Annotated in this window: 47 protein-coding genes and 2 tRNA genes; 22 read left to right on the top strand and 27 right to left on the bottom strand. The window is 54.3% G+C overall.

The features are described 5' to 3' along the window. From B2R48_RS13370 to B2R48_RS13360, 3 genes are all read right to left on the bottom strand, one after another. The coding region (locus B2R48_RS13370) for a heavy metal translocating P-type ATPase (protein WP_297001224.1) at window positions 1–2,252 on the bottom strand (2,252 nt) is incomplete at its 3' end. A 129-nt stretch (window positions 2,253–2,381) separates the two neighbouring features. Then, a complete protein-coding gene (locus tag B2R48_RS13365; RefSeq protein ID WP_297001221.1) occupies window positions 2,382–3,392 on the bottom strand; it encodes a sulfotransferase family protein in 1,011 nt (336 codons plus the stop codon). Between the two features lie 58 nt (window positions 3,393–3,450). Next, window positions 3,451–3,885 carry an ArsR/SmtB family transcription factor gene (locus B2R48_RS13360; protein ID WP_297001218.1) on the bottom strand — a complete coding sequence of 145 codons (435 nt, stop codon included), beginning with the start codon at window positions 3,883–3,885 and terminating at the stop codon, window positions 3,451–3,453. 177 nt (window positions 3,886–4,062) lie between these two features. Here B2R48_RS13360 and B2R48_RS13355 point away from each other — a divergent pair, with 177 nt between their 5' ends. Next, complete coding sequence (locus B2R48_RS13355; protein WP_297001215.1) at window positions 4,063–4,617, top strand: DUF2975 domain-containing protein; 555 nt, start codon at window positions 4,063–4,065, stop codon at window positions 4,615–4,617. Further along, complete coding sequence (locus B2R48_RS13350) at window positions 4,617–4,823, top strand: helix-turn-helix domain-containing protein (protein ID WP_297001212.1); 207 nt, start codon at window positions 4,617–4,619, stop codon at window positions 4,821–4,823. The genes B2R48_RS13355 and B2R48_RS13350 overlap by 1 nt, the downstream gene beginning before the upstream one ends. A gap of 53 nt (window positions 4,824–4,876) precedes the next feature. Here B2R48_RS13350 and B2R48_RS13345 read toward each other — a convergent pair whose 3' ends face one another. Then, a complete protein-coding gene (locus tag B2R48_RS13345; RefSeq protein ID WP_297001210.1) occupies window positions 4,877–7,324 on the bottom strand; it encodes a GcvT family protein in 2,448 nt (815 codons plus the stop codon). 288 nt (window positions 7,325–7,612) lie between these two features. Between B2R48_RS13345 and B2R48_RS13340 the strand changes: the two genes are divergently transcribed. After that, entirely contained in the window at window positions 7,613–8,029 is a 417-nt protein-coding gene (locus B2R48_RS13340) for an MAPEG family protein (RefSeq protein ID WP_297001207.1), read from the top strand. Window positions 8,030–8,161: 132 nt separating this feature from the next. Beyond that, complete coding sequence (locus B2R48_RS13335; RefSeq protein WP_297001205.1) at window positions 8,162–8,923, top strand: SDR family NAD(P)-dependent oxidoreductase; 762 nt, start codon at window positions 8,162–8,164, stop codon at window positions 8,921–8,923. Window positions 8,924–9,149: 226 nt separating this feature from the next. Here B2R48_RS13335 and guaA read toward each other — a convergent pair whose 3' ends face one another. After that, window positions 9,150–10,703: a glutamine-hydrolyzing GMP synthase gene (guaA, locus tag B2R48_RS13330; RefSeq protein WP_062957947.1), complete on the bottom strand. Its 1,554-nt coding sequence runs from the start codon at window positions 10,701–10,703 to the stop codon at window positions 9,150–9,152. A gap of 290 nt (window positions 10,704–10,993) precedes the next feature. Between guaA and B2R48_RS13325 the strand changes: the two genes are divergently transcribed. After that, window positions 10,994–11,284, top strand: a complete 291-nt coding sequence (locus B2R48_RS13325) for a hypothetical protein (RefSeq protein WP_297001203.1) — start codon at window positions 10,994–10,996, stop codon at window positions 11,282–11,284. A gap of 131 nt (window positions 11,285–11,415) precedes the next feature. Here B2R48_RS13325 and B2R48_RS13320 read toward each other — a convergent pair whose 3' ends face one another. The 5 genes from B2R48_RS13320 to B2R48_RS13300 all read right to left on the bottom strand — a co-directional run bounded on the left by B2R48_RS13320 (window position 11,416) and on the right by B2R48_RS13300 (window position 17,312). Further along, the gene (locus B2R48_RS13320; RefSeq protein ID WP_297001201.1) at window positions 11,416–12,753 is read right to left on the bottom strand and encodes an RsmB/NOP family class I SAM-dependent RNA methyltransferase; all 1,338 of its coding nucleotides are present in this window, start codon (window positions 12,751–12,753) and stop codon (window positions 11,416–11,418) included. 200 nt (window positions 12,754–12,953) lie between these two features. Continuing rightward, complete coding sequence (gene guaB / locus B2R48_RS13315; protein WP_062957950.1) at window positions 12,954–14,420, bottom strand: IMP dehydrogenase; 1,467 nt, start codon at window positions 14,418–14,420, stop codon at window positions 12,954–12,956. Between the two features lie 186 nt (window positions 14,421–14,606). Then, window positions 14,607–15,131: a PAS domain-containing protein gene (locus tag B2R48_RS13310; RefSeq protein WP_062958077.1), complete on the bottom strand. Its 525-nt coding sequence runs from the start codon at window positions 15,129–15,131 to the stop codon at window positions 14,607–14,609. A gap of 186 nt (window positions 15,132–15,317) precedes the next feature. Further along, window positions 15,318–16,124, bottom strand: a complete 807-nt coding sequence (locus tag B2R48_RS13305) for an RlmE family RNA methyltransferase (protein ID WP_297001193.1) — start codon at window positions 16,122–16,124, stop codon at window positions 15,318–15,320. A gap of 60 nt (window positions 16,125–16,184) precedes the next feature. Next, window positions 16,185–17,312, bottom strand: a complete 1,128-nt coding sequence (locus B2R48_RS13300) for a Ppx/GppA phosphatase family protein (protein WP_062957952.1) — start codon at window positions 17,310–17,312, stop codon at window positions 16,185–16,187. A gap of 309 nt (window positions 17,313–17,621) precedes the next feature. Here B2R48_RS13300 and B2R48_RS13295 point away from each other — a divergent pair. The 3 genes from B2R48_RS13295 to B2R48_RS13285 all read left to right on the top strand — a co-directional run bounded on the left by B2R48_RS13295 (window position 17,622) and on the right by B2R48_RS13285 (window position 18,348). Next, window positions 17,622–17,695: transfer RNA gene (locus B2R48_RS13295), tRNA-Gln, on the top strand. Between the two features lie 80 nt (window positions 17,696–17,775). Continuing rightward, a tRNA-Gln gene (locus B2R48_RS13290) sits at window positions 17,776–17,849 on the top strand. Window positions 17,850–17,955: 106 nt separating this feature from the next. Next, window positions 17,956–18,348 carry a GFA family protein gene (locus B2R48_RS13285; RefSeq protein WP_297001190.1) on the top strand — a complete coding sequence of 131 codons (393 nt, stop codon included), beginning with the start codon at window positions 17,956–17,958 and terminating at the stop codon, window positions 18,346–18,348. Window positions 18,349–18,355: 7 nt separating this feature from the next. Here B2R48_RS13285 and B2R48_RS13280 read toward each other — a convergent pair whose 3' ends face one another. From B2R48_RS13280 to B2R48_RS13270, 3 genes are all read right to left on the bottom strand, one after another. After that, a complete protein-coding gene (locus B2R48_RS13280; RefSeq protein ID WP_297001187.1) occupies window positions 18,356–19,027 on the bottom strand; it encodes a 5-formyltetrahydrofolate cyclo-ligase in 672 nt (223 codons plus the stop codon). Window positions 19,028–19,155: 128 nt separating this feature from the next. Next, window positions 19,156–19,362, bottom strand: a complete 207-nt coding sequence (locus B2R48_RS13275; protein WP_008892097.1) for a cold-shock protein — start codon at window positions 19,360–19,362, stop codon at window positions 19,156–19,158. Between the two features lie 200 nt (window positions 19,363–19,562). Next, the gene (locus B2R48_RS13270; RefSeq protein ID WP_297001183.1) at window positions 19,563–20,288 is read right to left on the bottom strand and encodes a hypothetical protein; all 726 of its coding nucleotides are present in this window, start codon (window positions 20,286–20,288) and stop codon (window positions 19,563–19,565) included. A gap of 545 nt (window positions 20,289–20,833) precedes the next feature. On the opposite strand from B2R48_RS13270, the gene B2R48_RS13265 reads away from it, so the two are divergent. Beyond that, window positions 20,834–21,859 carry a GGDEF domain-containing protein gene (locus B2R48_RS13265; protein ID WP_062957956.1) on the top strand — a complete coding sequence of 342 codons (1,026 nt, stop codon included), beginning with the start codon at window positions 20,834–20,836 and terminating at the stop codon, window positions 21,857–21,859. A gap of 210 nt (window positions 21,860–22,069) precedes the next feature. Beyond that, window positions 22,070–23,104, top strand: a complete 1,035-nt coding sequence (locus tag B2R48_RS13260; protein WP_062957957.1) for a hypothetical protein — start codon at window positions 22,070–22,072, stop codon at window positions 23,102–23,104. 91 nt (window positions 23,105–23,195) lie between these two features. On the opposite strand, the gene B2R48_RS13255 is transcribed toward B2R48_RS13260, so the two are convergent. Next, window positions 23,196–23,528 (bottom strand): hypothetical protein, encoded by a 333-nt coding sequence (locus tag B2R48_RS13255; protein WP_062957958.1) that lies wholly within the window; start codon window positions 23,526–23,528, stop codon window positions 23,196–23,198. 127 nt (window positions 23,529–23,655) lie between these two features. Further along, window positions 23,656–24,279, bottom strand: a complete 624-nt coding sequence (locus B2R48_RS13250) for a LysE family translocator (protein WP_062957959.1) — start codon at window positions 24,277–24,279, stop codon at window positions 23,656–23,658. Window positions 24,280–24,913: 634 nt separating this feature from the next. On the opposite strand from B2R48_RS13250, the gene B2R48_RS13245 reads away from it, so the two are divergent. From B2R48_RS13245 to rodA, 7 genes are all read left to right on the top strand, one after another. Next, a complete protein-coding gene (locus B2R48_RS13245) occupies window positions 24,914–26,464 on the top strand; it encodes a 2-isopropylmalate synthase (protein WP_062957960.1) in 1,551 nt (516 codons plus the stop codon). 249 nt (window positions 26,465–26,713) lie between these two features. Further along, window positions 26,714–27,622, top strand: coding sequence for an alpha/beta hydrolase (locus B2R48_RS13240; protein WP_297001169.1), 909 nt, complete (start codon window positions 26,714–26,716; stop codon window positions 27,620–27,622). A 182-nt stretch (window positions 27,623–27,804) separates the two neighbouring features. Continuing rightward, on the top strand, window positions 27,805–28,845 hold the full coding sequence (locus B2R48_RS13235; RefSeq protein WP_008892088.1) for a rod shape-determining protein: 1,041 nt from the start codon (window positions 27,805–27,807) through the stop codon (window positions 28,843–28,845). Window positions 28,846–28,970: 125 nt separating this feature from the next. Further along, the gene (gene mreC, locus B2R48_RS13230; RefSeq protein WP_297001167.1) at window positions 28,971–29,936 is read left to right on the top strand and encodes a rod shape-determining protein MreC; all 966 of its coding nucleotides are present in this window, start codon (window positions 28,971–28,973) and stop codon (window positions 29,934–29,936) included. Then, entirely contained in the window at window positions 29,933–30,448 is a 516-nt protein-coding gene (mreD, locus tag B2R48_RS13225) for a rod shape-determining protein MreD (protein ID WP_062957963.1), read from the top strand. Before mreC ends, mreD begins: the two co-directional genes overlap by 4 nt. A 164-nt stretch (window positions 30,449–30,612) precedes the next feature. After that, window positions 30,613–32,529: a penicillin-binding protein 2 gene (mrdA, locus tag B2R48_RS13220; RefSeq protein ID WP_062957964.1), complete on the top strand. Its 1,917-nt coding sequence runs from the start codon at window positions 30,613–30,615 to the stop codon at window positions 32,527–32,529. Between the two features lie 3 nt (window positions 32,530–32,532). Beyond that, complete coding sequence (gene rodA / locus B2R48_RS13215) at window positions 32,533–33,696, top strand: rod shape-determining protein RodA (RefSeq protein WP_062957965.1); 1,164 nt, start codon at window positions 32,533–32,535, stop codon at window positions 33,694–33,696. Window positions 33,697–33,741: 45 nt separating this feature from the next. On the opposite strand, the gene B2R48_RS13210 is transcribed toward rodA, so the two are convergent. The 5 genes from B2R48_RS13210 to B2R48_RS13190 all read right to left on the bottom strand — a co-directional run bounded on the left by B2R48_RS13210 (window position 33,742) and on the right by B2R48_RS13190 (window position 38,411). After that, window positions 33,742–35,208, bottom strand: a complete 1,467-nt coding sequence (locus B2R48_RS13210; protein WP_297001162.1) for a GGDEF domain-containing protein — start codon at window positions 35,206–35,208, stop codon at window positions 33,742–33,744. 48 nt (window positions 35,209–35,256) lie between these two features. Beyond that, a complete protein-coding gene (locus B2R48_RS13205) occupies window positions 35,257–36,321 on the bottom strand; it encodes an ABC transporter substrate-binding protein (RefSeq protein ID WP_297001160.1) in 1,065 nt (354 codons plus the stop codon). Between the two features lie 319 nt (window positions 36,322–36,640). Further along, window positions 36,641–36,841 (bottom strand): hypothetical protein, encoded by a 201-nt coding sequence (locus tag B2R48_RS13200; protein ID WP_062957968.1) that lies wholly within the window; start codon window positions 36,839–36,841, stop codon window positions 36,641–36,643. 236 nt (window positions 36,842–37,077) lie between these two features. Then, entirely contained in the window at window positions 37,078–37,419 is a 342-nt protein-coding gene (locus tag B2R48_RS13195) for an Hpt domain-containing protein (RefSeq protein ID WP_297001157.1), read from the bottom strand. Window positions 37,420–37,520: 101 nt separating this feature from the next. Next, complete coding sequence (locus B2R48_RS13190) at window positions 37,521–38,411, bottom strand: phytanoyl-CoA dioxygenase family protein (protein ID WP_297001154.1); 891 nt, start codon at window positions 38,409–38,411, stop codon at window positions 37,521–37,523. A gap of 124 nt (window positions 38,412–38,535) precedes the next feature. On the opposite strand from B2R48_RS13190, the gene cobD reads away from it, so the two are divergent. Next, a complete protein-coding gene (gene cobD, locus B2R48_RS13185; RefSeq protein WP_297001151.1) occupies window positions 38,536–39,624 on the top strand; it encodes a threonine-phosphate decarboxylase CobD in 1,089 nt (362 codons plus the stop codon). 18 nt (window positions 39,625–39,642) lie between these two features. Here cobD and B2R48_RS13180 read toward each other — a convergent pair whose 3' ends face one another. Continuing rightward, on the bottom strand, window positions 39,643–41,253 hold the full coding sequence (locus B2R48_RS13180; RefSeq protein WP_297001149.1) for a sigma-54-dependent transcriptional regulator: 1,611 nt from the start codon (window positions 41,251–41,253) through the stop codon (window positions 39,643–39,645). Window positions 41,254–41,435: 182 nt separating this feature from the next. On the opposite strand from B2R48_RS13180, the gene B2R48_RS13175 reads away from it, so the two are divergent. Beyond that, entirely contained in the window at window positions 41,436–41,741 is a 306-nt protein-coding gene (locus B2R48_RS13175; protein ID WP_062957972.1) for an STAS domain-containing protein, read from the top strand. A 3-nt stretch (window positions 41,742–41,744) separates the two neighbouring features. Next, a complete protein-coding gene (locus B2R48_RS13170) occupies window positions 41,745–43,820 on the top strand; it encodes a SpoIIE family protein phosphatase (protein ID WP_297001145.1) in 2,076 nt (691 codons plus the stop codon). Between the two features lie 11 nt (window positions 43,821–43,831). On the opposite strand, the gene B2R48_RS13165 is transcribed toward B2R48_RS13170, so the two are convergent. The 4 genes from B2R48_RS13165 to B2R48_RS13150 form a co-directional block, all read right to left on the bottom strand. Further along, window positions 43,832–44,443: a hypothetical protein gene (locus B2R48_RS13165; protein WP_297001143.1), complete on the bottom strand. Its 612-nt coding sequence runs from the start codon at window positions 44,441–44,443 to the stop codon at window positions 43,832–43,834. 149 nt (window positions 44,444–44,592) lie between these two features. After that, the gene (locus tag B2R48_RS13160; protein WP_297001141.1) at window positions 44,593–46,506 is read right to left on the bottom strand and encodes a putative bifunctional diguanylate cyclase/phosphodiesterase; all 1,914 of its coding nucleotides are present in this window, start codon (window positions 46,504–46,506) and stop codon (window positions 44,593–44,595) included. A 163-nt stretch (window positions 46,507–46,669) separates the two neighbouring features. Further along, entirely contained in the window at window positions 46,670–47,050 is a 381-nt protein-coding gene (locus tag B2R48_RS13155; protein WP_297001138.1) for a TfoX/Sxy family protein, read from the bottom strand. Further along, the gene (locus tag B2R48_RS13150; protein WP_062957977.1) at window positions 47,034–47,738 is read right to left on the bottom strand and encodes a helix-turn-helix transcriptional regulator; all 705 of its coding nucleotides are present in this window, start codon (window positions 47,736–47,738) and stop codon (window positions 47,034–47,036) included. Before B2R48_RS13150 ends, B2R48_RS13155 begins: the two co-directional genes overlap by 17 nt. 124 nt (window positions 47,739–47,862) lie before the next feature. Here B2R48_RS13150 and B2R48_RS13145 point away from each other — a divergent pair, with 124 nt between their 5' ends. Further along, window positions 47,863–48,303: a VOC family protein gene (locus tag B2R48_RS13145; RefSeq protein WP_213472269.1), complete on the top strand. Its 441-nt coding sequence runs from the start codon at window positions 47,863–47,865 to the stop codon at window positions 48,301–48,303. A gap of 86 nt (window positions 48,304–48,389) precedes the next feature. Here B2R48_RS13145 and B2R48_RS13140 read toward each other — a convergent pair whose 3' ends face one another. Beyond that, window positions 48,390–49,022, bottom strand: coding sequence for an alpha/beta family hydrolase (locus tag B2R48_RS13140; RefSeq protein WP_297001133.1), 633 nt, complete (start codon window positions 49,020–49,022; stop codon window positions 48,390–48,392). Window positions 49,023–49,254: 232 nt separating this feature from the next. Between B2R48_RS13140 and B2R48_RS13135 the strand changes: the two genes are divergently transcribed. Further along, window positions 49,255–50,385 (top strand): AbrB family transcriptional regulator, encoded by a 1,131-nt coding sequence (locus B2R48_RS13135; RefSeq protein ID WP_297001131.1) that lies wholly within the window; start codon window positions 49,255–49,257, stop codon window positions 50,383–50,385. 4 nt (window positions 50,386–50,389) lie between these two features. On the opposite strand, the gene B2R48_RS13130 is transcribed toward B2R48_RS13135, so the two are convergent. Further along, window positions 50,390–51,708, bottom strand: a 1,319-nt coding sequence (locus B2R48_RS13130) for a methyl-accepting chemotaxis protein (protein ID WP_297001128.1), incomplete at its 5' end; no start/stop codon positions are given.

Raw genomic sequence — 51,708 nt, 5'->3', positions numbered from 1 at the left:
ATCGTGATGTTTTCACGGATCACCCGGCGTGCTGCACGCGACAGCTTCACCAGATTAACCACATCACCCAAGCGATCCTTTACTGCCACCGCATCGGCGGCCTCAAGGGCGATATCGGTCCCCCCGCCAATCGCGATACCGACATCGGCGGATTTCAGTGCCGGGGCATCGTTGATGCCGTCACCGACCATCGCCACCGGGCCTGATCGTTTCGGATCATCCCGCAGTTCTGCCAAGGCATTCAGTTTGTCTTCGGGCATCAGTTCGGCGCGATACTCCATGCCAAGCTCAATGGCCATGCGTTTGGCAACCCGATCCGCATCTCCCGTTAACATCACAGGCATGATGTTAAGCTTTTTAAGTTCGGCAAGCGCATTCTTCGCATCATTGCGCGCAACATCGCGCAAGGCCAATGCACCAATGACCTCCCCGTCCTTCAGGACCACAACGGCGGTACTGCCGTCATCTTCTTGCGAGGCAAGCCAGTCGTTCATTTCACCATCGGGCACGCTGTTCAGGCGCTTGGCCGCACCGATCTGGTACAAGGCACCGTCAATGCGACCTTCCACACCGGCACCTGCGATGGTTCTGGCCTGCTCAAGCACGGGGAGATCCAGATTGCGGTTTTCGGCAGCTTCAACGACAGCACGCGCCAGCGGATGAGATGTGACGGTCTCAAGTGTTGCGGCAATCGTCAAAATGCCATTCTCGCCATATCCTGGTGCAGCCTTTATGGCACCAAGTTTGGGTTTGCCCTCGGTCAGTGTGCCTGTCTTGTCAAATGCCATGGTGCGTACAGCACCAATCAACTCCAACCCGGCTCCGCCCTTGACCAAAAGACCGATCTTTGTCGCCCGCGCCAGTGCCGACGTAACAGCCGCCGGTGTCGAGATCACCAAGGCACACGGGCAGCCAATCAGAAGCAGGGCCAAACCACGATAAATCCATTCTTCCCAGCCTTGCCCAAACAACAACGGCGGGATTACGACCGTTGCCAGGGCAAGGCCCATAATGATCGGGGTATAGATGCGGGCAAACTTGGCAACAAACCGTTCAACAGGCGCCTTGTGCTTTTCGCTTTGCTCCACCAGCTCAATCACGCGATCCAGCATTGTATGACCGGCGGCCCGGGTGACAGAAATCCTTACCGGGCTGTCTGTTACGATGGCACCGGCAAAGACTTCGGCGCCGACTTCGCTATAAACGGGAACGGATTCACCTGTCAGGTGACTATTATCGATCTCCGCCGCACCGGTTTCGATCACACCATCGGATGGCACACGCTCGCCGGGGCGCACTTCAATGACATCGCTGATTGCAAGCTGATTTGGAGAAACGGTTTCAAACCCGTTGCCTGCGACCCTTCGCGCAGTTTCCGGCGCCAGCTTCATCAGTGCCTTAACACCGCTGCGTGCCCGACCCGCAGCAACACCTTCGAGGCGTTCACCAATGGCAAACAGCAACACAACCATCCCGGCCTCAAGGCTTTCGCCAATCGCCACCGCACCGATAACGGCAACCGACATCAAAAGCTCAATCGAGAATATCGCCCCGCTTTGCGCCAGACGGACCGCCTTTTTCATCACGGGCAGCGCTGCCAAAAGGGACGCCACCGACATGGCATATGGTGCCGCTGCCGGGACGACCACACCAATCAGCCCCCCCAACGCAAGACAGATTGCAGCAAACGCAATCTCGTCATTCTCTGAAGACCATGGAAGCAGGCGGCGCAACAGGCCTTGTGTCGGTGTGGGCTTGTCAGCCGCACTCACGTCATCCACAGTTTTCCCGCCGCAACAGGACGTCCCGCAGGATGTTTTCGCACCAACGGAGGTGCCTATCTGTTCTGCCGGATAACCAAGCTTACCAAGGGTCGGCGAGACAGACTGGTTCTGGTCAGCCTTGGCAGCAGCAAAGCCCAACGTCACGCTTTCACGCATCATCGAAACATCAACACAGGCAACACCATCCATGCGGCCTAGCGCGGTTTCGATCTTCGCGACACAAGACCCGCAATCCATACCCGAGACATGCCATTGGTAATGGACAACGCCCTTTTCATGGTCCTTGAGAATTTTCGTAAAGGTGGCGCGGTCATCGTCACCCAGTTGGGCCGGGACAGATATCCCCTGCCCGTCATCAGAAAAGCTCTGATGCGGCATCGCCTGCGTCAGTGCATCAATAACGCTTTCACGACAATGCGCACAGGAACCCACAGTTGGCAGGTCCGACCATTTCGCGATGAAAGACATCCATCACCTCAAACAATCAAATATTCATTCATATGTTAAGGCAAACCTATTTTGCAGGTATGGTTCTGTCAAGGACATTCAAATGAATATTTGAATGTCCTTGACCTTTAACATCTTACATTGAGGTTGTCAGGCATAGCCGTGGCGTGCCATCCACGCCTTCAGGTCTTCTGACAGTACCGCCTGGATTTCAGAGTCATTTTTTGAACGGCCAATGTGCGCGGCGTCGCTTTTGACAAGCTTCTGGTTAAATTCATTGGGCACATCAAGAAATTCGGCAAGCATTTCCAGCGTCTTTTCCGGTTGCTCTACGAGGTCTTCCATCCGCAAAGTTAAGGTCTGATGCGCTGGCAATGTGCCTGTAAGCTTTTCAGCAGCCAGCAGGTTGGAAGAGATGTACTGTTCAGCCAATTTAACATCGGATGGAAACCAGACCTGCTTGACATACGAACTAATCGTGTCCGTCGGTGATCGGATCATGTTCACGAACCGCATGTCGGGGAACAGCTCTGCCAGGAAATCCACAGCAAGAGAGTTCGACGGCGTGTCATCGACCCAGCGTAATTGCGATTTAGCGCCATAAAGGTCGCATAGGAAGTCGCGCGCGATAACCAACATTTCCGTGCGATCAAATTGCCGCGTAACAAAAAAAGGTCTTAACAACCCATCGGTATCGACGATCCCGTTCTGATCAATATGTACGGCCAGTTTTTTGACCAGCTCGTTCACACACTTATCAAAATTGGCAATCCCGAAGCCTTGCCCAATCGCATGGATAGACCCGTTCGCCTGCGGATTTTGCCTTTGGATGTACTCAAACGCTTCCTGAAAAGGTTGCCCATGAAGATTCATTCGGGTTCGGACCTGATCATTCAATGCCTCTTCCCGAAAAGCGAACTGTCGTACCTTTTGCGCCCTTGCATAAAAATGCAAAACCGCGAAGTGACGGCGCAACAGATCTGGAATTCCGGACAAATCACGCACGAGGTCTCGCAAGCCAGCACGCTCTGAGATCAGTTTATTTTCGTGAGCTGGCAGATGAAACGCGGGATGAGACCCGATCAAGTCCCCCATGAGCGAGGTACCGCTTCGACCAGTACCCCCTACGAAAACAGGCAGCATAAGTTCGTTTTGGTTCATGGTTCTCGCGCATCCTTGTCCTAATTTAGTCTCCAGCCACAAGTCATCCAGCTGTCAGTCAATCATGGGTAACATGCGCAAAGGTATCGCGCACCACGCGCGAGATATGATCATCATCGATCTGATAAAGGATGTGCCGCCCGCGTCGCTCGGATGCCAAAATGCGCTGATCACGCAAATGGCGCAGATGATGACTGCAAAGCGATTGCGACATGTTCGTCGCCTCTGCCAGTTCCGATACAGTCTGGGGCTTTTCCATGCAGCGCAATACAAGCTGCAAGCGTCCGGCATCGCCCAAAAGCGCAAAAATCTTTGCTGCCGCCTCGACATCGGGCAACGACAGTTCTGCGCCGACCACCCGTGAAGCATCACGGGTAACAGCTTCACCCTGCTCGGAGCTCAGACCAAGACGGGCAGCAGTATCGCATTCCTGACAATCATCAGCATCGATTTCTGTAACGGGTGTGCGGGGTTTTGTTTTGCTTTCAGACATGGGGACTATTTTCCATGCCTGCCCGCACAACGCAAGCGACACATGGACATTTGCGCAAATCGCGACTGTTCTTGACAGATCGCAAACAATGAAGATTGACTCATTTCGATAACTTATTCATGTTTTACGTGAATTAAATGACTTGATTCGAAATTGATCCATTCAGGAGCCCCACAGATGTCCGCCCCACAACCAGCCAGCACGCTTAAAAATGTCCGCACCATCAGCATCCTTCTTTACTGGGTCTGCGCGATGGCCATCATTTTTCAGATCCTGGTCGTGCCGCTGGTCTGGTATGCGCCGGGCTGGGTTGAAGCCAGCACCAGTCAAATGACCGTCAGCCTTGCCGATCTGCACGCGCTGTCAGGCTGGCAGAAATACGTCACCATGGCGGTGATGATGATCCCGTCACTTGTTCTGGCCTATGGCCTGTATCGCCTGCGCAAGATGTTTGGCGCCTTTGCACACAACTCTATTTTCCAGACGGAGCCGATCCGCCATCTCAAAGCATTTGGCATTGCCCTTCTGGCGCAAACCCTGATCAAACCACTGACCGGTGCTGCCACCTCGGTGCTTGCTACTTTCCACCGCCCGGCCGGTGAACGGGTTCTGTCAATCGGGCTGAGTAATGCCGAGGCCAGCACGTTGTTTCTGGGCGGGCTGATCATTGTCATTGCCTGGGTACTGGGCGAAGCAGCCCGCATTGATGACGAAAACCGGAGCTTCGTCTGATGACCATTATCGTTCGGCTGGACGTCATGCTGGCCACCCGCAAGATGAAATCCAAGGACCTCGCCGCACGGATCGGGATTAGCGAACAGAACCTGTCGCTTCTGAAGTCCGGCAAAGTCCGCGGTATGCGATTTGAAACGCTGGCTGCCATTTGCAAGGAGCTTGATTGCCAACCCGGTGATCTTTTGGAGTTTCAACCAGATTAGTGCCCGACCAACCCACGCAAGCCGAGCACCATAACTCGCCAGTTGCGGCCGTTTTACGACTTCGTCCGATCCCCGGACGGGTCGTAGAACGGGCGCAAGGATGCCTCGGCACCAACCACTGTTCCAGCGACATCGATGCTATAACTTGATGCCAGAATGTCGCTGGCCGTTTCGCCCGCGCATCCAATGTAGCCCATCCCGATAGCCGCGCCGACATGATGGCCATAGGCCCCCGATGTCAGATGACCGACGATCTTGCCGTCGCGCAGGATCGGTTCGTTATGGAACAGAAGCGGTTCAGGATCATTCAGGCGGAATTGCACTATCCGACGCGTCAAACCAGTTTCACGCTTGGCAAGCACGGCGTCTCGGCCAATGAAATCCGGCTTTTCGGTTTTAACCGCAAAGCCAAGCCCGGCTTCAAGCACATGATCCTCACAGGTGATGTCATGACCAAAGTGACGAAAGCCCTTTTCGATCCGGCACCCATCCATCATATGCAAACCACATAATTTCAGGCCATCGTCTTCACCAGCCGCTAGCAGCGTTTCAAACACATGGGCAGCCATGTCGGAACTGACATAGATTTCCCATCCGAGTTCCCCGACATAGGAAACACGATGTGCACGCCCGATCCCCATGCCGATTTCGATTTCCTGTGCCGTGCCGAACGGATTGGCGGCATTCGAGAAATCGTTGGGCGATACGGTGGATAACAAATCACGCGACTTCGGCCCCATGACGGCAAGCACTGCCTTGCCTGCTGTAACATCTGTGATGACGACCAAATAATCACCAATATGGCGACGCATCCACGTTTCATCAGCCAGCCGCGTTGCCGCCGGTGTGACGACAAGATACGCCAGCTCCGAAAGTCGGGTGATGGTCACATCAGCCTCTATACCGCCCCGCGCATTGAGAAACTGGGTATAAACAATCTTGCCCACGGGTACGTCCATTTCCCCACCACAGATGTGGTTGAGGAAGGAGTTCGCATCCGGGCCCTCGACCCGGATTTTGCCGAAGGATGACATGTCGTAAAGACCAACCCCGGTTCGGATTGCCAAATGCTCTGCCTTGGCATTGTCAAACCAGTTGGGGCGTTTCCAGCTATATTCATACTCCGGTTTTTGTTCCGGATTGGCGAACCAGTTGGCACGCTCCCACCCGGCGAACTCGCCAAAGACCGCACCGTTTCGTGCCAGATGTTCATGCAGGGGCGAGCGACGAATACCGCGTGACGTTGCCTTTTGCCGGAATGGATAGTGATCGGCATAAAGCAAACCCAGCGTTTCTGACACACGTTCCGTCAGATAGGTCTTGTTGCCCTGAAATGGCTGCATGCGGGCGATATCGACATCACCAAGATCAAACGGCTTTTCTCCGTCTTCCATCCATTGCGCCAGCGCCATCCCCGCCCCACCGGCCGATTGAATGCCGATGGAATTGAACCCTGCCGCGACCCAAACATTATCCATACCCGGCGCCAGACCAAGGTGATAGGCGTCATCGGGCGTGAAGCTCTCAGGCCCATTAAAGAAGGTATGAATGCCGGTTTGCCCCAAAAGTGGCAGGCGATTAATCGCCATTTCAAGGATCGGTTCGAAATGTTCGAAATCTGCAGGGAGTTCATCAAACTCGAAACTCTCGGGAATGCCGTCCATACCCCATGGCTTGGCCTTGGGCTCGAACATGCCGAGCAGGATCTTACCGGCGTCTTCCTTATAATAGGCGCACTCATCGGGCACGCGCAAAACCGGCAGGTTACCGAGATCGGGAACATTATCGGTGACGATGTAATAATGCTCGCACGCATGCAGCGGCACATTGACCCCGGCCATCTTGCCGACATCGCGCGCCCACATACCGGCACAGTTAACCACCATGTCGCAGGCGATTTCACCCTGATCCCCATCCTCGGATTGCCAGGAAACGGCTGTGATGCGCGATCCCTGTTTGCGCATACCGGTGACTTTGGTGCGGCTATGGATTTTCGCACCGCGCTTGGTCGCACCACGCGCCAGTGACAGCGCGATATTCCCCGGATCGCCCTGCCCGTCCTTGGGCAAATACACGCCTGCAGTCACGCCATCCAGATTGACATGCGGATAGCGTTCCCCGACCTCAGCTGGTGAGATTTCTTCAATCTCCACCCCGAAGGCACGAGCCATGGCAGCCTGGCGAAACAGTTCTTCCTTGCGATCCTCCGTCAGGGCGACGGTGATGGCACCAACGCGTTTGAAGCCTGTAGCGACCCCGGTTTCATCTTCAAGCGTGCCGTATAGTTCCTGGGAGTATTTGGCAAGGCGGGTCATGTTGGCGGTTGCGCGCAACTGGGCAATCAGGCCCGCCGCATGCCATGTGGTACCAGATGTCAGTTCCTTGCGTTCGAGCAAGACAACATCTTTCCAGCCAAGTTTGGTCAGGTGATAGGCGACTGAACAACCAATCACACCACCGCCGATAATGACCACACGGGCCTTGTCCTGAATATTTGCCAACGCCTTAGCCCCTTATTCGAAATGCACTGAACTTCCCGGGACAGTTTCCTGATATGGTGGCATACCTGCTTACAACAACTGGATGCTCATATTGTTGTGCTGACGCTAGACAACAAGCGTGACGGCGACAAGGGGAGATGGGGCCAAAAGATACTTTGGCACTATAAAATCAAACGATCTGGCACCACGAAATCGTTTATCACCCGGGGCTTAAAGGTCGCCATAACTGATCTATTGCCTGTCCAGATAACGTAGACCACATAGCCGCATCAAACATCAGGTTTCCCAATGACTTATGAATCAACTATTCTGGTTCTCAACGCGCTGCTCTGCCTGGCTTTCCCATGGGCCTATAACTATGCCTACGCCAAGCAGCCCGGTGTTGGGGGCAAACGCCTCATGGGCAACCGTGATTCCCTGCCCGAACGGACCGGCATGGCCGCACGCGGGGCGCGGGCCCATCAAAACCATCTGGAAAACCTTGTTCCCTTTGCGATTATCGTTCTAACTGCACATGTCATCGGTGTCTCCAATACTGTTACGGTTGTCTGCGCCGCCATATTCCTTGCAGCACGCATTGCACATGGCGGGTTTTATCTTTCCGGCATTACCCGGCTTCCGGGCATCAATGGCGTACGTTCAATTGCCTATTTCGTCAGCCTGTTTTCAATGCTGGTTTACGCATCCCAACTGTTTTTGGCATAGGTTGTCGCGATCATTTACGCCGTCGATTGATCCCATGCTTGCCGGCGGTCCTTAGTTTTGCCTAAATGCATACCAACAATGCCGCGCTCAAAGCAGCGGCAACGGGGAATGCTTCAGGAAAGGACGTTTTACATGACGCAGAAAGTCGCACTGGTCACCGGCGCCGCACGCGGGATCGGACTTGCCACCACCAAATTGTTTATCGATCAGGGCTGGAAAGTCGCCATAATTGATCGCGACGGACCGGAACTTGATACTGCGTCGAAAACCGTTTCGGATGCGGCCTCGGCCTTTGAGTATGATGTCTCAGACCCCGCACAGGTTGATCAGATGGTCGATGCGGTGCTTTCGGCCTTTGGTCGGTTAGATGCGGTCGTAAACAATGCCGGTGTCGCCGACTTCCTGCCGGTCGAGGAAACCAGCTTCGCCACCTGGCGCCGCATCATGGAAACCAATCTTGATGGTGTCTTCCTTGTCTCGCAGGCGACCATACCAGCACTCAAGGAAACCAAGGGCGCGATTGTGAATATCGGCTCGATTTCGGGCCTTCGTGCATCAACACTCCGGGTTGCCTATGGCACATCAAAGGCGGCTGTTATTCACATGACCAAACAGCAAGCAGCTGAGCTTGGTGAATTTGGCATCCGCTCCAATTGCGTTTGCCCCGGACCAGTGAAAACTAAGCTCGCCATGGCGGTGCATTCGCCAGAAATCATCTCCGCCTATCTCGACGCCATGCCGCTGGGCCGCTATGGCACAGAAAACGAAATCGCCGAAGTGATACACTTCCTGTGCTCCGACAAGGCAAGCTTCGTCACCGGACAAATCGTCGCGGCCGATGGTGGGTTTGAGACCACAGGTGTCGGCCTCCCGGCCCTTCGAGCAGAAAAGTAAGGCATCGAAGCCATGCGCCCCCTTCGCGTGATCATGACGTTTGTCGCCGTACTGTCGCTGTCATCCTGCCTGACATTCAATTGGCAGCGCAGCGTGCAACAGGCGTTGTCACATGCATGCAATTCCGCCGGCGACTGCGGGTCGGAAGGGCCGGGCTCGAACTAGGCCAAAAACAAAACGGCGCGCCCAATGGACGCGCCGTTTGTTGTTTCCGGTATCGGAGAACTTATTCCCACTCAATCGTTCCCGGTGGTTTGGACGTGAAGTCATAGGTCACACGGTTGATGCCGTTGACTTCGTTGATGATCCGGTTGGCGATGCGGCCAAGCAGTTCCGGGGGGAACGGGAAGAAGTCGGCTGTCATGCCGTCGGTTGAGGTCACCGCACGCAAGGCGCAAGCATAATCGTATGTACGACCATCGCCCATGACGCCGACGGTGCGGACTGGCAACAGAACGGCGAATGCCTGCCAGATGGCGTCATAAAGACCGGCATTGCGGATCTCTTCGAGATAGATCGCATCAGCCTTGCGGAGCACATCAAGCTTGTCACGTGTGATCGGCTGGCCAGGGATACGGATCGCAAGCCCCGGCCCCGGGAACGGATGACGACCAACAAAGCTGTCAGGCAGGCCGAGTTCACGGCCCAAATCACGGACTTCGTCCTTGAACAGTTCGCGAAGCGGTTCAACCAGCTTCATGTTCATGCGTTCCGGCAAACCACCAACATTGTGGTGCGACTTGATGGTGACCGACGGGCCGCCCGTGAAGGACACACTTTCGATCACGTCCGGATAGAGCGTGCCCTGTGCAAGGAAGTCCGCGCCACCAATTTTCTTGGCTTCTTGTTCAAACACTTCGATGAACAGACGGCCAATGGTTTTGCGTTTTACTTCAGGGTCGGTTTCGCCTTCGATGGCACCGATGAAGGTTTCCGACGCATCCACATGCACCAGCGGAATGTTGTAGTGATCGCGGAACAGGGTCACGACCTGATCAGCCTCGCCAGCGCGCATGAAACCATGATCAACGAACACGCAAGTCAGTTGATCGCCAATCGCTTCGTGGATCAGAACCGCTGTGACGGAGCTATCAACACCGCCCGACAGACCACAGATGACCTTGCCATCACCAACCTGTTTGCGGATCTTGTCGATCGCATCGTCTTTATAGGCGTTCATGGTCCAGTCGCCAGAACACCCGGCAACACCATGAGTGAAGTTCTTGAGAAGCTGTGCACCATGCGGGGTATGCACCACTTCCGGGTGGAACTGCACGGCATAGAATTTCTTGTCGTCATTCGCGATGGCGGCAAATGGCGCACCATCGGATTTGCCAACCACGCGGAAGCCATCAGGCAGCGCATCAACGCGGTCGCCGTGGCTCATCCAGACCTGTTCGCGGGCACCCTCGGCCCAGACACCTTTGAAAAGATCGCAATCTTCGATCACGTCGACAAAGGCACGACCGAATTCACGATGATCAGAGGTCGAAACCTTGCCGCCCAACTGATTGACCATGGTCTGCTGACCATAGCAGATGCCCAGAACCGGAATGCCAAGCTCAAACACCTTTGCCGGTGCCGAAGGGGCTTTGTCCCAATGGACAGATGCCGGGCCACCCGAAAGAATGACCGCCTTGGGGGCATATTCATCCAGGAACGCGTCCGAGATGTTGTTAAAAGGATGGATCTCGCTATAGACACCGCTTTCGCGCACGCGACGTGCAATCAGCTGGGTGACCTGGGATCCGAAATCAATAATCAGCACGCGATCAGTCATCGGGCCGTATCTCCGTCGAAGATTGGGTTGCGCCGTACATACGCCAAACCATCGCCATGGGCAACCCGGCGCAGGTGGTCGCCCGACGATGCATTCAAAAAACTTTTCCAGGGCTTGCGGATACGGGGGCGCAATTGCGGCGGATTTGCGCGCAACCTTCCCAGAAAATCCCACAATTGATCCCTTTTTTCCACGCAATGAACAAGCAGTATCCGAGCTAACGGAACGCGGGAAACATCGCGTCCAATTACGAGCACGTTATGATAAAGCACAGCAAGGGACACCTTATCATGAGCACTTCCAAGGGCAGCAAAATCGCCATGGCCGTTGCCGGTCTTATTCTGGTTGCGGGCGCGGCAACCGCAATCGCCATGACCCAGAAAGACAGTGGCACCTCCCTGCCGGTCATTGGCAGCGAAGACTCCGCATCGAGCGAGAACTCCAAAAGCCTGATCCCCGATAGTGTCGAGGAAATCGTTCCGGGCATGAAGAACCTCGAGAACGGTGATGCCTCCAAGGGTGTTAGCGATCCGACAAGTACCGACAGCGTCTTTGACGAGCCGGTTCAGACCACCGAGTAACGCCTGAGCACGTTCACGGTTAAACGAAAACGGCCCTGCGAGCATCACTCGCAGGGCCTTTTGATTTGCAGGCAGATCAAGGGCGGTGTGAGGCTGGGACTGGTTTCCATATGCCATTACCGCCAGTGTCATTACTTTACCTTGCCTTTTGCTGTCCGCTCGAACACTGCAACAAAGAAGCCATCCGTGCCATGAACATTCGGCGACAGACGCAGCCACGGCTTGTCCTTGCCACCCGGTACAGGCACTGATTTTGGCGCATCCGGCCAGATTTCACTAACGGGCACTGGTTTGAAATCCTTGCGATCACGCATGAAGGTTTCGATCAGACGTTCGTTTTCCTCGGGCATGATTGAACAGGTCGCATAAATCAGACGACCGCCCTTGGTTACCTTCGCGGCACCGGCCTTCAAGATCTTGCTTTGTTCAGCCATCAAGCCACGCAGGTCACGCTGCCCAATTCGCCAGCGCAGTGCCGGGTTACGACGCAGCGTCCCAAGGCCCGAGCACGGCACATCCAGCAACACGCGATCAAAGAAGCCGGACTTGTTACGAAGCCAGCTGTCACGTTCATCGGCAATGATGCGTTGTTGGATGCAATCCCCTGCCCCGGCACGACGTGCACGTTTGCGCGCATTGTCCAAACGACCGCCATGGGTATCACAGGCAAGAATTCGCCCCTTGCCGCGCATGTCCGCCGCAAGGCCAAGCGTCTTGCCGCCACCGCCGGCACACATATCCAAAATCGTCATGCCCGGCTTGGCATCGACCAGATGAACACAAATCTGCGATGCCTCGTCCTGGATTTCGATCAGGCCATCTTTGTAGGCGGCAGTGACCAGCATGTTCAGACCAAGCGGCAAACGAAGGCCATTGGGCGCATACGGGGTGCGTTGGATATCCCTGATGCCATCGGCCTTCAGCGACTTGATCGCATCTTCAACAGTACCGCGCAGGCGGTTCACACGCAGATCAAGTTTTGCCGGCTGATTATAAGCCGCCATTTCGGCTGCAAGGTTCTCGTGATGCAGCTTCATCAGTTCGGTATAAAGCCATTTCGGTAATTCAGCCTTTACCGCACCGGGCTGCGCATCATGATCAAGTGTTTTGCCTGAAAGCTTGTTGATCAGATGCTTTTCATTCGGGTGAAGCGATTCCGGGCAGAACTGTTCGCCATTGAAGCGATCTTCGATATCGGCCTTGTCCAGACCATCATGCAGAACCAAATCAGCGATCATGCGCGCACGACCGTCCTGGAACTGATAGTCGCATTCGGCCAACCACCAGCCCAGACGGGCCTGATGACGGATCAGGTTGTAAAAACGCTCGCTGATTTCACGACGATCCCCGCCACCGATATATCGGCGTGATCCGAAATAGCCTGACACAACGCGGTCGGCGTCATCTCGGTTATGGGTCCAGCCATCGTAAAGTTCGATAACGGCTGCTATGCGGGCACCGGGTTTCAAAGCGAAAAATCCAACCTGTTTGCGGGTGATAAACTGCTTCGCATATGGGAAGCGCGCCAACACCTTACGATAAAAAAGCTGATGACGGCAGGAAGACCTGCCGTCATCGAAATTTGAATGCGCCTCATATCATGGCTAGAACCATTCGCCAACAGCGTCAAACGCAGGGCAGGTCCGCCAATCAGCGGGCGCAAACCCAATCAGCCGCCCGGACGATAGTTCGGGGCTTCACGGGTGATGGTCACATCATGGGCATGGCTTTCACGCAGGCCGGCATTGGTGATGCGCACAAACTCCGCACGCTCGCGGAAGTCCGCAAGGGTTGCCGAGCCGGTGTAGCCCATGGATGCCTTCAGACCACCAACCAGCTGGTGGATGATCTGACCAGCCGGACCTTTGTAAGGAACGCGGCCTTCGATGCCTTCGGGAACCAGTTTCAGATTATCCTGAACGTCCTGCTGGAAATACCGGTCGGCCGAGCCACGTGCCATCGCACCAACCGAACCCATACCGCGATAGGATTTATAAGAACGGCCCTGATAGAGGATGACTTCGCCGGGTGCCTCGTCGGTTCCGGCCAGAAGCGATCCGACCATGCAGGTGTTTGCCCCGGCTGCCATCGCCTTGGCGATATCACCAGAGAACTTGATACCGCCATCGGCAATGATCGGAATATCAAGCTTCTGCGCCATATCACCGCATTCAAGAACAGCCGTCAGCTGCGGCACACCAACACCGGCAACAATACGCGTGGTGCAGATCGAGCCCGGACCAATACCGACCTTGACTGCGTCTGCGCCCGCCTCTGCCAGTGCCTTGACGGCGTCGGCAGTTGCAACGTTGCCAGCAATGATCTGGGTATCGCCAACCTGCGCCTTGATCTGCTCAACGGCCTTGATCACGCCCGCCGAATGACCATGCGCGGTATCAATAACCAGAACGTCCACACCGGCTTCGACAAGGGCGGCAGCACGTTCAAAACCGGATTCACCAACGCCGGTTGCCGCGGCGACACGCAGACGACCACTTTCATCCTTACAGGCGTTCGGGTGCAGTTTGGCTTTTTCGATGTCCTTGACCGTGATCAGGCCGGTGCAACGATATGCCTCATCGACCACAAGCAGCTTTTCGATGCGATGTTGATGCAGAAGCTTTTTGGCTTCGGCGGTTTCGACATTCTCGGTCACCGTGACCAGACCTTCGTGGGTCATCAGTTCGGAAACCGGCTGCGAACGGTTGGACGCAAAGCGGACATCACGGTTGGTCAAAATGCCAACCAGCTTGTTTGAGCCGCGCTCAACAACCGGGATACCGGAAATGTGATTGGAATCCATCAGATCGAGTGCATCTGCCAGCGTCTGATCGGGATGAATGGTGATCGGGTTGACGACCATACCCGATTCGAATTTTTTCACGCGGCGAACTTCTTCGGCCTGCTGGGCGATATCGAGGTTCTTGTGAATGACCCCCATGCCGCCATGCTGTGCCATGACAATCGCCATCGCACTTTCGGTAACGGTATCCATTGCCGAGGAAAGCAGCGGGATTTTGAGTTCAATATTCTTGGTAATGCGGGTGTTGGTCTGCACCTGAGCAGGCAGCACTTCTGATGCTGCGGGTTTGATCAATACGTCGTCAAACGTCAGGGCTTCGGCAATGCGGGTCATCTGGCCACCTCGTTAATCTGAGTTGGCGCGGAATTTATACACGTTATGCCCCAAATGCCAAGTTTTGCGCGCCCATAACAGCCCTGTGATTTTATTGATGCTTTATTTTGCGCATTCCGTTAGAAACTGGTCGATGGGGCTGCCGTCAGGCGAGCCCCTTTTTTTGTTTGCGCAAATCCCCGCCCCTTAAAGGCTAAAGACAAACTGGTCGTAATCCATACCGGCATCAGCAAGCAGGCCGGTGACCATCTTTATCCCGCGCGCCATACCGTCCTTGCGGTTTTTTTCCTTCGCTTCTTCGTCGCAAAGCGCCTTATAGAGCGGAATGACCTTTTCGACCGCATCACGACGCGGCACCCGGCGGTTGGAATGATAGCCAATGATCTTGCCATCCGGACCAAAGCTTGGTGTCACATTGGCCAGAACCCAATAATGGTCACCATTGGCACTGCGATTGATCACATAGGCGAAAATCTCGCGCCCGGCCTCAATGGTTTGCCACAGCAGGGCAAAAACACATCTGGGCATATCGGGATGTCGGATAATGCTGTGTGGCTGCCCAAGGATATCGCGTTCCCGATATCCGGCGACACGCAGGAACGTGTCATTGGCATAGGTTATTCTGCCCTTGAGATCCGTCTTCGAGACGATGATCTCATGTTCGTCAAAATGACGCTCCACACCTGTCAGGCTTAGATTGTCCTGTTTCATCAGATAAATCCCACAAGCAATGGCCACCCCACATGGCCCGTTCCACCCAGTGCGCAAGAATTCAACTTGCGATCTGATCATAAACGCGCGAGGCGTGATCAGGGTTTGATGTAACGCAAGAATGCCTGAAGATTTACAACTATTCTAGTCTATCCCCTTGTAGAGGCAGGACTAATTCACGGGAAACTATTCCACCGGGGACCAGCTGTCATCTTCGCCAATTTCGGCGTTTCTGATGTCATCCTCGGCATTGTTCTGCCCCCTGAAACCGGTGGCAATAAGATAGGCTTCGGGACTTTCGGGGCGCGATGCCGGGGGTTTGGCATGTTTGGTCACCCGGAAATTCTTTTTAACGCGCTCAAGCAGCGCGTTCTCGGTTCCCCCCTTAAACACCTTGGCGATGAAAACGCCACCAGGCGCAAGAACCTCTTCAGCAAACAAAAGCGCATGTTCGACCAGGTCGATGATGCGGATGTGGTCGGTCTGACGGTGCCCGGTCGTTTCCGGTGACATATCGGAAATCACGGCATCGACCGGCCCCTGCAACTCGTGCTTGATCATATCCGGGGCCTTGGGATCAAGGAAATCGGCCTGCAAACAGGTCGCACCAGAAATCCCTTCCCATTCCAGAATATCGAGGCCAACGACCTGACCATTGCCCTGTTTGGAACCGACCATATCAACAGCCACCTGCGTCCAGCCGCCCGGTGCAGCACCAAGGTCAACAACGCGCATGCCGGGTTTGAGAAGATCGAACTGGTTATTGATTTCAATCAGCTTGAAGGCCGCACGGGAACGATAGCCAAGTCGCTTGGCTTCCTGAACGTAGGGATCATTGAGCTGCCGATCGAGCCAGCGCGTCGAGGACAGCTTGCGGCCCTTGGCACTTTTAACCCGCGTCCGCAGGCCACGGCGTGCGCCGGTATCTATGGCTGCAATGGCCGAACCCTTGCGGCGGCGCTGCCCGCCCTTTCCGCTGCGATTGTCGCTCATGATCTATCCTGAACTGAATTCTGTTTTGGCCAAACCTGTCGGGACACAAACGTCAACCGATCAGGTGGAAGCCGGAATATGGGACACTGTATGACGTCGCGCGTCGCACGGGTCAATAGCATGACCATCTGCACGCATCAAATCGACCAGAATACCTTCGCGAAGCCCACGATCCGCGACCTTGAGCGTTGCCAGCGGCCAGATATCACGAATCGCGGCAAAGATCGCAGCCCCTGCATCCATCAGCTCAGCCCGCTGATTACCGATACATGGGTGGCCCTTGCGCTTGTCCGAGCCCATTCGGAGCAGCAACTCTGTCACACGTTCGGCATCATCGAACCGCAAGTCCGACCCATCAACCTTGTGACGTTCATAGCGTTCAAGGCCAAGGGCAATGCCGCAGAATGTGGTAACCGTGCCCGATGTGCCGACCATCTGGACCTTGTCATCATCGAGCATATCCGAGCAGCAATTGCGCTTTGCAAACTCTTCCAGACGTTCGCGGATTTCCGTTCGCATCGCGTCAAACCGTTCGCGGCGCTCCTCGACCGTGGCGTAACGTTCGGTCAGACACAAAACACCGCACGGCATCGACAATGTTTCGATGCACTGGGTCTTGCCGGTTTTATCAACCTTGATCCAGCAGATCTCTGTACTGCCACCACCGATATCAAACACCACCGCATAGGGGCGCTCATCAAGCAGAGCCGAACAGGCCTGAAGGGCAAGGCGACTTTCTTCATCGGGATTGATGATATCAAGCGAAATGCCGGTTTCATCAAAGACCCGCTGCACAAATTCTTCGCGATTATCAGCAGTGCGGCATGCCTCGGTCGCGACGGCCCGAAGCTTTGCACCCGGATGACGGCGCAGTTTTTTGGCACAGACCTTAAGCGCATCAATCGCGCGATCCATCGCGGCATCGCAAAGATAGCCCTTCTCGCGCACCCCTTCACCCAAGCGCACAACACGTGAAAAGGCATCAATTACCTTGAAGCCATCATTGCACGGGCGCGCAACCAAAAGCCGGCAGTTTGAACTGCCAAGATCAATCGCGGCATAAAGCGGGGCGGTGATACAATCGACCATGCGTGCTGATTTTCCGCCATGATCGGGCACATGAACGGCCGTTCCCGGTTGCGGCATGCCCGGTTTATCCGGACCATCCAGCACGGCATTACCGCCCATTGCAGCGCCGCCTGCCGGGCTGCTGGCCCTCTGCGAGTTGCTATGGGGGGAAACGTGCTTCACCGTTCGAAAACCTGCCTTTTGTTACATGCTCAAAACCTTTGATCGCTGATCATCATGATATTTATGTGACGATCGTGCGAATCAACTATATGAGTGTAACGACAATCCCCGGCAAGGCAAATCCCGTATGCGGTAATCGCATGGTTGAACAGATCGAAACAAAAAAGGGGTTGCCAAAACCGGGCGGGTTTTATACATAGCGCCCCACACCGCGCCGCACGTCGCGCACGGTGGACCAAGTTTTGTTGGGGAATAGGTTAACGGTAGACCTACGGACTCTGACTCCGTCAGTCCTGGTTCGAATCCAGGTTCCCCAGCCAACCTTTCCGGACATCGCAGTGCATTTTTCGTCCTGCTATTTGTACGTTCCGGGCTATAAATGACGTACGCAAAGTTCTGTTGGGGAATAGGTTAACGGTAGACCTACGGACTCTGACTCCGTCAGTCCTGGTTCGAATCCAGGTTCCCCAGCCACTTTGCCCCTTCCCAAATCGCTGTGACCTCTCACACAACCACGCAATTGCTGCCTGTTCGGCTTCGCTTTACAGTGCCGCATTATTTATTGTGATTGGAGCATTGCATGAAACACGCAACCGGCGGCTGCTTGTGCGGCAAGATCCGATTCAGGACAAAGGGCGATCCCTATCGGGTGGGGCTGTGTCATTGTCTTGATTGCCGCAAGCATCACGGCGCGCTGTTTCATGCCTCTGCCGTTTTTCCGGATCATGCCGTCGAGGTTGATGGGGAAACGCGCAGCTTTCAGGGGCGGCATTTCTGTGTGGATTGCGGTTCATCCGTCTTTTCGCAGACCGAAGACGAGATCGAAGTCCATTTGGGCGCATTCGATGCCCCGGATCAGTTTGCACCAACCTATGAACTTTGGACGATCCGGCGGGAAGAATGGCTTCCAACGCTTCCGGTCAAACATCACTACGAACGTGACAGAACATCCGACAGCAGATACGAGGATTAAACGCAGGCTAGTCGCTTAAGTGACATGGTGGCGAGGATTGATCGATTTTGTCGGCTGCGGATGAAGCCTGACTGTCAACGTACCGGATCCCCTGATCTGTAATCAGCACATCCACGGGCACATCATATTGATGCGGCAAAATGTCGGCGAGCCTTGTGGCTTCAAATCCGATGCCGACGACCAATGGTTTGCGCGATACAGCGGCCAATGTCCGGTCAAAAAATCCACCGCCATATCCCAGCCGATAGCCCGCCCGATCAAACCCGACCAACGGCGCCAACAGCACATGAACGCCAACCTCATCTGTGCCATGCGGCTCTGGGATGCGGGCAAAGCCGGGGACCATTTCGGTTAAGGGCGTCCAGTTATGGAATACCATTGGCTGGTCTTTACCCGGCACGACGGGAAGTGCGGCCGTTCCACCGTTTGCGATGTGACGTTCGATTACCGGGCGCAGATCTATTTCGTTCTGGATCGGCCAGTAAAATCCGACAGTGGCTGCCGGGCGATCTTTAAGAAACTCGGAAAAATACCCACGGATTTGGTCAGACAGGTGCTGGTGGGTCGCGGCATCAAGTGCGGACCGCCATCCAAGCAAGGCGCGGCGGACAGCATGGCGCCATTCTGACTGTTTTTCGGTGCTGCCGTTGCGCGGCGCAACCGGGAGTTCAAGGCTCATAACCGGGGACAACGTTTTCTGCTATTCACGTTTGGGCAAGCCTACACCAAATCCCCTTAAACGCATAACGCGCCGGGAGCCCGGCGCGTTAACGGTTGTCAGCAAAAAAGCTGCAAGCCAGATAGAATTTAGAGAATGGCGAGTTCTTCTGCCGACATGCGGCCATTGCGACCTTCAATCAGCTCAAACTGAATTTTCTGCCCTTCATCAAGTCCCTGCAGACCAGCACGCTGAACAGCGGTGATGTGCACGAATGCATCTTTACCGCCCTCGTCCGGGGTGATGAAGCCATAACCCTTGGTCGCATTGAACCACTTAACCGTTCCGGTAGCCATATCCGTAGTCGTCCTTAGTTTAGTATGCGCATTTCCAAACTCAGAAATGCTTGAAAACAGTCCCTGCCTTACACCGCGCAAGGGCACAATTACCATCAACCAGAGAGCAACCACGCACTTGAAAGATGCACTGCATCGTTTCAATAATTACCGAAATTTCGGCTTAGTGCAATGGATTCATGCATTAAGTTCTTTTTTCACTACCACGCGTAATCGACCATGTGACGCAGGTCACCGTGCGGCACCTGCCCGGAATCGTACACACCCATAGATGAATCAAATCCAGAAAGGAATTCCCGCAAAGGTTCTGTATTGCGGCAGATAAGCGAGATGTCGACAGTGATCACCGGCGGCAAATCGACCTGGATGATATCGGCTCGACCAAACATGCGAATATTGGTGCTGTCACCGATGATCCCGGTCAGTCGCCCGGCCGCAAGCAAATCGACAGCCTGCTCAAGACTTCCGAGATCATGCCAGACAATCTCCCCACGAAGCGACAGACTCGGCCTTGGCAGATTGGCAAGGATTCCGATATCCACCTGCGGCAGGGTCTGTATATCGGCACCGATGCGCTGGAACACGCGAAGTTCGAAGCGAACCTTGCTTTCTGATGCGATGGTGTCTTCAAAACGTGCCGGGTCCGACGCAAGAATACAGTCGGTCAGGCCCGCATCAAGCGCATCGCGAAAACGGTTATAGGGAAAAACATCAAACGCAACCGGACGCTGTTGCGCGCCAAGCAGGGTGATGAACCGCCGCTGGCCGGGAAGAGCATGTTGGTTCCATTTGGTATCAAAGACGATATTGCTGGCAACCCGCACCGCATCATTTGCGTTCGCACCGGAAATCCCAAGGCCGCTGACAATAAAAAGCCCGAAAAACAGGGCTGCTCGCATCGTTATTCGGCTGGTATCAAGGATCAATTAAATGCCCTGCCCTCGTGGTTACTGCGGATGCCGTCACGCGCGAGCCATTCCCGGGCAACATCCGACTAATAGCCATATAAGGTCGCCCGATCTGAATACCAGATAGTGATAATAGAAAGACTGCCCCGGACACAGTCGGGACGGATGAAGTGAGAGTCTTGCGCCGAATTGGGGCAGAAGCCCGGACGCCCGTATGACGGATAAAATCAGCACATTTTCATAGTAGCCGCAGTGATCATGCCACGATCCCGCGTCGTATACGCCACTACCGACTATTCAGGCGCAAAGCGCAAGACGCCGTTGTCACCTGACAATATTGAAAGCCATTCATTCGGGATGTCTGAATTTGTCATAGTCTGAGGGGTAGAAGTGCGTGACAAAGCCCCTTGCTTTAGACGATGATAGAGCAAGCCTAATATAAAAAGTATATGTTGCACCTAATTGTGCACGGGCAGCCTAGAGCATCGGTTCGTAGCGATGCAGGGTTTAAGTTGGGACACGCTTGACTGAATGGATATGATATTCGGATCGGATAACAGGACGTGACAGCGACAACCAAGATCGCAAACCCGCGCGACATCGCACACAGCGTTATGTCGCTTATTAACGAACTGAACCTGCAGCCCACGCCACAGGTTTATCACGTATTTTACAGCTACCTGACAGATGAGGTTCCCGAACTCAGCCAGTTGATCAAGGTCCTGATCCGCAATACGCAGGATCTTGATGAAGAGACAGTGTTTCGGATTTACCACAAGTATCTTGGCACCCATGCCATGCAGCAGCATCTCAAACAGGGGGTCGAGGGGCTGCAATCTGCTGTCGAGCGGGTAGAGATGGCCGTCACATCGGTCATGCGGGAAACGGATTCTTTCTGTGGCGAAATTGATCTGGCGTCACAACAGTTGCTTTCGGAAGACATCACCTTGCAGGAAGCACGGTCGGTCAGCCGCAACTTGTCAGAAAAGTCCAGTCAGGCACGTGACTCTTTTAATTCGTTCAATGGCAGCCTTGAAGAATATCACCAGGAAGTACTTCGGGTACGCACAGAGCTTGAGCTCGTTCGCCGTGATGCCCTGACCGATACGCTGACAGGAATTGCCAACCGAAAGAATTTTGACAACTCATTGCGCGATGCCGTGACCACAACCATGGAATCTGGCGCGCCACTGTCACTTTTGATGATCGACATTGATCACTTCAAGGAATTCAATGACAATTTCGGGCATCGCACAGGTGACGGTGTCCTCAAGGCTGTCGCACGGGTTTTGGTCAGTTCCACAAAAGGGGCCGATACCGTTGCGCGATATGGTGGCGAAGAATTCGCGGTCATCCTGCCCGAAACATCGCCCGAGAACGCGGCCAAGCTTGCCGACAAGCTGCGACAAAACGTTTCAAACCAACACATTATAAACAAAAAAACCGGCAAGGATTTCGGCAAGTTAACCGTTTCAATTGGCTTGACGGCCTACCAACTTGGAGAGAATATACTGGAGTTTGTTGACCGTGCAGACAACGCTCTTTATATGGCCAAGCAGGGCGGCAGAAACACCTGTATTCGGCAATAGAAGTGCCGTCGCGGCAAACACTGAGACAGGATATGAACGAGTGCATCTCTGAAAGCAGAGAGACCGAAAACAAGAACAAAATCAACGCAAGACACCGAGCTAACACAGTGTCCGAATAAGCCAAAAGAACAGAACCGATGACCTAACAATCGGGCCTGTCATGTACAACATAGTAATGTGGTGCACCGGCTTTGCAGGGCGGAGAAGCAGATGAAGACACCTAATAGCGAACGTAAGATCGAGCTTGAGCACAAGATTTTCAAAACGTTCGAAGAATGCCATTTTCAGAAGTCTGACATCTCAGACGAAGCTCTTTTTGTCCTGAAAATGGCAGAAGGATCAGTCGTGTCTTTGCCGCTGAAAGCGATTTGCCGGGAATTCGATATTGATCCTGAATCAAAAGATGGCGATCTGATCAATCTGATCGACAAGGCGCTCAACTTCATTAACGTACTGCGCCCGGGCGACAACCTGCCGCGCGAAGTGCTGACGGGTGAAGCATCATGGGCAGTTGACGAAGATCACAAAGCGATCGCCTATAACCGTATCACCATGCAGCTGGTAACGTGGATGTCGGGGAGCGAGGAGCTCATTACCGATCCGGACGAGCTGATGCAGATCGCCGAAGATCCGAACACCAAGAAAAAGATCAACCAGGCCTTTGACGAAGTTGCCGAAAAACTTGGCATGGGCAAGGAAAACCGCGAAGAAGTCGTCAACCTGGTCCACCAGGTTGCTGATGAACTGTCATACATCGAAACCCTGCGTGTGAAGTATCGCAAGATCCTGATGGTGGATCGCAAACTGCAGGAATTGCGGCGCATCTATGCCCATGAAAAAGGTGTTCTGGAAACGGTCACGCAGGCCATCCGGCTGCTTGATGATGCCAAAAAGAAGTTCGAGAACACCTTTGACGAGCTTGATGCCAATACCGGCGAGATCATGTCGGTTCTGCGTAACTTCACGTCCCAGCGCCAGTATATCCGCAGCCAGCGTGATGACCTTTACAAACGTCTGCGCGCTTGGCAGCCGCTGATCGAACAATGGGAAGAACTTGAGCTTGAACGTGGCCCGCAGGCCGTCAACCTGGTCAAGCAGACATACCAGTTCCTCGCCCCGCGTTTCATGAAGGTCAAAGAATGGCTTTTGATGACCAAGGTGCAGGATGGTGTCTCTGAACAGCATAGCTTCAAGAATGAAGACGAACGCATGGGCAAGCTGAAAGGCAAAATGATGCAGTGGTAGCCGTCCGCTATCCGCCACGACAGAATTGAAAAGGCGCGCTGATCAGCGCGCCTTTTTCGTGTTTGCTTCGGGTCCGGACATCAAAATCGCCCTAGCGGGTCTGCTCCCCGGTCATCGTGATCTTAAGCGCCACATGATCATCAAGGACGGCAATTGACTTGGCCGCATTGGCCGGCACAGGGACTTTGCGATCAATACAGTATGCAATCATTGCGGCTGCCAGTTCGGCACCTGCGGTCGGCACAATAGACGTTTGCCCTTCATCAGACTTAATGGTCAGACGCGCAATGACTTCCGGTTTACGTTCAATTTCAAAGCTGCTGATCTGGCCAGCCGGAAGCGCCTTACCGGTCCGGCGACTATGGGCCAGTATTGACTTGATCAGTTCGCCGTCCTCAAAAACGATACAGCGTATTTCACGCATGGTCGAATATCCTCAAACAGTTGTTTGATTACATATTGTTATGTTGATACGGCAAAACAAACATCAAATGTCCAATTGTATTAGACAAAATTCTCGACGCTTGCTGAAAACACACCCATCCGCGTGATCAGCTGCTTGCCAACCAGACACCCACCCCGATCATCAGGGTCCCGGCAACGCGGTTAAGCACCCGCACATTGCCGCTTTTTTCAAGGAATTTACGCAGTGACCGCCCACCCGTGGCATAGAGCGTCATGCAAATCAGCTCTGTGACAAGGATGATCGCGACCAACACCGAAAGCTGTGGCGCGATGGCGTGCTGCAAACTGATAAAGGGCGGCAAAAGGGAGATCATGAAAGCCCATCCCTTGGGGTTGGCAATCGCCGTGACAAAGCCTTGGGCCGCCAGCCCGAATGGTGTTGCTGTCTTTGCACCTTCGACTTCGGCCGATATCGCCATCCGGCCACGCGAACGCCACAGCTGGATGCCAAGCCATGCAAGATAAGCACCGCCGATATATTTGAAGACCGCAAATACAGCCGGGTACTGCAACATCACGGCCGCCACACCAAGTGCGGAGGCGACGACAACAATCCCGACACCAACCAGCTCGCCCATCATCATCCAGAGCGTACGCTTCAAACCGATCGTCATGCCAAGTGTCAGGGCAAGCGTCATGCACATACCTGGCGTAATAGAGACAAAAAAGGCCGTGGGGATAAAAGCCCCGATCAACGACAAACTCAGCATAAAGGTTCCTGTGGCTGGGGTGGCGCCCGGTCCTGACTGTCATTTTGGGGCATGACGTCATCAGGTCGGAAATCACTAACCGATAACTGAAATGCCGACCAGTCTCTTTTTGGTATGGCCGCAATCACTTCCGCGCGAACACGGCTACGCGCGGGAACTTCGCCAACGCACTGTCCCTGCGAAACAGCGGCTTAAAACAGTGGTTCTGCCGAGATGCCGCTAAATTCCACTCAAAAAACAGACCAAAAGGTACAAAAATTACTTGACCTGAAGGGGCCCCGCGACGAAATTGGGGGCGTCACCAGCCAAGGCTGGTATTTGAAGCCAATTGATGAAGACCGATGACCGCAGACATTTGCAACATTGATGCATATGCCAACCGTGCCGAAGCCAGCGCTTCGCGCACCCTTGTGCTGTCTGCCCTCAACCTAATTTCCGGTCTCCTTGGTCTAGCAGAGCTAGGCGCTCTACGACTTACTCGCCCCTGAGCGAACCATGCCGGCCCGGATCACACACAAAACATGTCGATCCACTAGCCGCAGCTCAGGGGAAAAAGTCGCGCCAGATGGCCCGCACTCCTTCCAGACAGAATTCACATACCGGGCAAAGTCCCGAATGATCAGGAAACAAGACAATGGCTAGTGCAAACGACAATCGCGTCATCATTTTCGACACCACCTTGCGTGATGGGGAACAGTCCCCGGGTGCATCGATGACGCTCGATGAAAAACTGCGTGTGGCGCAGGCACTGGCGGAACTGAAGGTTGATGTCATCGAAGCAGGCTTTGCCATCGCATCGAATGGCGACTTCCAATCCGTCAACGAAATCGCAAAACAGATATCCGGCCCGACCATCTGTTCGCTGGCCCGCGCTGCCAAAGGCGACATCGAACGCGCAGCAGAGGCGCTCGAACCGGCTGAAAACAAACGCATTCACACCTTTATCTCCACCAGCCCGCTGCACATGAAATACAAATTGCAGATGGAACCGGAACGCGTTCTGGAGAAGGTGATCGAAAGCGTGACCTTGGCACGCAACTTCACCGATGATGTCGAATGGTCCGCAGAAGATGGTTCACGTACGGAGCACGATTTCCTGTGCCGTTGTGTTGAAGCTGCCATTGATGCCGGTGCAACCACGATCAACATCCCGGATACCGTCGGCTACACCACGCCGACCGAATATGCCGAACTGATGAAAATGCTGATCAACCGGGTGCCCAACATCGACAAGGCCATCCTGTCAGTTCACTGCCACAACGATCTGGGAATGGCGGTTGCCAACTCGATCTCGGCGGTGAATGCCGGTGCGCGTCAGATCGAATGCACCATCAACGGTCTGGGCGAACGTGCCGGTAACGCGGCACTCGAAGAAATCGTTATGGCGATCAACACCCGTAACGACGCCTTCCCGTTCACCACGGGTCTGGACACGACCAAGATCATGAGCGCATCGCGTCTGGTATCAGCCGTTTCCGGCTTTGTCGTTCAGCCAAACAAAGCCATCGTTGGTGCAAATGCCTTTGCCCATGAAAGCGGCATTCATCAGGACGGTTTCCTCAAGAATGCCGAAACCTACGAGATCATGAAGCCGGAATCGATTGGCCTGAACAAGTCCAGTCTGGTGATGGGCAAGCATTCCGGTCGTCATGCCTTCAAGGAAAAGCTCAAGGAGTTGGGCTTTGCGGAGTTGGGCGCAAACGCCATCGAAGATGCATTTGCGCGCTTCAAGGAATTGGCCGACAAGAAGAAAGAAGTCTATGACGACGATATCGTCGCATTGGTCGATGACGGCTTGCGTGACAACGAACACATCAAGTTTGTTGGCCTGACCGTTACCTGCGGCTCCAAAGGCCCGCAGACGGCAGAACTGGAACTGATGGTCGACGGGGAAACCCGCAGCGCCAAAACGACCGGCGACGGTCCGATTGATGCGACCTTCAATGCCATCAAGGAAATCTATCCGCATGACTGGCGCCTGAAGCTCTATCAGGTGCACGCCGTAACCGAAGGCACCGATGCGCAAGGCACTGTAACGGTCAAGCTCGACGGCGAAGATCGCACAGTGGTTGGCAATGCATCGGACACCGACACGGTCGTTGCGTCATGCATCGCCTATGTGACTGCCGTCAACAAACTGATCGACAAAAGCAAGAAAACCGCACCGGACGCCATGGCTTCCTAGGCGGCACTCTGATCAACGACATTTCGAAAGGGTGGCGATTTCGCCACCCTTTTTTGTTGCAGCACTTGGTCCGGGTGGCGGGAAATTCAACAACCGCCCCACCATTTGTAGCGCGCTCATGCAGATGACCTCGCATACTGACCACTGACCGGAACGACCACGCATCGCGATCCCGCCATTATCCGCCACACTGATGTTGTGATATGCTGCTTTAACCTCATCAGATAACTTGGCAGAGGGGATGTGCATATGTCTGTGAACATACGCCCTGAACGGCTGGTGGCAGTGCTTGCCATATCAGTTGCGGTGGCTGGCCTTTTGCTGCCTTTTAAGGTGTCTGCTGCAACGCCAGTCGATACCACTCCCCAGGCGGTTACGATCCCGTCCCTGCCCTATCCGCAAAGCGGCCTGCGCAAGCGTTTGGCTTCAATGGGGAAACCCGTTCCACCCGTTGATGAAAGCCTGCAAGACGATATTCCGGGTCAGTACTTTCCGCCGCAAAACGATGATGCCAAGAACATTGGCCGACACCCGGCTGTTGTCGCCTTGCCCGACTGTGACGGCAGCTTCCCTGATGACTGGGTCCGGATTTTGCAGTCCCGCGGTATGGGAGTGCTGTTAATTTCGCCAAACGAAGCCCATCCATCGCAGGCCTATTGCAGCGAGGGGTCCCTTGAGGCACCAAAACACGGTCTGACCTATTGGGCGTTTGATGCAATCAGTGCATTACACTATCTGGTGGGGATGGATGGCATTGATTCTGAACGGGTGGCGATCTTTGGCTATGGCTATGGTGCTGGTGCTGCACAACTTGCGATTTACCGCAAGGGACACGCCAAGCACTTCGATCATCATTTCAAAACACTTGTCGGATTGCGTCCACAATGCATGTCGGAAATGGACAATTTTGTGCCCAGCCTTTTGATCGGCCTTAAAGATGATCCGTTCAATCCACCCGCATGGTGTCACTGGCGCATGGATCGCGACCTTTTGCCAGGCCGCTCGAATGTCAGCTTCGAGGTCATCGAAAGCGGTGAAATAATTGAAAAACAAGCGACTCGCAGAACGCTTTCTGTTGAAAGCAGCGCTGTCATTGTCACCATGGTCACGGAATTCCTGTCGAAAATGGGTATGGCAGGCGATAGCACCCGAAATTGAATTTACCCGCCAAGACCATATTCCTGATCATGTTTTTTCCGCCTTGATTGAGGAAAATCGCGCGCCTTAATTATTCCTCAATCCCCTGCGCAGATTATTCGTGCATCGGCTTAATCGTTGCGCTATCAAAGCCGGTACGTTCGCATTGAAGATTTTACTATTAACCGGGGCATAGGGCAGGAATGTTTTCCAAGCTTCTTGGGGTTTTATCCTCCGACATGGCGGTGGATTTGGGCACCGCTAACACACTGGTTTACGTCAAGGGCCGTGGCATTGTCCTGAACGAACCATCCGTGGTGGCCATTACCGACGAAAAAGGCAAAAAGCAGGTCCTTGCTGTTGGTGAAGAAGCCAAGCAGATGCTCGGTCGTACCCCGGGGTACATTCAGGCGATCCGCCCGCTGCGTGACGGCGTTATTGCGGAATTCCACATCGCCGAGGAAATGATCAAGCACTTCATCCGCAAAGTCCACAACCGCCGCAACTTCGCAAGCCCGGAAGTCATCATTTGTGTGCCATCTGGTTCGACCGCAGTTGAACGTCGCGCCATTCAGGAAAGTGCTGAAAGTGCTGGCGCACGCAAGGTTTGGCTGATTGATGAACCGATGGCTGCTGCAATCGGCGCCGGTCTTCCGGTGACCGAACCGACCGGCTCCATGGTTGTTGATATTGGCGGCGGCACCACCGAGGTTGCGGTTCTATCGCTGGGCGGTATCGTCTATGCCCGTTCGGTCCGTGTTGGTGGTGACAAGATGGATGAAGCGATCATCGCGTACATCCGTCGCACGCATAACCTTCTGGTTGGTGAAAGCACCGCCGAACGCATCAAAAAAGAAATCGGTTCAGCCTGCGCCCCGGATGACGGTGATGGCGCAACCGTTGAAATTCGTGGTCGCGACCTGATGAACGGCGTTCCGAAGGAACTGCTGATTTCTGAACGCCAGATTGCAGAAAGCCTTGCAGAGCCGGTATCGGCGATCATCGAGGCGGTAAAAGTCGCCCTTGAACAAACCCCGCCGGAACTGGCTGCTGACATCGTGGACAAGGGTATTGTCCTGACCGGTGGCGGCGCGATGCTTGGCAACCTTGATTACGTTCTGCGTCACGCAACCGGCCTTCCGGTTTCGATTGCAGATGATCCACTTTCCTGCGTTGCACTGGGCACCGGTCGCGCGCTCGAAGAAAAGAAAATGCTGCGTAACGTTCTGCACACAGCATACTAAACAAGGTCGACTAAATTTTTAATCACCGGGTCGTATCCTTACTGGACGCGACTCGGTGATTTCGTTATGGTTGAATATCCCGCACGGGATGCAGAACAACTTCTTGGGAATTCGCGGGGAATACATTGGCACAGCATGGTGGTCCGCAGCAGCGTATCTTTTCGCCGTTACGCACGGCCCTTCACCGCTTCGCTTTTATATTGCTGATTTTCTCGGCCTTTGGCCTGATGCTTCTGGGCAAGGCCGATACGGTTTTGATCGAACGGATCCGGGCGGCCTCGGCCGACCTTGTCTCCCCGGTTATGAACATCGTTTCCCGCCCTGCGGCCAGCATCAACGAACTCACCGACAAGATATACAACCTTGCACATCTCTATGAAGAGAATGAGCGTCTGCGCCGCGAAAACCAGCAATTGCTGGCCTGGCAGCAAGCCGCACGCAATCTGTCGCACGAAAATGCCCGCCTGCGCGACCTTGCAACCTATACATCGCCACCGGCATTGAATCTGGTGACATCGCGGGTCATCGCCGATATGGGTGGTGCCTATGCGCACAGTGTGATGATTTCTGCCGGATCGCGTGATGGGGTTACCAAGGGTCAGGCCGTGATTTCCGATGAAGGTCTTATTGGCCGCGTTGCCGAGGCAGGCTATCAGGCATCGCGGGTACTTCTGATTACCGATATCAACTCCCGCGTGCCGGTTGTGGTTGAAAACTCTCGTGACCGTGCGTTTTTGTCAGGTGACAACACCAACCGACCACTTTTGACGTTCCTCACTGCGGATGCAGCGGTCGCGCCGGGTGACCGTATTCTGACGTCAGGTCACGGTGGCGCATTCCCGCCGGGTATTCCGATCGGGATCGTGTCATCGGTTTCAGAAAACGCTGTTCGGGTCGCCCCGTTGTTCCGACGCCATCAACTGGAATACCTGCGCGTGGCCGATTATGGCCTTCAAGGAATTCTGAGCGAAGAGCGCATTCGTCAAAGCCACCCGACCAAGGACGGGAACACCACAGAATTGTCACCAGATATTCCTGATGGTGTTGGCATCGTACCGGCCGCGCCTGACACGGCAGGGGAAGCCCAGTGAAACCCGGCGTCTGGCAACGACTGGACATTATTGCGCGCGGCCTTTTTCCTGCCTTTAGTGTCTTTGTTCTTTTGCTGATCAACCTTTTGCCGATCAGTGTACCGCTTCTATCGACAGCCTCGCCAGCGCTGGCATTGATGGCTGTGTTTTACTGGTCTGTGAACCGCCCCGACCTTTTGACGGGTGTCACAGCTTTTCTGCTTGGCCTTGTGCAAGATCTGTTGATGGGATTGCCGCTTGGTGTCAGCCCGCTTGTGCTATTGCTGGTGCAGACCGGATCGGCAAGTCAGGGGCGTTTTTTCCACAACAAGCCATTTAGCGTCATGTGGTGGGGCTTTGCCCTTGTTGCCATTCCGGCTCTTCTGGTTCAGTGGCTGCTCAGTTCCGCACTTATTGGCGCATTGCTGCCGATTAAAGCAACCCTGATCAGCTATGTTCTGACGGCCGTGCTGTTTCCGATTGTTGCCTGGGTTCTGGCGCGTGCGCAAAACAGTCTTCTGCGCTACGTTTGACAGCCTTGCGCGAACTCGAAACTGCGCAATATTGATGTTTTGGCAACTGCTATCCACTATGTTTACAGAAGGTGGTTTTATTCCCTGTTCAAGCGCGATAAAACCAGCCCGAAATTGACGACCCGACTTTAAGGTCGCTGACGAAAAACAGGTATCCATCGCCCATGTGGCATCGTGACTCAGACCGTTTCAGATTATTCACCCGACGCGCCCTGATGCTGGGCGCGGGCAAGGGTGTTTTGCTGACGGGTCTGGCCGCACGGATGTACTACCTGCAGGTGCTTGAAAGTGATCGCTATCAGACACTGGCAGACGAAAACCGTATTTCGCACCGCCTGCTGCCGCCGCCGCGTGGGTTGGTCACCGATCGGTTTGGTATTCCTCTGGCGGTAAACCGTCAGAATTATCACATCATGATCGTGCGCGAACAAACACCTGATGTTCGCCGCACGCTTGAAGTCCTTGATCAGATTATTGAACTGGGCCCTGATACCATCGAGCGCGTCGAACGTGATGTTGCCCGCCGGCGTTCCTTTGTGCCTGTTACCGTGCGCGATAACCTTACATGGGATGAAGTCGCCCGCGTTGGTGTAAACGCACCAGATCTTCCGGGACTGATCATTGATGCCGGACGGTCACGCGACTATCCAGAAGGCCCGCATCTTGCGCATACTCTGGGGTATGTCGCCGCCGTCTCGGAAAAGGAACTGACCGGCGATCCGCTGTTGGAACTCCCCGGCTTTACCATTGGCAAAAGCGGCATTGAAAAGGTTTATGACCTTGCACTGCGTGGCACGGCCGGAACAAGTCAGGTCGAAGTCAACGCCCTTGGACGTGTCATTCGTGAACTGGAACGCGAGGAAGGTGACAGTGGCAACACCGTTGTCATGACACTGGATCTTGAATTGCAGCGTTATGCCAATCAGCGCCTGTCAGACAAGGAAAGTGCATCCGCGGTCGTCATGGACATCCACAGTGGCGAAGTACTGGCGCTTTCGTCACATCCGACCTACGACCCGAATGCCTTTACCAATGGTATTTCGCACAAGCTGTGGAACAGTTTGGTCAACAACCAGTATGCACCGCTGTCAAACAAAGCCGTTAACGGCACGTATGCGCCGGGTTCAACATTCAAGATGTGCGTCGCGCTTGCTGGACTTGAAGCAGGCATTATATCGCCCAATCAGAAGTTCTTCTGCAACGGGCATCTTGATCTTGGCAATGCACGGTTCCATTGCTGGAAACGCGGCGGTCATGGCTGGATGAATATGCATGATTCCATCAAGCATTCATGCGACGTCTACTATTATGAAATATCCCAGAAAATCGGGATAGACCGCATTGCGGCAATGGCGCACAAGCTTGGCCTTGGCGAAGATACCGGCATTGATCTTCCTAACGAACGCAACGGCCTGATCCCGACCAAGGACTGGAAAGAAATCCAGTTGGGTAAACGCTGGCAAGGTGGTGAAACACTGATCGCCTCTATTGGGCAGGGCTATGTTCTGGCAACGCCGCTGCAACTTTGCACGATGACCGCACGACTGGCATCGGGCAAGGCAGTTCGCCCACATTTGACCCGTGACAAGGTGACCCCCGACGGGGTTACCAGCCGTGAAGTAGAAGAGTTCCCGGAACTTCAGGTCAATCGTGCGCACCTTGCACGCGTTCGCGACGCCATGAATGGCGTAACAAACGAATTGCGCGGCACAGGGTACCGCGCACGAATAGACATCAAAGGCATGGAAATGGCCGGCAAGAGTGGTACAAGTCAGGTTCGGCGTATCACCATGCGTGAACGTCAGACAACCGGCGTGCTTGATAACGATGTGTTGCCGTGGAAATACCGCGACCATGCCCTGTTTGTCGCATTTGCGCCAGTAGACAATCCGCGCTACGCCTGTGCCGTGGTCGTCGAACATGGTGGGGGTGGCTCAAGTGTTGCTGGACCAATTGTCCGTGACCTGCTGCAAAAGGCACAGGAACTCCAATCTGCGCGCCAGGGCATCTCGGCTGCCAACCAAGCCAACAGTGCAAGCCTGCGCCGCAATCCTGCCCAAACCAATCAGGGTGAGGGTTAAGCAATGGCCATGAGCAAATATCGCATTGGCGAAGATCCGGATTATGTTCCCATCGGTCGACGGTTGCTGTTGCTGAACTGGACACTGGTGCTTCTGATCGCTGCGCTGTCAGGGATCGGCTTTGCTATGCTGTATTCTGCGGCCAACGGATCGCTGCAACCATGGGCGGAACGCCAGATGATGCGCTTTGCCGTTGGTGCTGCGCTGATGATCATCATCGCAGTCACTGACATACGCATCTGGCTAAGACTTGCCTATTTCTCCTACTTCGTCGCACTTGTGTTGCTGATCGGGGTAGAGATCAAGGGTGACATCGGCATGGGGGCGCAACGCTGGATCAATCTGGGCTTCTTCCAGCTACAGCCATCCGAATTGATGAAAATATCCCTGGTACTTGCCCTTGCCCGTTACTTCCACGGCTTGACGCCCGAGGATGTCGGGCGCATACCGCTTTTGATCCCGCCAATTCTGATGGTTGCGGCCCCATCGGCGCTTGTGTTGCGCCAACCCGACCTTGGCACGACATTGCTTTTGATTGCAGGTGGTGGCGTAATCTTCTGGCTGGCTGGTGTGCGGGTGTGGAAATTTGCCCTGGTTCTGGGCAGTGCGCTTGCCGCTATTCCAATTGGCTGGCAGTTCCTGCGCGAATACCAGAAAAACCGCGTCCTGACTTTCCTTAACCCGGAAAATGATCCGCTCGGTGCTGGCTATCACATTACCCAATCCAAGATCGCTCTTGGCTCTGGTGGGTTGTTTGGCAAGGGTTTCATGCTTGGCTCACAAAGCCATTTGAACTTCCTGCCGGAAAAACAAACCGACTTCATCTTTACCATGCTTGGCGAGGAGTTCGGTCTGGTTGGCGGAATGGCTTTGCTGGGTCTTTATGCGCTGGTGATCACATATGGCTATGTCATTGCATTGCGCTGTCAAAACCAGTTCGGTCGCCTTGTCGCAATCGGTGTGACCTCGACCTTCTTCCTGTATGTATTTATCAACATCGCCATGGTGATGGGGCTTATTCCAGTCGTGGGTGTGCCGCTGCCACTTGTGTCTTATGGTGGCACGGTGATGATGACCATTCTGGTAAGTTTCGGTCTGTTAATGAGCGTTTCAATCCATCGTGACATCCGTATTTCACGACAAGGAAACGACGACGGCCGCAACTAAGTGCCCCAACAAGGATGTGCGGACCCCCGCCCTGCCACGCAGCGATCAGACGTCAGACGGGAACAGGTCAGTGAGCTCTGAAAGTTTGCTGAAATCTGCGAGTTTGCAACGGTTCCGGCCAGAGGCCTTGGCATCATAAAGCGCCCGGTCCGCAATCGAATACAAGATCCCCGATATATCTGCATCCACTGATGATCGCATGACCTCAAACCGCTGTACGATTTTCGGGTCAAACGCCTCCAACGCGTTTGGCGATGGCAAACCTGACACGCCAAAGCTTGCGGTAAAGGAAAGTTTGCTCCCGCCATACTCGACAATGGTGGCTTCAAGCGCCGAACGCAGGCGTTCGGCAAGGATCATCGCACCTTCAAGTTCCTCTCCGGGCAGCAAGACAGCAAACTCTTCGCCCCCCATACGCGCAGGAAGATCGATTGACCGCAAGGTCCTGCGAAGCACCTTCCCCAATGCAACCAGCACGGCGTCACCGGCCTGATGACCATGGGTGTCATTCAGTGCCTTGAAACGGTCGATATCGAGCAAAATAACAGATACCGGGGTACCGCGACGACGCCAGGTCGAGATGGTCTCATCAAGTCTTGCAAGATACGCGCGACGGTTGGGCAATTCGGTTAATGGATCTGTCGATGCAATTACCTCAAGCTTTTGCATCGCTGCGTTGAGTTCCTGCGTCCTGAGTTTGACGCGCTCTTCCAGATTGGCTTTTTCGTCCTGCAATTCATCACGTGCCTTGCGTAACTCGCCAAGTTGTCCGCGAATCATGCCAAACAGTCCCACTGTCACAGAGCCCAGTAACTGGATCTCGTCATCATGTCGATGATACGGAGGCATCTTAAGGGGGCGACTGCTATTTGTCGGGTCGGAGTTGACAATGTAGTTTCCAAGGCGAATGACGGGCCGGGAAAAAACAAAATAGCTCATGGCAGCGAAACACGCAGCCATGACCACAGCAAGAACCATCGTCGCCAGAAATGACCAGGAAAGACGCGTCATGTAGGCGCTGACATAGACCTGTGGATTGAGGTCGATCACCATTTCACCAATGGTGGTCACAGGGGTTTGGCCAGGGTCGCGCACCGGAACCGTGATCGTTTGCAACCCGCCAAACATACTCTCTGCCCAACGAGATGTCGGAATTTCGCCCGCTCGCCGTTTTCGTTCAAAGAAAATTCCGTCATCGGCATTGGTGAGGGTAACACGCGCGATGGAGCGGTTGTTAAGCATCCCGCGTACCATCACATCTGCGAGTTCGCGGTCACGTTGGGTCAATACCGCAGTCGCAACCGGCACACTTGATGAAATCAGACGCTGATTGCCCTGCTGATAAACACCATTAAGCCAATAGTAGTCCTGATAGCCACGGATTGCGACAATCAGCAGCCCGAGCGCGACAGCCAGGAGCAGCGAGTATTTCAACTGACGGGCCGCGATTGTGCTACCCAGTTTCAGGCCGGCAAGAGCATCTCCTTGCGTTTCATCAGTGTGTCTTGCCAACCGTATCGACCTCGTCTTCCTGATGGGGCTATCCGATGACGACCTTGATCATTCCTCTTGGCCGTCGCCGGGGTGCAATACAAAGTTATACTCTGTTCCGGGCGGGGAATTGGCAACACTAAATTCTTTAAAGTCCAGACTGCCCCAATCCCTGTTACCCAATACGTCCACGAAATAGGATATGTTTTCGCGCGTAATGGCTTCCATCCTGAATGAGATTTCGGGATTCTCGTAGAGAGTTTCAACACCGCTAATGTAATCGTGAAGCAAGACCATTACCCATGCCCCGGCAAAAAAATGCCCGCCATGCGTCATGGTCATCTCGCCATCGGAAACTTTGCGCAAGCCATCCGGCGACCAATTCAGGCCGCCAACAAAGACATCCTTGCCGGGCCTGCGCCCCGCCTCCTCAAGCGCGGCAATCGCACCAAGCGCAATATCGTCGTTGGCTGCCCAAACGGCGTCAACACACCCGTCGCGCTTCAACCAGCTTTGGGTCTGGCGAAAGGCTTCGTCATATGACCAGTTGGCAACCAAACGGTTCTGTTCCCTGAGAAGTGGAAAACGGCTAAGGGCATGATCCAGTCCTTGCAATCGCTGCAACGAGGCTGGTGTCTTGCTATCTCCGGCAATCGACAGAAGACATAGCGGTTTGCGGTGCTGGTATTCGTTTTCAAGCCGTGCGCCATCAATCAGGGATTTGGCAATATCATAACCCGCTCGCTCATTGTCCGGCGTCAGGGTCAGTATCCAATTGGCAAAATCCTTGACCGGATAGCCATGTGCATCTTTCTGTTCCTGGGTCAGATCATTGAGCAACATGATCACCGGGATGTCGCGTTCTGCCGCTTCAAGAACAATCCGGGCTCCTTGCTGGTGCTCGTTGACGGCAATGATGTAATCAGGGGCCGGAACAAGATCAAAAACCCTCTGTGCGCTTTCGATCATCATCTTGCTATCGCGGTCACTGTCGAACACGATCAATTCATACCCGAACTGATCGGCGGCAGCCTGCATGGTACCGCGCACATCTTTCCAGAAGCCGCGATCTCCATAACCCGGATTAATGAAAGCGACGCGCACCGGCGCATCTGAACGATCTGGTGTCGTCACTTGTGCGTGTGCTGGCATTACCAACAACGCAACCAGTCCCAAGAGAAAAAGCACGGCGTAGGGCTTCAAAACGGCTTCCTGTTTTTATTCTTGTTTCTATTGACCTTCGCCTCCGCTAGCGGATTTGCGTTGGCATAACTCAATCTCCAGCGGCCTGACGCCCCTGAAAACACTGCACACCTTAAGCGCGACAACACCCGATTGACCGTCGGGTATCGTCCAACTCGTTTGGCAGATTCACATATACATATGTATATAATCTCGGGGGAACAGAATTGGAACCGGTACTTTACAATATCAAGAACGATTATCCAGCTTTTCAGCCGCCACCTGATTGGGTTTGTCGCAGCGCGGCAACCAATTCTTCGTTCGACATGTTTGCCCGGTTCTTGATCCCCTTCTGCGCGGCCAGATGATACAGGTCATCGCGGCGCCACTTGTCATAGGTCGGTGCTCCACGCAGGCGACGTGCAGAAGTTTCCTGATCAATTTCTCCAGAGAGTTTCTTATAGCTCGCCACTCTTGCCTCCTTTTTGGGACGGTCACAAGCAGTCTTGGCACCTGGCTCAACTCGGCTAAGCTGAGGTGCATCAATATTTCATGTAGGGGGTGTTACGGCATTTTCTATTGGCTGGCGGCATTTTTCGCGGCCAGTTTGCCTAAACGGCTGAGCGGAAATAAAAAATAACGCACACGAAAACTGGCTTGGAACGCCCGGTTTGGCAGGGAACGCAATTAATTACGCCACAAGGCCGACTATTTGGTCGCCAGCAACTCCTGCATGGCCGCAAGCGTATCGTTCACGGACTGATCAAGCTGCTTAATCCGGTCATACAGTGGATCACCAAAATGACCGTCGAAGCTTTCAAGTGCGAGCGCCATTTCCGCAAGTTGCTGTGCTGCCATGTTTCGCGCCATGCCCTTGATTGCATGTGCTGATCGATGAACGCCCTCAATATCCTTATTATCAGCCGCCGAGATCAGAAGTACTTTTTCTTCTTCGTAAGATGCTGGCAACAAATTCACCAGAAGCAGGACCTGATCCTTGCCAAGGGCGTCACACAATTCTTTAAACCGGGCGGTATCAATCAATTCCATTTGCACACCCTCTACGCGCTACAATCGTTATTATTGGCTTTCATACGACATTTCTCAACCCAACCGATCGCAGAGTCACACAAAGTATTAGGCAGCGCAGATTAACTGGATACGGTTGCCTTGCATGCATTTAGCACCTGTTGCGCCCAAACCAAGGTATCCTCGTCGATTGATTGCATGTGCCTGTACTTTTCAAATTGGGCGGCAATCAAGGTTAGGCGCTGCAAAAAGGGCGGCGGATTGTCCAGTGCCAACAATTCATCTGCAAGCGGATCAAAAGCGGCGTTCTGAAATTCGAGTGACAGGCTGATCCGTGGTTCACTGGCATGGGGGCTGGCACGTCCTCCCCAGTGGTAAAGATCCTGCCGCCACCCCATGACTGCGCCGGGCTGAGCAGGCAGCGCACGAACATCCTGCAAACGGACTTCATCAGGCGCTGAAACCGGCGCCGTATAAGTCTTTTCAAAGTTTCGTGGCAAGACATACATACAGCCATTTTCTGGCGTCGCATTGCTAAGCGGCACCCAAAGTGAAAGGCTGATCAACAGGTCATCCCCGATAACACTTTCACCCTGATAATCGCGATGCGGCGGCCAACCACTGCCATCTGAACGCGGATCGACATGCCACGCCCAGAAATGTGGCAGCAAAGCAACCTTGTCGCCCAAGAAGTGGCTCAGGACCGGACGCAAACGGCGAAATACGCCCCACGCTTCGTCATACAGATAAATAAGGGACGGTGACATTCCATTTGCGACCAGTGTTTCAATACCCGCGTGCAGCCGCACAAGGTCGGAAGTCGGCAGAATATCGCGCAGCAGAAAGTAACCTTCATCCCAAAAACGATCCGAAAGCACATCCCGATCAAACCCACCGCAATCTGTGCCCGTTGAAGCAATTTCGGCCTTCATTGAGCCATCAGCAGAAATGGAAAGTTGCGGGTTAAGCTTCTGCCAAACCTGAATGTCGGTGGCATTTTGGGGTGTGATCATGGGAAAATGTCCGGTATTGAGTATGGCCGGACGATACGCAGCACTTCCTTTGATGGCAAGCGCGTTAAACGCCCCCGTCACAAGGCTTTCTGAACGACAACCGGGATCAGGCTTGGCACAAGACATGACAGACGACCAGACACCGTCCAAGCATCACACCCCGATCAATCACGGTGGTGCGATCGACACGGCGGCAAAGCGCTATAATATACCCGCAAAGAACTGGCTGGACCTGTCCACCGGGATCAATCCGGTTTCCTGCCCGCTCGGCAACGTTGATCTCGCGCATTGGCAAAGGCTACCGCTCAGCGCGGAGCTTGATGCGTTAAAGCAGGCTGCCAAAGCATACTATCGAACACCGACGACCAAACACATTGTCTGCGCACCGGGCACACAGGCCCTGATCCAGACCATCCCCTTCTGGCTTAAAGACCAAATGGTATCGACAGCGGAAACACGCGTACATGTCATGGGACCGACATATGGCGAACATGAACGCTGCTGGCTACGCGCGGGATATCAGATTGATTGCCACCAAACCCGTCCACAAGACAGATACGAAACGGCGAAGGCAATCCTTGGCGCTTCAAAAGCAGGAACCGTTGTCATACTGGTAAACCCGAACAATCCTGACGGCGCAATGTTCGCATCGGCTGACATTGTCGCACTTGGCAGCCTTGCAGCTGCACGTGGTTGCTGGTTGGTTGTCGATGAAGCCTTTATGGATTGCACTCCAGACCAATCGGTCTGCGCTGATATTGACCAGCTCCCAACCACCATTGTCCTGCGATCATTCGGCAAGTTTTTCGGACTGGCCGGCGCACGTCTTGGCTGTGCTGTCATGAACAGCGACCTTGCCAGCGATCTGGAAAGTCGCATCGGCCCATGGGCCATTCCCGGTCCGACAATTGTTGTCGGCACAAACGCGTTTTTGGACACGCATTGGCAAAAAGAAACCCGAACCCGCCTTGCCTCCGACGCCTTGCGACTGGATCAAATGGTGACAGGAAACAGCGAGTTGGTGCTATCTGGCGGAACAGATTTGTTTCGATACTATGATGGCGCAGCCTGTGGTGCCTTGGCCGATCATCTGGCGCAGCGGGGGATTTTGGTCCGGCTGTTTGATCATGATGTGAACAAGGTTCGATTTGGTCTGCCCGGCACACCATCGGACTGGAAACGCCTTGAAGATGCCATGGCCAGTTGGGTTTGATCCACTCGCCACCCGACCCTAGTGGTCGTCTTCTTCCCAGGACTGCTTTTTGCGATAGATCGTCGAAGGACTAACTCCCAACGCATCAGCAGCACGCGGGATCGATCCCCCGCAACGTTCAATTGCTTCTTCTATGGCCTGCTTTTCAACCAGCCAAAGGGGTTTTATCTCGCCAAGGGGGCTCCCACCTGCTCCAAATGATGGTGGGGATAATTCAGTCCCTTCATCTGCGCCGACGCTCATACCAACGCTTGCGCCAAGCAGTTCATTGTTCCGGTCAGACCGATGGTTTTCAACGACCTTGCGCATCTGGCGCGCCCCGGCCAGAAAGGCAAGGGCTTCAGGGTCCCCTTCCCACAGGCGACCGGGCCTGCCCGGTTCACTGGAAACAACCGGGTGTGGCGGCGGGGCCTCAATCGTGCCCGACCCGAATTGTTCACCGTCGGAGCCACTATTGACCGGCCGCGGCACCATTGAAAGCGTGACCTCGGTCCCGTTGTTCAACACAACAATGTTGCGGATAATGTTTTGAAGTTGGCGAATATTGCCCGGCCATGAATAGCGTGCAAAAAGCGCCGAGACTTCGGGACTGAACCGTTCAAAGTCACGTCCCTCTTCGCGGGTAAAGCGTTGCAGGTAGAAATTGGCGATCTGCAGAATGTCGTTATCGCGATCACGCAGGGGCGGCATATGCAACGGGATGACGTGCAGCCGGTAATACAAGTCTTCGCGGAACCGGCCGGACCGGACCTCTTCAAGCGGGTCACGGTTGGTTGCGCAGACAAAGCGTACATCGACTGTTTCAATCGAACTGCCGCCAACCTTCTGGAATGACCCTGTTTGAATGAAACGCAGAAGCTTTGTCTGCAGATCAAGATCCATTTCACAGATCTCATCAAGGAACAATGTGCCACCGTCGGCACGGTGTGCAGCACCTTCACGGTCGGTAACAGCCCCGGTAAATGCCCCTTTGACGTGACCGAAAATCTCGCTTTCCATCAGGTCTTTGGGAATGGCACCACAGTTCAGCGGAATGAATGGCTCTTTCGCGCGTTCGGAACGACGATGGATCGCTTCTGCGGCAAGCTCCTTACCGGTGCCCGATTCTCCGGTAACAAAAACGGTGGCACGGCTCGGCGCGGCATTTTCGATGATGCGATAAATATCACGCATATTCTCTGAGCCGCCGATGATGTCAAAATACATCTCGTCGGTATCAGTGTCTTGCGTTTGCTCATCTGGCGGCGACTGAAGTGTTGGCGCGCCTTTAACAGCGTTTGCAACAGTTTCGCGCAGCTTGTCAGCTGTAAACGGCTTTAGCAGAAAGTCCCATGCACCGTCACGCATCGCTTCAACCGCGATATTGATCGATCCGTGTGCTGTGATCACAACGATTTTGCATTTTGGTGCAATATTGGCCGCGGCGCGAAGCACTTCGCGGCCATCCATATCGGGTAGAACCAGGTCAAGAACAAGCACATCTGGCGGGTTCTGACGCAGCCGTTCGATCGCATTGCTCCCATTTACAACGTGATCAACAACATGACCATCAGCACGCAGGTAATCCTGATACACGCGCGCCAACGACAGTGTATCCTCAACAATTACGATGCTTGCCTGCTCTGGCATTTTCTTGTTCGTATCCCGATATAATACTGTGGGTTAGCATACCGACAGTCTTGCTCATCCCACAACTACTAACATTTGTTGCAGTCACTACCCAAACCATACACAATCAGCTTAACGTTAAGAAAAGCATAGATATTACCGGGGTGTTTGCTCTGGTTACACGCGATAAGGGGAGTTCGGACTTGAACTACAAGACAGAATTTGCAGATGGCATCACCACCGTAGAAGTGACCGGTCGCTTTACTTTTGGAGACCATTCGAGTTTTCGCAAACTGATCGAAGAAGTCCGCGGGCATGAATCATCCACCCTTGTCCTGAACATCGCCGGTGTTGATTTCATTGATTCCGCCGGTCTTGGCATGCTGTTGCTTGCCCGTGATGAGGGCGAAAAAACAAACACCACTGTGACCTTGCGCGGTGCACAAGGGCAAGTCCGCCGCATGCTTGAAGTTGCGCGTTTTGACACCCTGTTCCGGCTGGAAGACTGATCCATGCCTGCTGGCGGTGAGTCCCGTGCAAAACATTTGATCGCTGTCGCGCAATCCGTTGCGCAAGAAGACGTTGACCTGCTTTTCGACAGCAAAAATATCTGGCACCGACCAGACGATACTTCCGTCAAGTATGCCTTCGGACCAACACCTGAAGACTTTTCAAGTCAAAGTCGGTTTTCGTTTTGCGTTCTGCCCTCTCAAGTCGGCCGTGACTGGCTTGGCAGTCTGATCCGCCTGAATTGTGAAGCCTTCGTCGAATGCTTTCCCGAACTGGACCTTGGTGACCTTGCGCCGGTTGCAGGCAAGAAGCCATTACCGAAACATGACCTTATGGTTTGTCTGTCGACGCGCAGTGCTTATCACCTGCCCGTGGCCCGCAAGTTTGTGACAAGCCTGCGCCATCGCGGACTGATTGGCGATAGCATTGCGTCGTCGGTTGAAATGGCGGTGCAAGAAGCTTTTGCCAACTCTCTGATACACGGCAACCTGGAACTTGATACTGGCGGCCATTTGTCCATGGACCGCTTCAAGGAGCTTGGCGAGGAAACAGAGCGCCGTCTTGCATCTGCGCATTACGGTGCACGTGCAATGGTTCTGACAGCACGACGACGCAAGAATGGTCATATCGTCATCACCATCAACGACCAGGGTAACGGCTTCATCCCGCCCGATGAAAAGGCGACAGCCAATATTGACCGCAAGGATACGACCTTTGGCCGGGGATTGCCCCTGATCAGGAGCCTTTGCCAGTCCGTCAATTTCCTGCGCGGAGGACGTACAATTGAACTGACTTTTGATGATGGCCAGACCGAAAACGCCACGCAAGATGCCGCATTTCTTACCGACCTTGAACGCCGACTGGCCACCTCACCGAAGGCAGAGCTTCGGCTTCCACAAAACGCAACCATCCTGATTGCTGATGACACGATGTTATCGCGTGAAATCATTGCATCCTATTTGCGCGCGGACGGTTTTACCAATCTGGTATTTGCCAAAGATGGTGAAGACGCGATTGCCCAGATCAAGGAACATAATCCCGACCTGATCATCCTTGATATCATCATGCCCAAGCTGGACGGATATGCCGTATGCAAGGCAGTTCGCGCAGATCCGGCCTATGCCAAGACACCGATCATCGCGCAGACAGCACTTGAAGAAAACGAAGGCCGCACGCGAATTTTCGATGACGGTGCCACTGACCTTATTCTCAAGCCCCTAAACAAGGCCGAACTGATTGCACGTACGAAGATCCATCTGGAAAACCGCCTTCTCGTGCAACGGCTTCAGGCCTATCAGGAACGCACGCAGTCGGAACTGGAAATTGCACGCAACATGCAAGAAAACCTGAACCCGGCCCCCGAACATTATCGTGGCGTCGGGATGGATTACGGCATGCGCATCAGTGCGACATTCCAGATGTCCTCTGAACTGGGTGGCGACATGTGGGGGCTGGTCCCGATCGATGACCATCGGTTGGGGGTCTATATTGTCGATTTTGCCGGTCATGGACTGGGGGCCGCGCTTAACACATTTCGCCTTCATTCCCTGATCTGGTCAGAACAGCTCCATGAGCAGGCACCTGATGTCTATTTGCAGGTACTCAACCGCCACCTCAAGGGACTTCTGCCTGTCGGCCAATACGCGACCATGCTGTATGGTATCGTTGATCGGCAAAAGAACGTCTTTTCCTATGCCAGTGCCGCCTGCACGTCGCCGGTACTCGGCAACAGTGTCACGGGCGAGGCGCGCTACCTTGACGGATCCGGCGTGCCCCTTGGCGTTGTCCGCGATGCCCAATACGAAACCCGTGAAGTGCCCTTTGACAAGGACAGTTTCCTGTTGCTTTACAGTGACGCCCTGATTGAAACCACCCTTGATCATGGCCAGTTCCTGTGTGAGCAGGGCCTGCTTACGATGCTACAGGAGACGGTTCTCGAAGGCGGGGCTGACATTGACCTGGCAGCCCAGATCGCGGACCAGTTCATGGACCGGGCACCAGCACAGCTTGATGATGATTTCACGATTGTTTCGTTGCAATCGGCCAAGATCCCGGCGGCGACGGCCTCTAATCGCTAGGAAACTGGCTTTCAGGAAACGTAGCGCGCCGAACCGACACACGATTGTACAAGGTCATCGAACGGCTCGACGTCCCCCCACAAGATTTGCCGGCGATCCAAAGCGGGCTCTGCGCGTTTGGTGTCAGCCTTTCCAGAGCCATTCTGCATGCGACTTGATATGGCAGCGCGCACCAAATTGGCCAACCCTTTGCGCGCACCAGCATGCCCCGGTTCAGAGGCAAGCACGGCACCAAGCTGATCAAGTGCGCGCATTTTATCCCGGCACCCAAGAAGGTCTGCGGCAAGAACCCGCAATTCCCGTGCGTCCGGACGCAGACTGATGGCAATTTCAAGATGTTCAAGGCCAAGGTCCCGGCGTCCGGTCTGAATATAAACCCGGGTCAGGCCCAGATGGGTCGCACCATCAAGATCATCAATCAGTAACGCGCGGCCAAAGGCATTTAACGCAAGTTCAGATAGCCCAAGATCAAGCAATACGTGACCTAAAACCCGAAGACGGGCCGGCTGATCGGGGAGACTGTCGATAAGGTGACGCAGGCGGGTGCGGATTTCCGGGGCAAGATCAATCTCGCCCGCGACGGTCATTGCGGATGCATGCAAAGTTTCTGTCTGCGATGACATGGTCACGGCCCCGTTACCATCAAAATTCGGAACCGATGATCACGTCACGCTATGTCGATACCGGTTCGTCTTCTGACAGAGTACCGCCATCTGGTTGCGGGATTATTAACCGAGTCGCAGCCCGCACAATTTCATAAAAACCTATCGGTTTAGTCCCCGGATGTGCCCGCCAATCCATCAAGCCTGATGTCACGTTCCGGCTTTGCAAAGAAATAGCCCTGCATCAATCGTCCGCCCATCCCGGTCAGAACATCGCGTTGGCTTTCGCTTTCGATGCCTTCAAGAACACAGTCGATGCCAAGGTTCTGGCACATATCAAGCACTGTCTTCACAATGCGGCGGCTGCGCTCGCTATGTGGTATTGGGGCCACGAAGATGCGGTCGACCTTAAGCACATCAAATTCCAGCTCGTGGACATAGCGCAGACTGGAATAGCCAATACCGAAATCATCAAGGGCGATACGCGCGCCGTGCTCGCGCAGGTACCGGATGCTTGTGCGCGCCGCTTCGAAATCGCGCAAGAACGCGGTTTCGGTAACCTCGAACGTTAATCGACCGGGGTCGATTTTATGGTTTTTGATTTCATCAATCAGCCACTGGACGGTATCGGACAAAACAATATCGCGCGCAGACAGATTGAAAGAGACCGGCAGTTTTTCGGACCAGCTCGACATATCTCTGAGCAGTTTTTCAAACAGAACCCGGGTCAGGAAACTAACCTGCCCGGTCTTTTCCGCCACCGGAAAAAATGTCCCCGGCGACACCGGCCCCATCAAGACACTTTCCCAACGTGCAAGTGCCTCAACGGAACTGACCTGCCCGGTTTGAATATCGAAGACCGGTTGATAGTGCAGGCTAAGCTCCTTGGACAAGTCTGCCTTGCGAAGGGCCTGTTCGATCTGGGAGTCATGGCGGATCAATGTTTCATGATGGGCCGCAAAGAGAACGGCCTCACCACGTGCGTTCTTTTTGGCATGATACAGGGCAAAATCGGCCCGCTCGAACAAGCCGTTCGGGCTGCGCGCAACGGTCGGATAGGTCGCAAACCCCAGCGAGGCAGAGACCTGAACCGTCACACCATTGAGAATGAATGGACGATTGAGGTCGTCACAAAGCTCCTTGCCGGTCGCCATCAACGCCATCGGGCTGTCATAGCCCTTGAGCAATACGCCGAACTCATCCCCGCCCAGGCGGGCCAGAAGCGTTTCCGGACCAAGAATCTTGCGAAGGCGCATTCCCGCTTGTTGCAACAATTCGTCGCCAGACGGATGCCCATGGACATCATTGACCGGCTTGAAACCATCCAGATCGATCATCGCCACGGCAAATGTTTCGTTGTCCGTGACCGAGTTAACAGTCTCTTCAAGCGTCGCAAAAAAGGCGCGCCGGTTCGATAGTCCGGTCAAGGGGTCAATCAGTGCCAGCGCCTCATTCTGGCGTGACAAATCAATCATTGCCCGATGCTGTACCTCAAGATCGTTCTGGGTTTCAATCAGGCCGGAAAAGTTGGCGTAGAAGCTCCGGATAATCTGAACGATCATCACGGAAACCAGCGCCATGTTCACGGCAATAGCGACATAAACCTCATTGTCACTGGTCCCGAAAAAGATCACGAAAGTGCCCAGCACAATCCCCACCACCAGCAAGGCGGCAGGTGGAAAATTCACCAGACAGAAAATACAGCCAACAACCGTGATTGATATGAAATAGGCGACATGACCGCGTTGAAAGGCGTCGCCAAAACCGAACATGTAGATTGCCCATGCGGTAAACAGAACGGAGATGACGACCGCAAGAACCCTGATCCGCTTGAGGTGACGTATGCAGGCATCGACATTATCAACATCTACCCGCGCCCGGCCCCAGGCAATGGCACGCGCGATACAAATGACACCAAGCACAATCACCGAATGGATCGTCATCCAGTCCGGCGCCGTCCCGTAGTGGGTATAGGCAAGCGCCACCGCATTGGCCAGAAGCAACATGTAAAGGACGGGGATCTGACGTGTCAGGGCATTGACCTGGGCGCGCACCAGTTCCGGCTTGTCCGTCCGAATTTTCAACGTGTTTGCAAAACCTTGCCAGAAACTAGGGGCTGCCACTTATCCGAGACCTAATGCATTCTTTATCCTGTATAAAGATTATACAGGAAAAACACATGCGAACATCCCCTGATTGTACTTGGCCCGCAAAGATCGGCTGTTCGCTTGGCCCCTGTTTAAACTCTTATTCAACAGGTTGTTTTCGCGCCCTCTTTTTGGGACGGCTTTTCAGGGCATGCGCCCGATGAGCCGCCCCAAGCGCCATTTGGGCGAATTCAAGAAGCTTGTCTTCATCATCAAGCCATTCCCCGGGCGCCTCGAAATAGCCAATGGTGTGGGGACTTTTCTGTGATGGCACAACAAACCTTGCCATGCCCAACGCGTCATAGGCCTCTTGTGTCTGATCATCCCCTTTGAGGTACAAGACATCGTCAAATACAAGCGCGAAAAACATTCCGTCACAATAAAGCCCGAAGCCACCAAACATCCGCCTTGGCCGAATGGCACCCAAAGGGGTCAGCAGTTCGGTAACCATCTGAACAAATTCGTTATCGACCGACGCCATTGAGTATCTCGCCTTCTACACCTTCGGAAATCAGATAATCGCGCAACGAGCGCCCCGGAACCGGACGAAAGCGTGATGTCGATATATCCATATGCGCAATCCGGTCCGCACGAAAAACGCGAAAGGCCTCACGCAATTCGCACCAGCAGGCCAAAAGCCATGTGCTGCCAAAAAACAACATGCCAAGCGGCCAGACACGGCGACGGGTATTGTCCCCTTTTGCATCGGTGTAATCGATATCTATCAAATACCGTTCGCGAATGGCGCGCCTAAGGTCGGGCATGGAAATGGCAATCGGTTCCTGCGCGATCTCGGCAACGGCAATCGGAACGCCGCCGACCAGTCCGCGGATTTTCTCGGGCAGGACGGCTTCGATCTTTGTCAGCGCGTCACCCGCAGCACGGGCCATCTGCGGGTCTGTCCAGCTCTGAACCATACGGGCAGCAACGACAAGCGCCTCGATCTCGTCGGCATCAAACATCAATGGCGGCAGGTCATACCCATCGCGCAGGATATATCCCACACCTGCTTCACCCTCGACCGGAACGCCCGATGCGGCAAGGTCGCGGATATCGCGATAAATCGTGCGCTCGGAAACTTCCAGCTCCTCGGCAAGATCACATGCGCGGCACAGTTTCCGGCGGCGCAGGATCTGAACAAGACGAAATAGTCGGTCGGCCCTTCTCATGGTCACTCCTTTGTCATCCTGCCCCAAAAATTATCATACCGCTCCTGACAGGCTCCTGTCAGGAGGGATGTGCAAACATCTTCAAATCGGGACAGGATTTAACCCCAACGTCAGGAGCATGACGATGAAAGTCACCAACGCGTTTCAGATCATTATCACCGACAAGTTCACCCAGAGCCGCGCTTTCTACAAAAAGCTTGGCTTCGAACCTGTCTTTGACGGGGAATGGTATTGCCAGCTTGTCTGGCCATCTGCGCCATCGGTCCAGCTTGGCCTGATGAAACCGGGTCACGAGACCCAACCTGACATCTTCCAGGCGGCCACCGTCGGCGAAGGCACCGTTCTTAGCCTTGAAGTCGACGAAGCCAACGACGCGGCAGAAACCTTGCGCAAAGCCGGGTTTGAATTCGCCCTTGAAGTGCGTGATGAACCATGGGGACAGCGTCACTTCGCCTTGCTTGATCCCAATGGTGTACGCATTGATATCTTTAGCCCAACCGCCGAACTTTCCCCCGAATACGCCCAACAGTTCAAGGAAACCGGAAACGAAACAGTCATGGCGTAACACCCCTCGCGCCCCAATCCCCGCAAACCCCGCAAACCCCGCAAACCCCGCACGATACGGCCCGCAGTGATCGCGGGCCGTATCTTTCACGTCAGTGATTGTGCAAACCCGGATATGGCCGTGGCGGCATCCACAATGTTCTGATTTTGGGTCCGTCCAGAACTTTTGCGTGGCTTGAAATCATGTTCGCCGTCTTCAACCCAATGAAGCCCGATGCGATCCGAAAGCTGATAACCCGCAATCTCGTCAGGACGGCCAAACGGATCGCGCGTACCATGGCAGATCAGCGCAGGGGTTCTCAGTACCTTGAGGTGTTCAGTGCGCAGGTTTTCAGGCTTGCCCGGCGGATGAAACGGGTAGCCAAGGCAAACAAGTCCGCCCACCCCAAGATCATCTGCAACCATGCTGGCAATCCGTCCCCCCATGGACTTGCCCCCGATGACAAGCTTTTCAGGTTCACCCAGCTGGCGAACAACATCCGCGTAAAACCCGGTCAGTACCGGTGCCCGATCCGGACCACGCTTTTTGCCATCAATGCGGCGTTTGGCCATATAGGGAAACTCAAACCGCGCAACCCGTAAACCATGCCTTGCCAGTTCGGATGCCATGTCATTCATGAACGGGCTGTCCATTGGCGCACCCGCCCCGTGGGCCAGAACAATTGTCTGCTTGGCACTTTCATCGCCATCAAACTGAAAATTGATTGGATCGGTGCTCACAAAAGGGTCCCTTTCACGACTAAGTGTTTGCAACCGTCATACAAAACCCTGCGATGCTCTCCAAGCACGGTCTGCCAGTTATCATGTGGACGAACGCAAATACTCGCTTCTTTCCTGTTCTCTGTTTATAATTGGCGTCCCCACCTTGGCGCCTTCCCCAGAAGCGCCAGACCTGCATCATATCGCGCCACCCGCGATCAGTTGCCTGCCATTCGCGACAAGGGCCCCTATCGTGTCATCCGAACAAACCCCATCCATCATACACCCACCCAAAGAACGCATTGGCCGACTTTTCAAACCGGTTCAGTGGCTATTGCTGATATCGGTTTCGTTGGTGTTTTCCGTTCTGTTGCATGACTGGAATGTCCCGGCCTCTCTTTTGGTTGGGCCAATGATCATCGGTATTGCGATGGGCACGAACGGCGCGACCATTTCCATGCCAAAACCACTTTATCTTGGTGCGCAATCAGTCCTCGGGGTCATGATCGGTGGATCGATGACGGTCGGTATTCTGACATCCTTTGCCTCTGACTGGCCCATGATCCTTGGCATTGCCGCCATTACCCTTGTTGCCAGCAGCTTTTTGGGCTGGATTTTATGTGTCAAACAGGTCTTGCCCGGTACCGCAGGCATCTGGGGATCGACGCCCGGTGCTGCATCCGCAATGGTAATTATGGCCGACGCATTTGGTGCGGACGCAAGGCTTGTGGCATTCATGCAGTATGTTCGGGTCGTCATCGTGGTCGCTGTGGCATCAAGCGTTGCCAACTTCTGGGTGGATCCGGAAATGCTCGCTGCCATGGGCCCGCATGAATGGTTCCCTGCCTTTGATCTTGGCGGGTTTGCCATCACACTTTGTCTTGTTGTGGCGTGCTGTTTCATCGGCTTCAAATCAGGTCTGCCGTCCGGTCCGCTTCTGGTGTCAATCATTGTCACCATGATCCTGCATGTGGGCGGGTTTGTTGATGTTGTATTGCCGGAATGGTTTCTGGGTCTGACCTACGCCATGATCGGCTGGGTGATCGGGTTGAAATTCACCCCACCGGTCTTGCGCCACGCGGCCCATGCTCTTCCCAAAATCCTGCTATCGATTTTTGTTCTGATCGGTTTCTGTGCCGGAATATCGGTTCTTCTGGTTGTCTTTATGGGTGTTGATCCACTCACCGCATATCTGGCAACCAGCCCGGGCGGGCTTGATTCCGTGGCGATCATCGCCGCCAGCACGAATGTTGATTTGTCATTCATTCTTGTGCTGCAAGCGACGCGTTTCTTCATGGTGCTGCTTTTCGGGCCACCATTGGCGCGTTTGGTTGCCCGACGCACAGCCCATCACGTTGAAAACCGGATGAACGGATCACCCTAGGTCACTAGGCGATGCGTATCTTGCCAACAAACCCTTCGACGCGGACGCTTAAATCTGCACCCTGTTTTTCAAGGTCATGGGCAGCGTTCCCGAGCTCGCTTGATACGTGCTCACTGTGTTTGATCGCTGCGGTGATTTCCGAGACACCATCACCAACCAAGCGGGAGTCTGCGACCGCCGCATCGACACATGATGCAACCGAAACGCAGGTTTCTGTTTGCTGATCGGCTTGTGTCGCTGTCGCCTCTGCCCGGTTCTGAAGATTATCCATCGCCACGGCAATCTGTTCGATATCGTTACCCGCTTTAGAAATCGCGTCGAGTATTTCACTCATCCAGCGTGCGATATCCTCGGTCGCACTGGCAGACTGGCCTGCAAGTGCCTTGACCTCCTTGGCGACGATCGCAAACCCCTTGCCTGCCTCACCAACGCGCGCCGCCTCAATCGAGGCGTTCAGGCCCAGCATCTTGGTCTGCGCTGCGATGGCAGAAATGGAAGCCAGCATCTTCTCAGCATCGGCAGCACGATCTTGCAGTGCGGCAAATCCGGCGCGCATTTCGCGGGCCTGACTGCCCATATCGTGGGTAATCTTGACGGTTTCGGACGCATCCGTACCAACGACGGCCAACGCATCCTTAAGGCTTTCCATCTGGTCTGCGACGTCTTCAATCCGTGAAATGGCCCGCCCTGTCGCATCATCAATGCCGCTACTGCATTTGCGGGTTTGATCTGTGCTTTCGGCCAATACATCAAGCGCACCGCGCATTTGACTGACAGCCGCCGCCACCATGCCAACAGTTCCCTGAACTTGCGACTCAAAGCTTGATGCCAGGGCCTCACGCGACCTAATGACGCGTTCACGTTCCAGCACACGCGCAACCTGACCGCCAACAAACCCAAGAAGCTCAAGCATTTCGTCATCAAGCTGTGCAACACCCGGGCTAAAGAATTCAATGACGGCTTCTGTCTGCCCCTCCAGCTTGACCGGCAGGGCAAAACAGCCACGCAACCCGTTTCTGGACGCCGCGGCAGCACGCAAAAAGCCGTCTTTCACGGTGACATCGGCGATACACACAGGCGAACCGGTTGCCGCGACAGTGCCAATAAGACCCTGCCCGATCGCAAACACAGTCTGTTCGGACTGGGTGCGAAATTCGGCAATGTCACCCGCGGCAATCGAAGAACTGATTGACCAGATACCTGCAGACGAAAGTTTGTCATCCACACGCAGATAGGCATGCCCAACCGGCCACTGGCAATAATTGCAGACTGCCGAAAGGATTTGGGTAACTGCCGCTTCCTTGTCTGCGGCCTCATCGGCGA

The organism is Thalassospira sp. UBA848 (genome assembly GCF_002295455.1).
Classification (GTDB): Bacteria; Pseudomonadota; Alphaproteobacteria; order Rhodospirillales; family Thalassospiraceae; genus Thalassospira.
This window is presented reverse-complemented; position numbering and strand designations above follow the sequence as displayed.

Coding starts and splice junctions, on each gene's coding strand:
- B2R48_RS13365 (WP_297001221.1), bottom strand. CDS start 3,392: ATGAACCAAAACGAACTTATGCTGCCTGTTTTCGTAGGGGGTACTGGT.
- B2R48_RS13360 (WP_297001218.1), bottom strand. CDS start 3,885: ATGTCTGAAAGCAAAACAAAACCCCGCACACCCGTTACAGAAATCGAT.
- B2R48_RS13355 (WP_297001215.1), top strand. CDS start 4,063: ATGTCCGCCCCACAACCAGCCAGCACGCTTAAAAATGTCCGCACCATC.
- B2R48_RS13350 (WP_297001212.1), top strand. CDS start 4,617: ATGACCATTATCGTTCGGCTGGACGTCATGCTGGCCACCCGCAAGATG.
- B2R48_RS13340 (WP_297001207.1), top strand. CDS start 7,613: ATGACTTATGAATCAACTATTCTGGTTCTCAACGCGCTGCTCTGCCTG.
- B2R48_RS13335 (WP_297001205.1), top strand. CDS start 8,162: ATGACGCAGAAAGTCGCACTGGTCACCGGCGCCGCACGCGGGATCGGA.
- guaA (WP_062957947.1), bottom strand. CDS start 10,703: ATGACTGATCGCGTGCTGATTATTGATTTCGGATCCCAGGTCACCCAG.
- B2R48_RS13325 (WP_297001203.1), top strand. CDS start 10,994: ATGAGCACTTCCAAGGGCAGCAAAATCGCCATGGCCGTTGCCGGTCTT.
- guaB (WP_062957950.1), bottom strand. CDS start 14,420: ATGACCCGCATTGCCGAAGCCCTGACGTTTGACGACGTATTGATCAAA.
- B2R48_RS13310 (WP_062958077.1), bottom strand. CDS start 15,131: ATGAAACAGGACAATCTAAGCCTGACAGGTGTGGAGCGTCATTTTGAC.
- B2R48_RS13305 (WP_297001193.1), bottom strand. CDS start 16,124: ATGAGCGACAATCGCAGCGGAAAGGGCGGGCAGCGCCGCCGCAAGGGT.
- B2R48_RS13300 (WP_062957952.1), bottom strand. CDS start 17,312: ATGGGCGGTAATGCCGTGCTGGATGGTCCGGATAAACCGGGCATGCCG.
- B2R48_RS13285 (WP_297001190.1), top strand. CDS start 17,956: ATGAAACACGCAACCGGCGGCTGCTTGTGCGGCAAGATCCGATTCAGG.
- B2R48_RS13280 (WP_297001187.1), bottom strand. CDS start 19,027: ATGAGCCTTGAACTCCCGGTTGCGCCGCGCAACGGCAGCACCGAAAAA.
- B2R48_RS13275 (WP_008892097.1), bottom strand. CDS start 19,362: ATGGCTACCGGAACGGTTAAGTGGTTCAATGCGACCAAGGGTTATGGC.
- B2R48_RS13260 (WP_062957957.1), top strand. CDS start 22,070: ATGAAGACACCTAATAGCGAACGTAAGATCGAGCTTGAGCACAAGATT.
- B2R48_RS13255 (WP_062957958.1), bottom strand. CDS start 23,528: ATGCGTGAAATACGCTGTATCGTTTTTGAGGACGGCGAACTGATCAAG.
- B2R48_RS13250 (WP_062957959.1), bottom strand. CDS start 24,279: ATGCTGAGTTTGTCGTTGATCGGGGCTTTTATCCCCACGGCCTTTTTT.
- B2R48_RS13245 (WP_062957960.1), top strand. CDS start 24,914: ATGGCTAGTGCAAACGACAATCGCGTCATCATTTTCGACACCACCTTG.
- B2R48_RS13240 (WP_297001169.1), top strand. CDS start 26,714: ATGTCTGTGAACATACGCCCTGAACGGCTGGTGGCAGTGCTTGCCATA.
- B2R48_RS13235 (WP_008892088.1), top strand. CDS start 27,805: ATGTTTTCCAAGCTTCTTGGGGTTTTATCCTCCGACATGGCGGTGGAT.
- mrdA (WP_062957964.1), top strand. CDS start 30,613: ATGTGGCATCGTGACTCAGACCGTTTCAGATTATTCACCCGACGCGCC.
- rodA (WP_062957965.1), top strand. CDS start 32,533: ATGGCCATGAGCAAATATCGCATTGGCGAAGATCCGGATTATGTTCCC.
- B2R48_RS13195 (WP_297001157.1), bottom strand. CDS start 37,419: ATGGAATTGATTGATACCGCCCGGTTTAAAGAATTGTGTGACGCCCTT.
- B2R48_RS13190 (WP_297001154.1), bottom strand. CDS start 38,411: ATGATCACACCCCAAAATGCCACCGACATTCAGGTTTGGCAGAAGCTT.
- cobD (WP_297001151.1), top strand. CDS start 38,536: ATGACAGACGACCAGACACCGTCCAAGCATCACACCCCGATCAATCAC.
- B2R48_RS13180 (WP_297001149.1), bottom strand. CDS start 41,253: ATGCCAGAGCAGGCAAGCATCGTAATTGTTGAGGATACACTGTCGTTG.
- B2R48_RS13170 (WP_297001145.1), top strand. CDS start 41,745: ATGCCTGCTGGCGGTGAGTCCCGTGCAAAACATTTGATCGCTGTCGCG.
- B2R48_RS13165 (WP_297001143.1), bottom strand. CDS start 44,443: ATGTCATCGCAGACAGAAACTTTGCATGCATCCGCAATGACCGTCGCG.
- B2R48_RS13155 (WP_297001138.1), bottom strand. CDS start 47,050: ATGGCGTCGGTCGATAACGAATTTGTTCAGATGGTTACCGAACTGCTG.
- B2R48_RS13150 (WP_062957977.1), bottom strand. CDS start 47,738: ATGAGAAGGGCCGACCGACTATTTCGTCTTGTTCAGATCCTGCGCCGC.
- B2R48_RS13145 (WP_213472269.1), top strand. CDS start 47,863: ATGAAAGTCACCAACGCGTTTCAGATCATTATCACCGACAAGTTCACC.